Annotated in this window: 54 protein-coding genes, 1 tRNA gene, 1 other RNA gene and 1 pseudogene (2 of these 57 cut by a window edge); 34 read left to right on the top strand and 23 right to left on the bottom strand. The window is 57.7% G+C overall.

Annotation, left to right across the window (positions count from 1 at the left end; translation table 11 throughout):
* Nucleotides 1-643: the 5' portion of a thiamine phosphate synthase gene (locus ACVW0B_RS00270; RefSeq protein ID WP_414350712.1), read on the bottom strand. The gene continues 404 nt to the left of window position 1, outside the view; 643 of the gene's 1,047 nt are visible here — the first part of the coding sequence; it begins with the start codon at nt 641-643; its stop codon lies off the left edge, out of view.
* Between the two features lie 119 nt (nt 644-762).
* Entirely contained in the window at nt 763-1,098 is a 336-nt protein-coding gene (locus ACVW0B_RS00275; RefSeq protein ID WP_457490670.1) for a hypothetical protein, read from the bottom strand.
* A gap of 101 nt (nt 1,099-1,199) precedes the next feature.
* Between ACVW0B_RS00275 and ACVW0B_RS00280 the strand changes: the two genes are divergently transcribed.
* From ACVW0B_RS00280 to ACVW0B_RS00310, 7 genes are all read left to right on the top strand, one after another.
* On the top strand, nt 1,200-2,417 hold the full coding sequence (locus tag ACVW0B_RS00280; RefSeq protein ID WP_457490738.1) for a lipid-A-disaccharide synthase-related protein: 1,218 nt from the start codon (nt 1,200-1,202) through the stop codon (nt 2,415-2,417).
* A gap of 75 nt (nt 2,418-2,492) precedes the next feature.
* Complete coding sequence (locus tag ACVW0B_RS00285) at nt 2,493-4,340, top strand: NAD(P)H-quinone oxidoreductase subunit F (RefSeq protein WP_457490739.1); 1,848 nt, start codon at nt 2,493-2,495, stop codon at nt 4,338-4,340.
* A 12-nt stretch (nt 4,341-4,352) separates the two neighbouring features.
* A complete protein-coding gene (locus ACVW0B_RS00290) occupies nt 4,353-5,861 on the top strand; it encodes an NADH-quinone oxidoreductase subunit M (protein ID WP_457490671.1) in 1,509 nt (502 codons plus the stop codon).
* A 36-nt stretch (nt 5,862-5,897) separates the two neighbouring features.
* The gene (locus tag ACVW0B_RS00295) at nt 5,898-7,079 is read left to right on the top strand and encodes a CO2 hydration protein (protein WP_457490672.1); all 1,182 of its coding nucleotides are present in this window, start codon (nt 5,898-5,900) and stop codon (nt 7,077-7,079) included.
* A gap of 82 nt (nt 7,080-7,161) precedes the next feature.
* Nucleotides 7,162-7,233 (top strand) — tRNA-Cys (locus tag ACVW0B_RS00300).
* Between the two features lie 34 nt (nt 7,234-7,267).
* A complete protein-coding gene (locus tag ACVW0B_RS00305; RefSeq protein WP_457490673.1) occupies nt 7,268-8,431 on the top strand; it encodes a pyridoxal-phosphate-dependent aminotransferase family protein in 1,164 nt (387 codons plus the stop codon).
* A gap of 98 nt (nt 8,432-8,529) precedes the next feature.
* Complete coding sequence (locus ACVW0B_RS00310; RefSeq protein ID WP_414522131.1) at nt 8,530-9,198, top strand: PHP domain-containing protein; 669 nt, start codon at nt 8,530-8,532, stop codon at nt 9,196-9,198.
* Nucleotides 9,199-9,227: 29 nt separating this feature from the next.
* Here the strand turns inward: ACVW0B_RS00310 and ACVW0B_RS00315 are convergent, their stop codons facing one another.
* Entirely contained in the window at nt 9,228-10,277 is a 1,050-nt protein-coding gene (locus tag ACVW0B_RS00315) for a potassium channel family protein (protein ID WP_414522132.1), read from the bottom strand.
* A gap of 88 nt (nt 10,278-10,365) precedes the next feature.
* Between ACVW0B_RS00315 and ACVW0B_RS00320 the strand changes: the two genes are divergently transcribed.
* Nucleotides 10,366-10,578 (top strand): DUF2997 domain-containing protein, encoded by a 213-nt coding sequence (locus ACVW0B_RS00320; protein ID WP_414352013.1) that lies wholly within the window; start codon nt 10,366-10,368, stop codon nt 10,576-10,578.
* A 36-nt stretch (nt 10,579-10,614) separates the two neighbouring features.
* On the opposite strand, the gene ACVW0B_RS00325 is transcribed toward ACVW0B_RS00320, so the two are convergent.
* Together ACVW0B_RS00325 and petE are read right to left on the bottom strand one after the other, a co-directional pair.
* Complete coding sequence (locus ACVW0B_RS00325) at nt 10,615-10,845, bottom strand: hypothetical protein (RefSeq protein ID WP_011433402.1); 231 nt, start codon at nt 10,843-10,845, stop codon at nt 10,615-10,617.
* A 183-nt stretch (nt 10,846-11,028) separates the two neighbouring features.
* On the bottom strand, nt 11,029-11,439 hold the full coding sequence (petE, locus tag ACVW0B_RS00330; protein WP_011433401.1) for a plastocyanin: 411 nt from the start codon (nt 11,437-11,439) through the stop codon (nt 11,029-11,031).
* Nucleotides 11,440-12,716: 1,277 nt separating this feature from the next.
* Between petE and ACVW0B_RS00335 the strand changes: the two genes are divergently transcribed.
* From ACVW0B_RS00335 to ACVW0B_RS00390, 12 genes are all read left to right on the top strand, one after another.
* Entirely contained in the window at nt 12,717-13,121 is a 405-nt protein-coding gene (locus ACVW0B_RS00335) for a hypothetical protein (protein ID WP_011433399.1), read from the top strand.
* A gap of 129 nt (nt 13,122-13,250) precedes the next feature.
* On the top strand, nt 13,251-13,469 hold the full coding sequence (gene ndhO / locus ACVW0B_RS00340) for an NAD(P)H-quinone oxidoreductase subunit O (protein ID WP_011433398.1): 219 nt from the start codon (nt 13,251-13,253) through the stop codon (nt 13,467-13,469).
* Nucleotides 13,470-13,526: 57 nt separating this feature from the next.
* Complete coding sequence (locus tag ACVW0B_RS00345; RefSeq protein WP_457490674.1) at nt 13,527-14,354, top strand: cell division protein FtsQ/DivIB; 828 nt, start codon at nt 13,527-13,529, stop codon at nt 14,352-14,354.
* A gap of 7 nt (nt 14,355-14,361) precedes the next feature.
* Nucleotides 14,362-15,087, top strand: a complete 726-nt coding sequence (locus ACVW0B_RS00350) for an energy-coupling factor ABC transporter ATP-binding protein (protein ID WP_457490675.1) — start codon at nt 14,362-14,364, stop codon at nt 15,085-15,087.
* Between the two features lie 526 nt (nt 15,088-15,613).
* On the top strand, nt 15,614-15,922 hold the full coding sequence (locus ACVW0B_RS00355; protein WP_011430450.1) for a carbon dioxide-concentrating mechanism protein CcmK: 309 nt from the start codon (nt 15,614-15,616) through the stop codon (nt 15,920-15,922).
* A gap of 71 nt (nt 15,923-15,993) precedes the next feature.
* Nucleotides 15,994-16,335 (top strand): carbon dioxide-concentrating mechanism protein CcmK, encoded by a 342-nt coding sequence (locus ACVW0B_RS00360; RefSeq protein WP_011433395.1) that lies wholly within the window; start codon nt 15,994-15,996, stop codon nt 16,333-16,335.
* On the top strand, nt 16,335-16,634 hold the full coding sequence (locus ACVW0B_RS00365) for a EutN/CcmL family microcompartment protein (protein WP_011433394.1): 300 nt from the start codon (nt 16,335-16,337) through the stop codon (nt 16,632-16,634). Before ACVW0B_RS00360 ends, ACVW0B_RS00365 begins: the two co-directional genes overlap by 1 nt.
* A gap of 71 nt (nt 16,635-16,705) precedes the next feature.
* Nucleotides 16,706-18,667: a ribulose bisphosphate carboxylase small subunit gene (locus tag ACVW0B_RS00370; protein WP_457490676.1), complete on the top strand. Its 1,962-nt coding sequence runs from the start codon at nt 16,706-16,708 to the stop codon at nt 18,665-18,667.
* Nucleotides 18,668-18,733: 66 nt separating this feature from the next.
* Entirely contained in the window at nt 18,734-19,417 is a 684-nt protein-coding gene (locus ACVW0B_RS00375; protein WP_457490677.1) for a hypothetical protein, read from the top strand.
* 32 nt (nt 19,418-19,449) lie between these two features.
* Nucleotides 19,450-20,166, top strand: coding sequence for a carbon dioxide-concentrating mechanism protein CcmK (locus ACVW0B_RS00380; RefSeq protein ID WP_457406633.1), 717 nt, complete (start codon nt 19,450-19,452; stop codon nt 20,164-20,166).
* A gap of 72 nt (nt 20,167-20,238) precedes the next feature.
* An RNA gene (ffs, locus tag ACVW0B_RS00385) (signal recognition particle sRNA small type) lies at nt 20,239-20,336 on the top strand.
* Between the two features lie 62 nt (nt 20,337-20,398).
* Complete coding sequence (locus tag ACVW0B_RS00390) at nt 20,399-20,803, top strand: hypothetical protein (RefSeq protein ID WP_457490678.1); 405 nt, start codon at nt 20,399-20,401, stop codon at nt 20,801-20,803.
* 302 nt (nt 20,804-21,105) lie between these two features.
* Here ACVW0B_RS00390 and serS read toward each other — a convergent pair whose 3' ends face one another.
* From serS to ACVW0B_RS00410, 4 genes are all read right to left on the bottom strand, one after another.
* On the bottom strand, nt 21,106-22,413 hold the full coding sequence (serS, locus tag ACVW0B_RS00395; protein WP_414413348.1) for a serine--tRNA ligase: 1,308 nt from the start codon (nt 22,411-22,413) through the stop codon (nt 21,106-21,108).
* 34 nt (nt 22,414-22,447) lie between these two features.
* Nucleotides 22,448-23,440 (bottom strand): ketol-acid reductoisomerase, encoded by a 993-nt coding sequence (ilvC, locus tag ACVW0B_RS00400; RefSeq protein WP_414329205.1) that lies wholly within the window; start codon nt 23,438-23,440, stop codon nt 22,448-22,450.
* 63 nt (nt 23,441-23,503) lie between these two features.
* Entirely contained in the window at nt 23,504-24,985 is a 1,482-nt protein-coding gene (locus ACVW0B_RS00405; RefSeq protein ID WP_457490679.1) for a glycosyltransferase, read from the bottom strand.
* A gap of 187 nt (nt 24,986-25,172) precedes the next feature.
* Complete coding sequence (locus ACVW0B_RS00410) at nt 25,173-25,634, bottom strand: YlqD family protein (RefSeq protein ID WP_011433386.1); 462 nt, start codon at nt 25,632-25,634, stop codon at nt 25,173-25,175.
* A 278-nt stretch (nt 25,635-25,912) separates the two neighbouring features.
* Between ACVW0B_RS00410 and hemC the strand changes: the two genes are divergently transcribed.
* On the top strand, nt 25,913-26,899 hold the full coding sequence (gene hemC, locus ACVW0B_RS00415; protein WP_457490680.1) for a hydroxymethylbilane synthase: 987 nt from the start codon (nt 25,913-25,915) through the stop codon (nt 26,897-26,899).
* A 1,068-nt stretch (nt 26,900-27,967) separates the two neighbouring features.
* Here hemC and ACVW0B_RS00420 read toward each other — a convergent pair.
* From ACVW0B_RS00420 to ACVW0B_RS00460, 9 genes are all read right to left on the bottom strand, one after another.
* Nucleotides 27,968-28,831: a hypothetical protein gene (locus ACVW0B_RS00420; protein ID WP_457385239.1), complete on the bottom strand. Its 864-nt coding sequence runs from the start codon at nt 28,829-28,831 to the stop codon at nt 27,968-27,970.
* Nucleotides 28,832-29,077: 246 nt separating this feature from the next.
* On the bottom strand, nt 29,078-29,737 hold the full coding sequence (locus tag ACVW0B_RS00425; RefSeq protein ID WP_457490681.1) for a DUF2157 domain-containing protein: 660 nt from the start codon (nt 29,735-29,737) through the stop codon (nt 29,078-29,080).
* A gap of 17 nt (nt 29,738-29,754) precedes the next feature.
* Nucleotides 29,755-30,501 carry a phosphoribosylaminoimidazolesuccinocarboxamide synthase gene (purC, locus tag ACVW0B_RS00430; RefSeq protein ID WP_414344193.1) on the bottom strand — a complete coding sequence of 249 codons (747 nt, stop codon included), beginning with the start codon at nt 30,499-30,501 and terminating at the stop codon, nt 29,755-29,757.
* Nucleotides 30,502-30,511: 10 nt separating this feature from the next.
* Nucleotides 30,512-32,071, bottom strand: a complete 1,560-nt coding sequence (locus ACVW0B_RS00435; RefSeq protein WP_457490682.1) for a sugar transferase — start codon at nt 32,069-32,071, stop codon at nt 30,512-30,514.
* Between the two features lie 210 nt (nt 32,072-32,281).
* On the bottom strand, nt 32,282-33,019 hold the full coding sequence (locus tag ACVW0B_RS00440; protein WP_457490683.1) for a class I SAM-dependent methyltransferase: 738 nt from the start codon (nt 33,017-33,019) through the stop codon (nt 32,282-32,284).
* A gap of 77 nt (nt 33,020-33,096) precedes the next feature.
* A complete protein-coding gene (locus tag ACVW0B_RS00445; protein ID WP_457490684.1) occupies nt 33,097-33,987 on the bottom strand; it encodes an FAD-dependent thymidylate synthase in 891 nt (296 codons plus the stop codon).
* Nucleotides 33,988-34,057: 70 nt separating this feature from the next.
* Complete coding sequence (locus tag ACVW0B_RS00450) at nt 34,058-34,828, bottom strand: DUF4397 domain-containing protein (protein ID WP_457490685.1); 771 nt, start codon at nt 34,826-34,828, stop codon at nt 34,058-34,060.
* Between the two features lie 183 nt (nt 34,829-35,011).
* On the bottom strand, nt 35,012-36,307 hold the full coding sequence (locus ACVW0B_RS00455; protein ID WP_457490740.1) for a bifunctional sterol desaturase/short chain dehydrogenase: 1,296 nt from the start codon (nt 36,305-36,307) through the stop codon (nt 35,012-35,014).
* Nucleotides 36,308-36,473: 166 nt separating this feature from the next.
* Nucleotides 36,474-36,998: a DUF192 domain-containing protein gene (locus ACVW0B_RS00460; RefSeq protein ID WP_414344197.1), complete on the bottom strand. Its 525-nt coding sequence runs from the start codon at nt 36,996-36,998 to the stop codon at nt 36,474-36,476.
* 270 nt (nt 36,999-37,268) lie between these two features.
* On the opposite strand from ACVW0B_RS00460, the gene ACVW0B_RS00465 reads away from it, so the two are divergent.
* The 4 genes from ACVW0B_RS00465 to ACVW0B_RS00480 all read left to right on the top strand — a co-directional run bounded on the left by ACVW0B_RS00465 (nt 37,269) and on the right by ACVW0B_RS00480 (nt 43,923).
* On the top strand, nt 37,269-38,579 hold the full coding sequence (locus ACVW0B_RS00465) for a serpin family protein (RefSeq protein ID WP_457490686.1): 1,311 nt from the start codon (nt 37,269-37,271) through the stop codon (nt 38,577-38,579).
* A gap of 111 nt (nt 38,580-38,690) precedes the next feature.
* A complete protein-coding gene (locus ACVW0B_RS00470; protein WP_414330774.1) occupies nt 38,691-39,305 on the top strand; it encodes a Uma2 family endonuclease in 615 nt (204 codons plus the stop codon).
* Nucleotides 39,306-39,398: 93 nt separating this feature from the next.
* Nucleotides 39,399-39,986 (top strand): hypothetical protein, encoded by a 588-nt coding sequence (locus ACVW0B_RS00475; RefSeq protein WP_457490687.1) that lies wholly within the window; start codon nt 39,399-39,401, stop codon nt 39,984-39,986.
* A gap of 211 nt (nt 39,987-40,197) precedes the next feature.
* Nucleotides 40,198-43,923, top strand: a complete 3,726-nt coding sequence (locus tag ACVW0B_RS00480; protein WP_457490688.1) for a PAS domain S-box protein — start codon at nt 40,198-40,200, stop codon at nt 43,921-43,923.
* On the opposite strand, the pseudogene rpsU reads toward ACVW0B_RS00480, so the two are convergent.
* Nucleotides 43,920-44,063, bottom strand: a pseudogene (gene rpsU / locus ACVW0B_RS00485) (30S ribosomal protein S21). The gene ACVW0B_RS00480 and the pseudogene rpsU sit on opposite strands and share 4 nt — an antisense overlap.
* A gap of 331 nt (nt 44,064-44,394) precedes the next feature.
* Between rpsU and apcD the strand changes: the two are divergent.
* The 4 genes from apcD (at nt 44,395) to ACVW0B_RS00505 (ending at nt 47,941) form a co-directional block, all read left to right on the top strand.
* Nucleotides 44,395-44,868: an allophycocyanin subunit alpha-B gene (gene apcD / locus ACVW0B_RS00490; RefSeq protein WP_099812040.1), complete on the top strand. Its 474-nt coding sequence runs from the start codon at nt 44,395-44,397 to the stop codon at nt 44,866-44,868.
* Nucleotides 44,869-45,135: 267 nt separating this feature from the next.
* The gene (locus tag ACVW0B_RS00495; protein ID WP_099812041.1) at nt 45,136-45,621 is read left to right on the top strand and encodes an allophycocyanin subunit beta; all 486 of its coding nucleotides are present in this window, start codon (nt 45,136-45,138) and stop codon (nt 45,619-45,621) included.
* Between the two features lie 39 nt (nt 45,622-45,660).
* Nucleotides 45,661-47,061 (top strand): chlorophyll a/b binding light-harvesting protein, encoded by a 1,401-nt coding sequence (locus tag ACVW0B_RS00500; protein ID WP_457387765.1) that lies wholly within the window; start codon nt 45,661-45,663, stop codon nt 47,059-47,061.
* Between the two features lie 307 nt (nt 47,062-47,368).
* A complete protein-coding gene (locus ACVW0B_RS00505; protein WP_414423720.1) occupies nt 47,369-47,941 on the top strand; it encodes a Uma2 family endonuclease in 573 nt (190 codons plus the stop codon).
* Here the strand turns inward: ACVW0B_RS00505 and ACVW0B_RS00510 are convergent.
* A complete protein-coding gene (locus ACVW0B_RS00510) occupies nt 47,919-49,697 on the bottom strand; it encodes a flavin reductase (protein WP_457444146.1) in 1,779 nt (592 codons plus the stop codon). The genes ACVW0B_RS00505 and ACVW0B_RS00510 overlap by 23 nt on opposite strands.
* Nucleotides 49,698-49,934: 237 nt before the next feature.
* Between ACVW0B_RS00510 and ACVW0B_RS00515 the strand changes: the two genes are divergently transcribed.
* Nucleotides 49,935-50,165: a DUF2555 domain-containing protein gene (locus ACVW0B_RS00515; RefSeq protein ID WP_414522248.1), complete on the top strand. Its 231-nt coding sequence runs from the start codon at nt 49,935-49,937 to the stop codon at nt 50,163-50,165.
* A gap of 35 nt (nt 50,166-50,200) precedes the next feature.
* On the opposite strand, the gene ACVW0B_RS00520 is transcribed toward ACVW0B_RS00515, so the two are convergent.
* From ACVW0B_RS00520 to pdxA, 3 genes are all read right to left on the bottom strand, one after another.
* A complete protein-coding gene (locus ACVW0B_RS00520; RefSeq protein WP_414388627.1) occupies nt 50,201-50,632 on the bottom strand; it encodes a hypothetical protein in 432 nt (143 codons plus the stop codon).
* Nucleotides 50,633-50,719: 87 nt separating this feature from the next.
* A complete protein-coding gene (locus ACVW0B_RS00525; protein ID WP_457490741.1) occupies nt 50,720-51,835 on the bottom strand; it encodes an aldo/keto reductase in 1,116 nt (371 codons plus the stop codon).
* A 29-nt stretch (nt 51,836-51,864) separates the two neighbouring features.
* The gene (pdxA, locus tag ACVW0B_RS00530; RefSeq protein ID WP_457490689.1) at nt 51,865-52,953 is read right to left on the bottom strand and encodes a 4-hydroxythreonine-4-phosphate dehydrogenase PdxA; all 1,089 of its coding nucleotides are present in this window, start codon (nt 52,951-52,953) and stop codon (nt 51,865-51,867) included.
* Nucleotides 52,954-53,136: 183 nt separating this feature from the next.
* On the opposite strand from pdxA, the gene ACVW0B_RS00535 reads away from it, so the two are divergent.
* The 4 genes from ACVW0B_RS00535 to ACVW0B_RS00550 form a co-directional block, all read left to right on the top strand.
* On the top strand, nt 53,137-54,117 hold the full coding sequence (locus ACVW0B_RS00535) for an alpha-ketoacid dehydrogenase subunit beta (RefSeq protein ID WP_414331610.1): 981 nt from the start codon (nt 53,137-53,139) through the stop codon (nt 54,115-54,117).
* 105 nt (nt 54,118-54,222) lie between these two features.
* Nucleotides 54,223-55,602: a DUF3084 domain-containing protein gene (locus ACVW0B_RS00540; protein WP_457403818.1), complete on the top strand. Its 1,380-nt coding sequence runs from the start codon at nt 54,223-54,225 to the stop codon at nt 55,600-55,602.
* Nucleotides 55,599-56,063 (top strand): Holliday junction resolvase RuvX, encoded by a 465-nt coding sequence (gene ruvX / locus ACVW0B_RS00545; RefSeq protein WP_457407488.1) that lies wholly within the window; start codon nt 55,599-55,601, stop codon nt 56,061-56,063. The genes ACVW0B_RS00540 and ruvX overlap by 4 nt, the downstream gene beginning before the upstream one ends.
* On the top strand, nt 56,035-56,845 hold the 5' portion of the coding sequence (locus ACVW0B_RS00550) for an extracellular solute-binding protein (protein WP_457490690.1). It continues 341 nt past the right edge of the window; only the first 811 of its 1,152 coding nucleotides appear in the window; its start codon is at nt 56,035-56,037; its stop codon lies beyond the right edge, outside the window. Before ruvX ends, ACVW0B_RS00550 begins: the two co-directional genes overlap by 29 nt.

Genomic DNA, 56,845 nt, shown 5'->3' on the forward strand with positions numbered 1-56,845 from the left:
TGACCAGAGCCAAGTCCACCCGGTCGTTGACGATCATCAGCGCCTGGTAGCGGTCGCACAGCTGCCGCAGCTGTTTGAGATCCCGCAGCATCTCGCCGTCGGGGAGGTTTTTGCGGCGATATTGCACCAGGGTCACCCCGCCCCGCAGGGATTTTTCCACCACCTCTAGCCAGTGGGGCACAGGGCTGGTCACCAAATAAAGATGGGCTGCCAGGAGACGCTGCCGCAGGGATCCGCCCAGCAGTTCACTTTCCAAGACGTAGAGCCGATAGCGCATGTCTTTGGCCAGCTTGGCCAGGCCAGGGGCCACCCAGTGGTGGGATTCGGCCAACTTGCCGTATTCTTCTAACACCCGCAGGGCTTCTTGCACACGGCTGCAATTGGCTTGCAAGAGATGGCGGAGATCCCGCCGTTGCTCCTCTTGGGGGTGGGAGATCTGGGTGCCTGGATCGGCGGGGGTATCGCGGGCCAAACGCAGGGGATCGCTGTGCCAGCGGGCTAGGGCTTGGCGCATGGCCTTGCATTCGGCAGAGAGCTCTCCCTCTTCCAGGCCGAAACGAAACCATTCTTCCAATACCCGTAGTCCTTCACGAGCTCGATCGAGGTTGGCATCCAGAATACGGGCGACGGCCTGGGGTTTCATGTTCCCTATACGTGGGAAGAGAGTTGCTTAATTTTTACCAAAAAAATGCGCCTAAAGCCCCGTCCTACCCTTAGCCGGAAGCAAGTCAGTAGGGTGGAGAGTAGTCAATTCACTGTAAATCACTGTAAATCGGAATGGTTTCCCTGAGGCTGTCCTTGGCCCTGAGGAGAAAGAGGGTGATGCCATAAGGCGTTAAGAAAGGCTTGCTGCGGCGTGTGTCCCCAGGCAAAAGCCCGTGGGCCAGCCCCTTCCGGAAGGTAGGCCCAAGCATAGCGCTCGCAGGCGGGAAAGTAGCGGATCTCCCACCAAGTTCCCCCTACAGGCACATCTTTCACTGCCCGCAAGAAAGGGCCGCGATGGCGGGCGAGGCGCTCTTCCACAAAATAGGGGCCTTCCAGCTGAAGGGCTTCTACCGCTGCAATCAGTTCGGCTCGTTGTCGCTCATTTCGGATCATCTCCCGGGTTCCCCTCTTGGATTGGCTCTATTCTATGAGGAGATTTCTGGTGAGCTGGGGGATCCCTCTTGATTCAGCCCAGATTGCGCCTACGGCAAGCTGTGGAAACCCAATGGAATCCAACGAATCCACCGCAGGTGCTGTGTCTGAGCAATGGACACGGGGAAGATGAGGTGGGCAGTCGCCTTGCTGTTGCCCTAGTCCAACTGGGGATCCCGGTGCAAGCCTTGCCGATTGTGGGAGAAGGGACAGCCTACCAACGCCAAGGGATCCCCCTGCTGCCCATTGCCCAGGTGATGCCGTCGGGGGGGTTTATTTATCAGGATTGGCGGCAGTTGTGGCGGGATTTGCGGGCCGGTTTGCTGGGGCTGACGGGGCGGCAATTGGCGTTGGTTCGGCGGGCAGCAGCCCAGAGGAACCTGGTGCTGGCCGTGGGGGATATTGTGCCCTTGCTGATGGCATGGTGGAGTGGGATCCCCTACGTCTTTGTGGGCACGGCCAAGTCGGACTATTACTGGCGAGATGAACGGGGGCCCTACCGACGCCCCTGGATCCCTTTTGGGCAGCCGATTTCCGATTACCTGCCCTGGGAGCGCTGGCTGATGGCCCACCGACGCTGCCTGGGTTCTTTTTTGCGGGATGAGCTGACGACTACAGCTTTGCAAAAACGGGGCCTGAGGGCCTTCTACCTGGGCAACCCGATGATGGATGGCCTAGAGCCACGCGGGACATTGCCTTTGGATCCCCACCGACCGGCCTTGCTGCTCTTGCCCGGATCCCGTCCGCCGGAAGCCTATCGCAACTGGGCTCTGATGATGCAGGTGGTGGAGCGGCTCCCAAAGGAGCTGCAAGTCTATGCTGCCCTCAGCCCCAACCTGGAGCGAGACCCGCTTCAGGCTCGGATCCCATCTCAGCGCAGCGATGTACTTCTGGTTTGGGGGGACTTCGGGGCCTGTGCCCAACGAGCAACAGTGGTGCTGGCCATGGCGGGAACGGCTACCGAGCAATGTGTGGGCTTGGGAAAACCGGTGGTGACCCTGCCGGGAGAGGGACCGCAGTTTACCCCGCGCTTTGCCGAAGCACAGACTCGTCTTTTGGGATCCGCCGTCCACCTGACCTCAGTGGAGCAGGCTCCCGCCGTGGTTGGCCGGATTCTGGAACGCCTGGCCGCCGATCCCAACTACGCGGCTGAGTTGCGGGCCCATGGACGCCGCCGCATGGGATCCCCAGGGGCCGCCCGGCGCATTGCCGCTCAACTTCGAGATTGGCTCAAGCCAGCCGGCCCGGTTTTGGAACCGTTCGAGCCAGGTATATCGTGAAATAGAGAACGAGCGATTCAAAAGCCTGACTGATTTCCGTTGGATCCAGTTTTCCGTTTTATTTAGCATTTAATGATGTCAAACCTTTTGGGGTTGGAGAGCAGTTGGTGGATCCCTTGCTATGGGTGGGCGGGAACAGCTTTGGCCATTCCCTGGGCAACGGGGTGGGTCAAGGGCAGTGGCCCGCGCCCGGCAGCTTACCTCAACATCCTTCTGACTTTTGCCGCCTTTGCCCATGGCCTTTGGCTGTTGCGGCAGGTTTGGGGTCGGGATCCCCAGATCCTGAACTACCCCTGGTTTCGGGTGGCCGATTTGGATTTGACTCTGTCTTTGGAGATCTCGCCTCTGACAATGGGGGCCGTCGTCTGGATCAGCGGTTTGAGCCTGCTGGCCCAGATCTATGCGCTGGGGTATTTGGATAGGGACTGGGGCCTGGGTCGCTTTGCCGCTCTAATGGGCTTTTTCGAGGGGGGAATGACAGGGATCGCCCTCAGCGACTCGCTGTTTTTCAGCTATGCCCTGCTGGAGATGCTCACCCTTTCCACCTATTTGCTGGTGGGCTTTTGGTACGCCCAGCCTCTGGTGGTGACAGCGGCGCGGGATGCGTTTTTAACCAAGCGGGTAGGGGATCTGTTGCTGCTGATGGGGGTGGTGGCAATTTCCAACTTTTCTGGGGCCTTGACCTTTTCCGGCCTGCGGGACTGGGCGGCTACGACTAGCTTGGATCCGGCTTGGGCGGCTTTGATGGGGTTGGCTTTGATTGCAGGGCCTTTGGGGAAATGCGCCCAGTTTCCGCTGCACCTGTGGCTGGATGAGGCGATGGAAGCGCCCAACCCGGCCTCGATCCTGCGCAATTCGGCAGTGGTGGCCTGCGGGGCTTTTGTGCTGATTAAGCTGCAGCCGCTCTTGGCCCTGTCGCCAGTTACAGATGGGGTCTTGGTGGTCATCGGCACGATCACAGCCCTGGGCGGATCCCTGGTGGCCTTGGCGCAAATTGACCTCAAGCGCACCTTTTCCTATTCCACCAGCGCCTACTTGGGGTTGGTGTTTATGGCAGTGGGGATGCAGCAGCCGGATTTGGCCCTGGAGCTGCTGCTCATGCACGGCTTGGCTAAGGCGCTGCTGTTTATGGGGGTGGGATCCCTCATCTACACCACCTCTACCCAAGATTTGACAGAGCTGGGGGGCCTGCGCAGCCGCATGCCGGCCACGGTGGCCGCTTTTGCGGTGGGATCCCTGGGGATGGTGGCTCTGCTGCCCCTAGGGTGCTTTTGGACGCTGACCCGCCTGGCGCTGGTCTACAGCGGGGTGCAGCCGGCCCTGGTGGGGGTGCTGCTGCTGGTGAATGGGCTGACGGCTCTCAACCTGGCGCGGGTGTTTGGCCTGGTCTTTTTGGGATCCCCTCAACCCAAAACCCGCCGGGCCCCTGAGGTGGGCTGGCTGATGGCTCTGCCCATGGGCATCCTGACGGTGCAAACCTTGCTCATGCCCTGGCTGTTGGGGCGCTGGGGGCTCTATCCCGACTGGAACCCGCAGCTGAGGTGGATGGCGGCTCTGCTGACGGCTGCTGGGCTGGTGGGGGCAGCCATTGGCGGCTGGCTGTACTGGGGGGACCAACGGAGGGTATATCTGCCCTGGCCGGAGTTGCAGGATCTGCTGGCCCACGACTTTTACACGGGGCACCTCTACCAAGCCCTGGTGGTGCAACCGGTCAGCGCCCTCTCCCGCGGATTGGAGTGGCTGGATCGCAACGGAGTGGACGGCTTGGTGAACGGGGTGAGCCTGGCCTTTTTCTTCAGCGGCGAAGCCCTCAAGTACACCCTGTCGGGGCGGATGCAACTCTATGTGCTGGTGATTGTCATCGGGATGGTGTTGGTTACAGCTTGGCTACTGCGTTCGCCCCATTTGGGGTTGGCCTATTGATGGGAGAGAGCCATGTTGAGCCTTTTGATTGGGATCCCGTTGTTGGGGAGCATCTTGATTGGGTTGATTCCCGAGCAGGCGGGGAAGGGCTTGCACCGGGCTTTGGCCTTGGGGTTTGGGTGGGTTTTGTTTGGCCTGAGCGCGGGGCTGTTGCTGATCTTTGACCCCCACCTTGGATCCCTGCAATTGGCGGAAAGGATGGCCTGGATCCCCCAGTTGGGCTTGGTTTATGAGGTGGGAGTGGATGGGATCTCTCTGCCTTTGGTGGTGATGACCGGGCTACTGGTGTTGATGGCTATTTGGGCCAGCGGCCAGGTGGAGCGGCCCCGCCTCTACTACAGCTTGGTGCTTATGCTGGCGGCAGCGGTGGCCGGAGCTTTTTTGGCTCAGAATTTGCTGCTGTTTTTCCTGTTCTATGAAGTGGAGCTGATCCCCCTGTATTTGCTCATCGCCATCTGGGGAGGGCCGCGCCGCACCTATGCCGCCACCAAGTTTTTGGTTTACACCGCTCTGTCGGGGATCCTCCTCTTGATTGGCTTTTTCGGCCTCAGTTGGCTGAGCGATGCCCACAGCTTTACCTACACCGTCCTGCAGGCCCACCCTTTACCTCGGCTGTCGCAGATCCTTTTGCTCATTCCCATTCTGCTGGGCCTGGCCATCAAGATCCCCTTGGTGCCCTTCCACACCTGGTTGCCGGATGCCCATGTGGAGGCTTCCACCCCCATTTCCGTGTTGCTGGCGGGTTTGCTTTTGAAGTTGGGCACCTACGGCCTGGTGCGCTTTGGCCTGCAGCTCTTGCCGGATGCCTGGGATCAAGCCGGGCCTTGGCTGGCCGGTTGGGCGGTGGTTAACGTGCTCTATGGATCCCTGAACGCCTTGGTGCAGCAGGATATGAAAAAGCTGGTGGCCTACAGCTCCATTGCCCACATGGGCTACATCCTCTTGGCTGTAGCAGCAGCCACTCCCCTCTCCCTGGTGGGATCCATCTTTCAGATGGTCAGCCACGGCCTGATCTCGGCGCTACTGTTTCTACTGGTGGGAGCCGTCTATGCCAACACCGGCACACGGGATCTGAGGTTGTTGCAAGGGTTGCTCAACCCAGAGCGGGGCTTGCCGTTGATTGGCAGCTTGATGGTGCTAGGGGTGATGGCCAGTGGCGGCACACCGGGCATGGTGGGCTTTATAGCTGAGTTCACCCTCTTTCGGGGCAGCTTTGCCGTCTTTCCCCTGCAAACGCTCCTGTGCATGGTGGGGACGGGATTGACGGCGGCCTATTTTCTGCTGATGGTGAACCGTGTCTTTTTTGGGCGCCTCTCGCAAGTGGCCATAGCCATGCAACGCCACGCCACTGAAGAGCGCCTGCCTGCTGTTGTTTTGGCAACGCTGGTGGTGTTACTGGGCCTGCAGCCTAGCTGGGCAACCCGCTGGGTGGAGTCCACCACCTTGGCCTTGGCCAAGGCTAACCTAGCTGGTGTTGCAGGACTGGTCACTGCCTTTCAGTTTGGGTTGTCTTCCTTTTGATGATTTGATGAGATCGACGGAGTTTCTTTTGCTCCCATGACTGCCACTCTTGCTCCTGCTCCTTCCTGCTTCTTTCTGGCCGGCTTATCTCCTCTGGAGCAACTGCAACTGGCTCCTATTGTCCAGCGCCTAGAGGCAGGGGGAGCCCTTGTGCCGGATGCCCCTGCCAATCGCCTAGAGGTCATTGGCATCCTGCATAGCTACGGCGAGGTGCTGGATGCCTATTCGCGCAATTTGATCTTTATTGCCGACCACCAATTTTTGGAGCTTTTTCCGGCGTTTAAGTATTTCAACGGCGAGATTACCCTGGGCAAATGGCTGCGCTACCTGTGGCATGACCGCATCAACTACGAGTTTGCCGAATACTGCATGAAGGCTATGCTCTGGCATGGGGGAGGGGGGCTAGACCGCTACCTGGATACCCCTGAATTTGTCGAGCGGGCCAAGAGAGCCATCCGGGCCAAAATCCGCTTCAATCCCTTCTTGCAGGGCTTGGGGATCCTGTTTCCCGACTTTGCTCTAGAACAGGTGCGCATGCTGGCTATGTACAGCGGCTTGGGCCAGTTTTGGCGGGTGATGAGCGATATTTTCCTGGCGCTGGCCAAGCGCTCTGAGACAGAACCCCACCTCACCATTCCCGACGTGGTGGCTCACATCCAGCAGGGGTTGGTGGCAGCTGCCGACAAGCCTATCACCTACGCTCCCTGCATCTGGGGCCGCCGCTACGAGATCATCCCTCTCTCGGCGGGTCTGACTTTCCTATCAGATACGGCTATCCCCTATGTGGAAGCGGTGTTTTTCCGCTCCTTTCCCTTTATGGGCACGGTTTCCTACAACGCCCAGGCCCACCAGATCCCGGCTGAGCAGGCTGACTTTGCCTACGGCGCCCTCTACGCCGATCCGCTGCCGGTAGGCAGCGCTGGGATCCCGCCTACCCTGTTGATGCAGGACATGATGCGCCACCTGCCCCCTCGCTTGCGAGAGCACTACCGCCGCCAGCCTCGCGGGGATGATGACCTGCGGGTGAAAATCTGCCTTAGCTTCCAAAAGGCCATGTTCTGTGTTACCACTGCCGCCCTGCGGGCTCTTGCCCCCTTCCCTCTGGAAACTCAGGATCCCCAGCAGCAGTTGGCCAACCGCAAGTTTCTGGCTCCTTGGCTGCAGCGCCTGCTGGGATCCCGTCTGTTAAAGGTGCAGGAAGAAAGGGTTGAGGCCTAGCTGAGCTGGGAACTGCTACTTTTGGTTACTGGAAGGGGGATCCCCTTTTCGGATACAATATCTGCGCCCAGTTGAGCAATGGGGTGGCGTAGCCAAGTGGTAAGGCAGAGGTCTGCAAAACCTCTATGCGCCAGTTCGAATCTGGCCGCCACCTTTTAAACCTTACTTGCATCCCAAGCAGGGCAAGCATGAAAGACAAGCTGATATTGATGATCCCCGGCCCCACTCCCGTTCCCGAGAGTGCGCTGCTGGCGATGGCACGGGGGCCCATCGAGCACCGCAGCAAAGAGTTCACCGCCACTTTGGAAGAGGTCACCGATGGGTTGCGCTGGCTGCACCAAACCACCTCCGATGTGTTTGTCTTTTCCGCCAGTGGCACCGGCGCTATGGAAGCCGGGATCCTCAACACCCTCAGCCCTGGGGATCGGGTTTTGGTGGGGGTGAACGGCAAGTTTGGGGAGCGCTGGGCGGAAATGTCCGAGCAGTTTGGCCTTCAGTGTGAGCGGGTGGAAACCCCCTGGGGGATCCCTTACCCCGTCGAGATCTTCCAAGAAAAGCTGGCTGCCGACCGGGAAAAAACCATCAAAGCCGTCATCCTCACCCACTCGGAGACTTCCAGCGGCGTAGCCAACGATGTCCAAGCCATTGCTGCTGCTGCCCGCGAGCACGGGGAAGCCCTCGTCCTGGTGGATGGGGTCACCAGCGTGGGGGCAATGCCGGTGTTAATGGACGAATGGGGCTTGGATGTGGTGGCCTCGGGATCCCAGAAGGGCTATATGATCCCACCAGGGCTGGGATTTGTGGCCGTCAGCCCGCGGGCCATGGCCGCTACGGAGCGCTCTAGGTTTCCCAAGTACTACTGGAGCTTTAAGCTGGCGCAAAAGGCCCTGCGCCAAGGCACCACTCCCTTTACACCGGCGGTGAACCTGTTTTACGCCCTGCAGGTTACCCTGCGCATGATGCGCGCAGAAGGGTTGGAAGCCATCTACCGGCGTCATGCCAAGCTGGCCCAGGCCACCCGTGCTGGCGTCAAGGCTCTGGGGCTAAAGCTCTTGGTTGATCCAGAGTCAGCGGCCAGTCCTTCGGTAACAGCTGTACTCGCTCCCGAAGGGATCAACGCTGACACCATCCGCAGCACCTTGAAGAAACACTTCGACATCGCCCTTGCCGCTGGACAAGACCACCTCAAGGGCAAAATCTTCCGCATTGGCCATTTGGGCTTTGTGAGTGACCGCGATGTGCTGATGACCTTGGCTGCTCTGGAGTCAGCTTTACACACCGTGGGCTACAGCGACTTCACCCCAGGGGCGGGAACTCGCGCCGCCGAGGAAGTATTGGCCCACGGCTTCTGAGCCCCCAGCTCAGTAGTCTTTGACCCATAGCACTGACCCTTGCCCCTGGCTACAATGGGGGGACATGCTTAATAAAACTTCAGAACCCAAGGGTGGCTATGGTTGTCAGCTTGGAACGGGATCCCTGCGTGGTGCCTTCTGCTGGGGAGTTGCGGCAGGTGCTACAGGGGGTTGGCCCTCGTTCTTGTCCCTTGCAGTACAACTTTCACCTACACACTCGTTGTTCGGATGGGCAGATGGATCCCGTGGATCTGGCGGAGCAGGCGCGCCGGCACGGCCTCAAGGGCCTAGCCATCACCGATCACCACACCCTGAAGGGCTACGAGCGAGCCCGCGCCCACCTGGATCGTCCCGACGACCCCATCCTGTGGCCGGGGATCGAGATCACCGCAAACCTGTTGGGCTGTGAAGTGCATATTCTCGGCTACGGCTTCGATCCCACCGATGGTGTCCTGGATCCCTTTACCCAAGGGGAGCAGGTTCCCGGCTTGCCCGCCGCCGACGCGATCCAGGCCATTCAAGCGGCAGGAGGCTTGGCGGTGTTGGCCCATCCCTTTCGCTATTGCCTGCCTGCAGAGGAAATCGTCCCAGCAGCAGCGGAGTTGGGAATAGATGGCCTTGAGGTCTACTACGCCTACAAAAACCCGGAGATTTGGATCCCTAGCCCAGAAGTGACGGAGAAAGCGGAAGAGTTGGCCGAGGCCTACGGACTTTTGAAAACCTGCGGCACCGACTCTCACGGCCCCAGTATCCTGAGGCGGATTTGAGCCAGGCTACCCAGGTGGAGAACGGGCTGCTACGGGCGTGGATAGAGCAACTGTCCAAGCCGACGCAACTGCTCTGCAGTGCCCATGCACAACAGCAGATCCCCCGGCTGCAACAGGGTTTCTCCGCTGGGGCCACCAATCAACTGGCCATCCGCCCGTCGAATCGCCACCACTAAAGCTCCGGATCGGTTGCGCAAATCGGCTTTCCGTAGGGTTTGCCCGACATAAGGACATTCTTGGGCTGCCAGCTCGTACTCCTCTAGGTAAAAAGTGCGATCCCGACCGACAAGGATGCCATCCACAAAGTCCACAACCCGGGGGCGTAAGGCAGCCGCCGCCATGCGTTTTCCGCCCGTGATGTAGGGAGAAATGGCATGGGCAACGCCCGCCCGCTGCAGTTTTTGCAAAGCCTCCTCCGTATTGGCGCGGGCAATGGTGCGAATGCGGGGGTTCAGGGTGCGGGCCGACAAGACCACGTACAGGTTCTCGGCATCGGAAGATAGGGCGGCAATCAGTCCCTCCGCCTGTTGCACCCGCGCTTCCAGCAAAGTGGCATCCAGAGTACTATCCCCCTGGAGAGCCACATATCCCAGCTCTTGAGCCACCTGAATCGCCTCAGCAGACTGATCGATCACCAAAAATGGCACCCCTTCTGCTCGAAACTCTTGGGCCACCTGCCGGCCAATGCGCCCGAAACCGCAAATGATGTAGTGGTTGTTCAGCGCTTCCATCTGTTTCTTCCATTTCCGTTGCCGGATCCCTTCCTGAAAATGTCCCTGGATGAGGGCCTCTGTAAAGCGATTCACCATGAACCCAATGCTCAAGACCCCCATCAGGATCAAGGCCACCGTAAATAAACGCCCCCGCTCCCCCAGCGGCCCCACCTCCATGAAGCCCACGGTGGTTAGGGTGATAACGGTCATGTAAAAAGCTTCCACCCAAGGCCACTGCTCCACCCCGTGGTACCAGAGGGTGCCGATCAGCACCACACACACCAATGCCCCCACACCCAAGCCGAGGTCTCGCCGGATCCCGGGATCCCTTTTGGCAGCCTGGAAGAGGGGACGAGCAGAAGCCATAGAGCCCAGCCAGATCTAGCCCAGGAAAAGGAAGCAAGAACTAGAATGGGGAAGAACCTGTTGTTGATCGGTAACCAGTGGAGTGCGGATGCCTGAGTACATCAAGGTGGAATATCGGATCGGCAAAGATGGACGGGTCGCCGAGACCGTACTGAATGGTTCTGGCTCCAGTTGTACCCTAGCTACCGCCGGCTTGGAATCAGCTCTTGGAACTGTGCAGAACCGGGAGCTCTTGCCGGAGTTTCACCAACTGACTGAAATTGAGAGGGAGTCTGAGGTCTCCTTGAAGCAAACCTGCTGACCCCATATCCATTTGCTCAGGGTTCTCACCGTCTCCTCATTTTTTCTTTTTGCTTCCCTTCCCGGCCGTATTGCCGGCCCGTGCCGCTCCAACCGCAGCCTGAAACAGCCAAACAGCCAATGGAGCAGCGACAACCAAGATGATGCTGGTGGGGCCGACGCCAAAATCCGGCTCGCCAGAAGCCAACTCGAAAATTGAGCCAACAGCAGCAATGGCGCTGAGGCAGGAAACGGCCAAGAGCAGGTAACCTTTAACGCTGGTGGTCATAGAGAACCCGTTTGAGAACTACACTTGCGCAGTACAGGGCAAGCCGGTCGAATGCGTATTCATTCGCTAAAAAGCCCTCCCACTCCTGAGAGGGCTAACTTTTATGCTAAAGGCAGGGATCCCTGTCCAGCAAGGCAAAACCAAAAGTGGGATCCCTAGAAGTTCAGCACTTGGGGTGTGGATTTAGCCGTTCACGATGATCTTGCCGACCATTCCGGCCCCACGGTGGGGCGTGCAGTAGTAGGTGTACTCACCTGGAGGAACATCAACAAAAGCCGACTCCACCACCTGCTTAGGAGCAGTGAGCAGTGCCTTGTGGGAGAGCTTGGCGGCCAGAGCCGCATCTCCACCGGGCACCTTGTCGAAGACAACATTGTGGGGGTAGACCTTGTTGTTCACCCACTGAACGGTATCCCCTTGGTTGATGGTGAGAGAAGGCGGATCGTAGACCAACTGGGCCTTGTCAGATCCCATTTTGACAATGTAGGTCTCGGCAGCAGCAGGGTTGGACAAGAACGCCACAGCCAACCCCCCAACCACAAGGCTGAGCAGGATGAGCTGCAAACGCTTCACCAGGTTAAAAACTAGAGACATGGATTCCTCTCAAAACGCAACAGCAGTTATCCCAGACTTTGCGGCTCCGTTGTTCCCTTCCAGGTAGTGAAGAGAACCCAGCCAGGCGGATGGGCAGCAGGGACAGTTGAATTCCCAATGCTCATTATAAGAGGGCTCATCCCAGAATAGAGCAATGCCCAACTGCGGGGCGGCAACATCCATCCTTTACAGGGAGCCGCGGCAGACCGAACCCGCCAAACAGCACAGCTCTTCCAGAAACCTACGGCAACCCTGTTGCCAGGCAACCCGATGCGGCTGGATCCCCAACCACTTGGGGTAGAGCATCTTGGCAGTTGGCGAGCGTGCGCAGGGAACCGAGAGCCAGTTTTCCGGGTCGTCCTCATCTCTACCCAAAAGTGCTTCGCAAAGTTTCGCAAAGTAGAGATTCTTTTTCCGTGGGATCCCTTAAAGTCCAAGAGTGTCTTGCCTAACAAATCCGTAGGGTTGTCGATGCACAAGAAGGGCAAATCATCCTAATCTCAAAGAGCAGGTTCTTGGATGCTGCTGGTCGGTATTCCTTTGAGATTCCTCAATAACATCACCTGAAAGTCAGTTGGTTGTTCAGCCCTCACCAAAATAGGGAGTCTGTTAAGATGAGCGTACAGCGTTCACCCGTAGTTGGTCCAAGCAAGAGTCGGCTTGCAACAAGTTTAGAATCGACGGATCAGCGGCTTAACATTCAAATCTTGGCCCGGTGTATTGGCACTGCCTTGAACCTGGGCGCTCCTCTCAGGGTTGAAGTACACTACACCTCAAAAGTGCAGCAGTAAGGTTTTCTTACCAGGCCGATCTGGAGGCACAGCTTCATACTGCAGTTTTTACTTATCTGAGCCTGGAGTGAGTTTTTGGACTTCTTACTTCACTGTATAGCCATATAGCCACTGCTAGCTAAGACAACGCATCTAGCGTATGAGGAAACTCCTCTGGCTCTCTAGAAGAGAGGAGCGAGCGTAAGCCAATTTCTCGGCCAGAAGGTTGTATGGCAGTCGGCTACAGGGATCCCTGAACTTCCTGATCCTGAGATGCTTTGGGGATGAGTTACATTGCCATCGGCCAAACCCTTTGCCAGAGGTTGAAACTCTCTCCCTCTGAGGTGCGGGATCCAGAAACCCTTCTGCCCCGGAGGGCAGGGTGCTCTAAGTTGGCTTAACATTATTTCATGACCGGGCCTGGCCCTCACCTTGCCAAGGGCGGGTGGCCAATATCAGTGCCTAGGGATCCGGCTCAACTTCCTTCCCATTGCAGGCAAAACGACCATGGTAGGCATCTTCAAGCGCTTGTTCGGCTCGCGCGGCAAAGCTGCGGCCACGTCCTCACCGGAAACTGTTGCTAAGCCAACCCCAAAGAAAGCGAAAAACGACAATACTTTTTTTCTCGACCCAGATGAAGCCAAAACCCTTGGCAACATCGAGTATATGCGCACCCCCAGGATCGTGAAGCACACCTTCCAGGATTTCGGCAGCAAGGAGAAGGTGGAGGTGGTGGAGCAGGTCTCTTCCCTCAGCAAAGTTAAGTTGTCCACAGAGCAAGCCAAAACTCCTGAAACTGCTGCTGAGCAGGGATCCTCCGCTTCAAGCAGCAGCGGAGCAAGCCCACGCCGTCAGGGGGGATCGGACATGGATACCTTCCGCAATATGGCCCGCAGCCTGAGACGCAAATAGGCCAAATTCAGGTTGATCCCTGTCAGAGCCAACCAGAGGCTGGATCCCAGCTTTCCTCTTCGCAGCAGCGACAGGCGTGATACAACTGCTATCGAACCGGCTAATCTGCGACTGAACTGAGGAGGAGCAATGGCAATCAAGCGAGGCACCTTGGTGCGGGCTATCCGCGAGAAACTGGAGGGTAGCTTAGAAGCGCAGGCAAGCGATCCTTTTATTCCCAACTACGTTTTCGAGACCCCCGGAGAAGTCGTGGATATCAAAGGTGACTACCTGCAGATTAAGTTTGGGGCTGTTCCCACCCCTACGGTTTGGCTGCGGGCGGATCAGGTTCAGGAGATGGCGGGTTGAGTAGAAGCACGGAATGTTCCCCATCTGCATACCCCGTGATGGGGTGAAGGGGGATCCATGGCACTCCTGGCTGCTCCCAACCGTGAACAAATCCTGCAGCGTAGGCAGCTTTTGCGTCGGCAACGGCGCAGCCGATTCTGGCAGGGATCCTGGCGCCTGACCGGTTCGATGGCCCTCTTGGCGCTGCTGGTGCTGGGCCTACGGCAGCCCCACTGGCAAATTCGTCAGCCAGAACAGATTCAGGTAAAGGGTGCCCACTGGGTCGATCCCGCCTGGATACGGGCACAATTGCCCCTGCAGTATCCCCTCAACATTTGGCAGGTGCAACCGGCTGTTTTGGAAAGGGCTTTGCTGGGATCCCCGACCCGCCCCTCTCCCATCGAAAGCGTCCAGGTGCAGCGGCGGCTGCTGCCGGTGGGTGTCATCGTCCAGGTGCGGGAACGGCAACCTGTGGCGCGCGCGCGATGGGGCAACCAACTGGGCTGGGTGGATGTCCAGGGCAACTGGCTGTCTCCGGATCCCTACCGTTCCCCCGCGTCTTGGCCTGAGCTGGAGCTGCTGGGCTGGGAGAACCACACCCCAGACCAATGGGCGCTGTTGCTCAAGGCTTTGCAGCAATCCGAAATCCAGATTAGGGCAGTGGATTGGCAATCTGGAGCGGGGATCACTCTGCATACTGAGCTGGGCAACGTCTACCTGGGGCCAATTTCCGACCGCTTGCCCTTGCAAATTCAGACCCTCAACCAAATGCGGGATCTGCGCCGCTACTGCGAGTGTACGCCCGACGACATCGTCCACATTGACCTGACCAGCCCCAGTGTGCCCACCTTGCAACTTACCCCCACGGCCACCCAGGAGCGCTGGAAAGACCTGCGAATGCCCTAGCTTTGCTATGAACCCGGTGCCGGCGGTGGAGGTGAACCAATTGTGGACAGCTTATCCCGGTCATCCGCCGGTGCTGCAAGGGCTGGATCTACGGGTCGAGGTTGGGCAACATCTGGGGGTGATCGGCCCCAATGGCGCGGGTAAAACTACCCTGTTCCTCACCCTCTGCGGCCTGTTGCCCCCCTGCTCTGGCCAGGTGAGTTTGTTTGGCCAGCCGCTGCGGCCCGGCCAGTTTCGCCCTGAGGTGGGGTTGGTGTTTCAGGATCCCAACGACCAACTGTTTGCCCCATCGGTGGCCGAAGATGTGGCCTTCGGACTGCGCAATTTGGCCCGTCCTGAGGCGGAGATTGCGGCTGCCGTTCAGGCCGCCCTGCAGATGACCGGCACCCTCCATTTGGCCGATCGTCCCCCCCATCACCTCTCTGGTGGGGAAAAGCGCATGGTCGCCATTGCCGGGATCCTGGCGATGAAACCCCAGTTGGTGCTCTACGATGAGCCGACGGCCAACCTCGATTTGCGAGCCCGGCGCCGGTTGATAGTTTTTTTGCAACAGGCCACCCACACTTTTCTGCTGGCTTCCCACGATCTGGAGCTGATCCTGGAGGTGTGCGATCAGGTCATCCTGTTGGATCAAGGTCGGATCTGGGCCCAGGGATCCCCAGCCCACCTGATGGGCCGAGCCGACCTCATGGAAGCCCACGGCCTGGAAGTGCCCCCCTCACTGCGCCGATGATCCAGGAGTCGATGAGCGGTGAAAGTTGAAAAGATGTCAAGAATTATTTTTGAATTGATAACAATTTTGCCTCTCTTAATAAAAAGCTATCGTGCTAATTAAAAATATTGATTTTCGTCCAGGATTAAATAGGGATATCATTTTGTTAAGTCGGGGATCCCTTCTCTGAGTCGTCCTAATCGATTTTGTATGATCGATTGTGTACAAGAAAGATGTGGACTTAGCTCAGAGTTGGCAGCTTTGCCCGCCTGAGTGACAGTTGCGGTTAACCCTGATGGCTCCTACAACCTGTTCTGACTTCAGTCGGAGGTCTGTGGCTCAGAGCCTTCTCCCCTCAGAGGGGGGTCTCTGGTGGCTGGGGTAGGTGTCGCCGGGAAAAGCTGTCAATCGAGATTTGGGCAGAGGATCTCTCTGATGAAATCGAAAGGAGATTGCATGAGCGAACCCAATAAGCGAGATCAATTTGCCTTGTTGCTGGGTTCGACAGCGTTCAGGAACTGAGTGTGTTCAAAAGTGGAGAGTTGATATGCCTATTGCAGTTGGAATGATCGAGACCCGCGGGTTCCCGGCAGTGGTAGAAGCTGCCGACGCCATGGTCAAGGCAGCCCGCGTTACCCTGGTGGGTTACGAGAAAATCGGCAGCGGTCGGGTCACCGTGATCGTGCGGGGGGATGTCTCGGAGGTGCAAGCCTCGGTGGCTGCCGGTTTGGAGTCTGCCAAGCGGGTGAGCGGGGGTGAGATTCTCTCCCACCACATCATTGCCCGTCCCCACGAGAACCTGGAGTTTGTGTTGCCCATCCGCTATACCGAGGCGGTAGAGCAGTTCCGCACCTAGTCCCCACTTCAGTAAAGTTCGCACCCCAGAAAGTTCGCACCCCACTTTCACTTTCAGCGTAAGGAGTACCTATGGCTATTGCAGTTGGAATGATCGAAACCCTGGGCTTCCCGGCAGTGGTAGAAGCTGCCGACGCCATGGTCAAGGCAGCCCGCGTTACCCTGGTGGGTTACGAGAAAATCAGCAGCGGTCGGGTCACCGTGATCGTGCGGGGGGATGTCTCGGAGGTGCAAGCCTCGGTGGCTGCCGGCATTGACTCGGTGAAGCGGGTGAACGGCGGCCAGTTGTTGTCTTGGCACATTATCGCCCGTCCCCACGAGAACCTGGAGTACGTGTTGCCCATTCGCTACACCGAGGATGTGGCTCAGTTCCGCGAAGGGGTCAATGCCATCCGTCCCTTCACCCGTCCCTGATGCGTATTGCCATTGTGCGGGGCACCGTCACCAGCACTCAAAAGGATCCCAGCTTGACGGGCGTGAAGTTTTTGTTGGTGCAGTACGTCGATCTCGAGGGCCAGCCGCAACCCGATTACGCTGTGGCTGCCGATCCGGTGGGGGCCGGCATTGACGAGTGGGTGCTGGTTAGCCAAGGCAGTGCCGCTCGCCAGCCGCAAGGAAACCAGACTCGCCCGCTGGATGCGGTGGTGATGGCGATTATCGATACGGTCAGCGTTGGCGGTCGCTCTCTCTACAACAAGCGCGATCAACGCTAGCTGGGATCCCTTCCCTTCTCATCTCTCTTGCTGCCCTTGTCCGCCCTACTGCGTTCTAGAGGCTCACGGTTATGCCTGCTCACACCTATGCTGCACCGCCAACGCCCTGGTCTCGCCGACTGGCGGAGCCCAAGATCGATCCCACAGCCTACGTGCATTCTTTCTCCAACCTCATTGGGGATGTGCGGGTGGAAGCGGAGGTGCTGATCGCCCCGGGAACTTCCATTCGCGCTGACGAGGGATCCCCCTTCCACATTGGCGCCAGATCCAACATTCAGGATGGGGTGGTCATCCACGGCCTGGAACAGGGGCGGGTGATAGGAGAAGACGGCCAACCCTACTCCGTTTGGATTGGCAGAAACACTTCCATTGCCCACATGGCTCTGATCCACGGGCCGGCCTACGTGGGCAACGACTGCTTTATTGGCTTCCGCTCGACGGTGTTCAACGCTCGGGTTGGGGATGGCTGCATCATCATGTTGCATTGCCTGATCCAGGATGTGGAGATCCCCCCAGGCAAGTACGTGCCTTCTGGATCCATCATCACCACCCAGGCCGAGGCCGACCGGCTGCCCGACGTCCAGGATAGCGATGCCAAGTTTGCCCAACACGTGATCGGCATCAACCAAGCCCTGCGAGAGGGCTACCAGTGCAGCGAAAACCTCGTCTGTATCGCTCCCATCCGCAACGAACTGCAGCGCACCTCTAACTCAACGGCTACGGAGACGGCACCCATGACTCATTCTTCCCATCGCGGCAATGGCCGGAACGGCGGCGGATCCCCTCTCAAGCCGGAGGTGGTGGAGCAAATTCGCGCCCTGCTGGCCCAAGGCTATCGCGTGGGGCTGGAATATGCCGATGCTCGCCGCTTCAAAACCTCTTCCTGGCAAAGCGAAAGCCCAATCACCAGCACCCACGAGGCGGAGGTGGTGCAGTCATTGGGGGCCATCCTGGCAGAACACCAAGGGGAATATGTGCGCCTGCTGGGGATCGATCCCAAGGCCAAACGGCGGGTGCTGGAGCAGATCATCCAAACCCCCGATGGGCCGGCGCTGGTCTCTGGGATGCCCAGCCGCGTCTCGGCAGCCACTGCCCCGAGTTCTGGCACATCCGGCCCTCAGTCTGGCTCAGGGCTAGAGGAAGAAATCCGAACGCTGTTGGCGCAGGGGTATCGCATTGGCCTGGAGGTGGCCGATGCCCGCCGCTACCGCACCTCTTCTTGGCAGACCTTGGGTAATTTGAGCGGTCAGCCGCAGGAGATCCTGGCCGCTGTTCAGGCTGCCCTGGCGGAGCACCGAGGGGAATATGTGCGCCTGCTGGGGATCGATCCCAAAGGCAAACGGCGGGTGCTGGAGAAGGTCATTCAAACCCCGCAAGGCCAGGTGAGCAGCAGTCCTGCAGGAACCGGCGTGGTGGCAGATACGGCTCCTGCGGCAGGGGGCAGTGCCGGCCTGGATCTGGAGGTGCAGGAGGAGGTGCATCGGCTGCTGGCTCAGGGCTATCGCATCGGCTACGAATATGCCGACGAGCGCCGCTTCAAAACCTCTTCCTGGCAGAGTGGGCCGGCCATTCGCGCCACCCGCGGGCCAGAGGTGTTGGCCAAGCTGACGGCTGCCCTGGCGGAGCACCAGGGAGAATATGTGCGCCTGCTGGGGATCGATCCCAAAGGCAAACGGCGGGTCTATGAGCGCATCATCCAAACCCCTAGCGGAAAATCTGCTGCTGCTGCCGCGGCTCCTGCTTCTGCCCCCAAGGGATCCCCTTCTGGCACCCGCCTCAATGCCGAGGTGGTGGCTCAGGTGCAGCAGTTGCTCAGCCAAGGCTACCGCATCGGCACCGAACATGCGGACAAGCGCCGTTTTCGCACGTCTTCCTGGCAAAGCTGTAGCCCCATCGAGGCCACCCAAGTGCCCCAAGTGGTGGCGGCTCTAGAAGCCTGCCTGGCGGAACACCAGGGAGAATACGTTCGCCTGCTGGGGATCGATCCCAAGGCCAAACGGCGAGTGCTGGAGCAGATCATCCAAACCCCTTGAGGGATCCCAGCTTTTTTTGACCTCTGTTGGTTCAAGCCCAACCCCCCAGCGATGAGGAGCACTTTGTTGGCCTATACTTTGCCCAACTCCATGACGCTCCGCGCCTTGCCTGGCCAGAACGACGAAACTCGCTATTTTGTCAGTGGTGAGGTACAGGTGGAAGCCGGGGTGGGGATTGGGGCAGGGGTGCTGCTGCGGGCCAACCCCGGCTGTCGAATTCACATCGGGCGCGGCGCGTGTATCGGCATGGGATCCGTCCTGCACGCCTGTGGGGGATCCCTCATCGTGGAGGCGGGAGCAACCTTGGGAATGGGGGTGCTGGTGATCGGGCAGGGCACCATCGGCAAAAACGCCTGCATCGGCTCAGAAACCACAGTGCTGAATTGTTCGGTGCTCAGCCAAGCAGTCATTCCCCCCGGCTCGCTGCTCGGGGATCCCACCTATGGTTTCGATCTCCAGGAGGCGGGCGGCAGCAAGCCCATCCCGGCAGAGCCCTCGCCGGCGGCAGTGGAAATGGCTCCAGAGATGTCGCCTGAGCCGTCTCCCCCACCCAGTTCTCCGGTGGCCAATGTTGAAAAGCAAACCCGCCGCTGGCAGGAAGCTGCCGAGCAAACCCAAGAAAAGTCCGGTTCCCCAAGGACCAAAACGCGCAACCTCAACGGGATCCCTGGCCATTCGGAATTGGATCGCCTCTTGGGCAAGATTTATCCCTATCGACAGGTGCTCTCCTCTGGGGATGGCCGGCTCTGATGGCTAAACTGGCGTGAGTAGTTAGGATGCCGATGTCAACCTCCCTGGGCCTGATTCAGACGCGCAGCTTTCCGGTCATCGTGCGCATTGCCGACGCTATGACCAAGTCGGCAGGCGTGACGCTGATCGGCTTTGAGAAAACCTCGGGGGGCTATTGCACAGCCATTGTGCGGGGGGGAATTGCCGATGTGCGCATTGCCATTGAGGAGGGAATTGAGCTGGCCCGCCAGTTCGAGCAAGAGGAGATCTCCAGTTTGGTGATCCCGCGCCCCCTGCCCAACTTGGAAGTGGTGCTGCCGATCAGCAGCAAGCTGTCTCAACTGGCACAAAACCGCGGCTACAGCCGCCTCAGTAACTTGGCCGTGGGCCTGCTGGAAACTCGCGGCTTCCCGGCAATGGTGGGAGCTGCCGATGTCATGCTCAAAACCGCGGATGTCCAACTGGCGGCCTACGAGACCATTGGGGATGGCCTATGTACGGCCATTATCCGCGGTACAGTGGCCAACGTGGCCATTGCCATCGATGCCGGCATGTACGAAGCAGAGCGCATTGGGGAATTGCACGCGGTGGCAGTGATCCCCCGCCCTCTGGACGAACTGGAGCAAGCGCTGCCCGTGGCCAGTTGTTTTGTTGCTCAACCGGTTACCCTGCCGGTAACCCTTCCTCAAGTTCAGGAACAGGAGGTGCAACGCAGCGATACAGCCGTAGAGCGGATCCCTGTTTATCTGGAGCCGCCTGAAACTCCCTAGCCCCCTGAGAAACCCATCTGTTGCCCAAGAAAGCCGAGCAGGGCAGAGGGGAAAAATGCTAGGCTACTGGAAGACCTGGGTCCGTGCAGCTCCGACGCCCAAACCGTGTCAGGATCGGAAGATAGCAGCACCACGGGATGCTCTGAGCAGGCGCGTCAACCCGGGTCGCCCTTTGCAGCCCTACTTCTCTCTGCTGGGTTCTCTCCTCCTTGCCCTAGCAGCGCATTACACTATGTCCGAAACAGACAATCCCCTCGCCAACTGGGCTCAAAAAGCCTTTTACTTCGGCATGGGTTTGGCGGCTGTGGCGGCGGATAATGCTGCCAAGGTGGCCAGCAAAGCGGGTATCCGTCTGATGGAGTTGCGCAAGCAGGCGCAAGCTTTGGTGGACGAGCTGGTGGAGCGGGGGGCGATGACCGCTGAAGAGGCGCGGGCTTACATGGATGCCATCGCCGCCAACGCCAACCGCAAGGGAGAAGACAGACAAACTGCCGGTCCCCGCAAGATCACCATTGATGACATTAGCGATACCGAGGGCGAGGCAGGCACGGCCATCGAACTTTCGGAAGCGGCCCGTCTGCGCCAGAAGATCGCCGAATTGCAAGCTGAGTTGGATCGCATCAAGGGCAAATCTTGAGCGGAAGGACAGCCCGGCAGGAAGGTAGGAATGCATTGCTTCCTAGCTCCTCTCCCCTTTTGCATAGCGGAAGCGGTACCGCAGAGCACTTGGGAAGTGTCTCAACCTAACTTGAAATGACCCTAAAGATTGAGGCTACCGTCAGGTGGATCGTCTCTGTGAAGTGTTAGGGATCCTCATCCTTGTAGAGCGAGGAGCAGGTCAAGCTGATTCATTTCCAAACTGCAGAAAAGATAAGGGCGTCTGCCAGGTGGGCAGGAGCGTCTCAATCGAGTCTCAATCAAACTGGGTTGAGTTTGAGCTCAGGCAGCAGGAATGAGGATCCCGTCTTCCGAGAGAAAGCGGGAGCTGAGAAAGGGACGCAGCGCCTTGGGAATGCGAATCGAGCCATCCGGCTGTTGGTGATTTTCCAGCAGGGCAGCCAGAGAGCGCCCCACCGCCAAGCCAGAGCCGTTCAGGGTGTGAACTAACTGGGTGCCTTTCTGGCCGGTCTCTTTGTAGCGCAGGTTAGCACGGCGGGCCTGAAAGTCCCAGCAGTTGGAGCAACTGGAGATCTCGCGGTATTGATTTTGGGAGGGGAACCACACCTCCAAGTCAAAGCAGCGGGCTGCCGCAAAGCCCAAATCGCCGCTACACAGCTCCACCACCCGGTAGGGCAGCTCCAGCATCTGTAAGATGGCCTCGGCATCCTGCACCAGCTTCTCGTGTTCAGCTTCCGATTGATCTGGGCGAGTGACCTTGACCAGCTCCACTTTTTGAAACTGGTGCAACCGGATCAGCCCCTTGGTGTCGCGGCCATAGCTGCCCGCCTCACGGCGAAAACAAGGGGTGTAAGCACAGAAGTAAAGAGGGAGGGACTCCGCAGGGATTACCTCATCCCGGTACAGGTTGGTGAGGGGAACTTCCGCCGTCGGGATCAGCCACAGGTCGTCATCAGCACAGCGAAAACTATCTTCGGCGAACTTGGGCAATTGCCCCGTCCCCTGTAAAGCAGCGCTGTTGACCAAAAAGGGCGGGATCACCTCGGTGTAGCCGGCTGCAACGTGGCGCTCCAGCATCATGGCAATCAAAGCCCGTTCCAGGGCCGCGCCTGCCCCCACCATAGCCACAAAGCGGCTTTGGGCCACTTTGACCGCACGGCCAATCTCCAGCAACCCCAGTTTTTCGGCAATCTCGTCATGGGGAAGGACAGGATGGGCCGGCTTTAGCTCCTCACCCCAGCGGCGCACCTCTACATTGTCGGCCTCATCTCGGCCAACCGGCACGCTGGGCAGGGGCAAATTGGGCAGGGTAAGCAGCCGAGCACGAATCTCCTCTTCCAGCTCCCGTTCCTGCTGCTCCAGTTGGGCAATCTCGGCCTTGAGATCCACCCCCCGCTGCCGCAGGGCCGCCACCTCGGGGCCTTGGGGATCCGCCCCCTGGCGGAGGATCTCGCCGACTTTTTTGCCGAGGCTGTTGCTTTCGGCCTGCAGGGATCCCTTGCGGGCCTCCAACTGCCGCCGCTCCCGATCCAACTGCAGGATCCCATCCAGATCGACTGTGGCCCGGCGGTTTTGCAGGGCTTGGCGTACCTGTTCAGGGCGATCCCGCAGCAGCTTCAGATCCAGCACAGAGATGGTCTACCCTCAGCTCCAGATATCCGACCTATTTCTTTAGCCAGCTAAACATGGCCCGCAGCTCCCTGCCCACCTGTTCAATGGGGTGTTCGGCCTCGCGGCGCCGCATCGCAGTAAGCCCTGGCTTGCCGGCCTGATTTTCCAAGACAAATTCACGGGCAAATTGGCCGCTTTGAATCTCGGCGAGGATGCGTTTCATCTCGGCGCGGGTTTGCTCCGTGATGATGCGGGGGCCACGGGTGTAGTCGCCGTATTCTGCCGTGTTGGAGATGCTGTGGCGCATTTTCTCCAAGCCCCCCTCGACAATGAGATCCACGATCAGCTTCACCTCGTGCAGGCACTCGAAGTAGGCCAGTTCCGGCTGGTAGCCCGCTTCCACCAAGGTTTCAAACCCCGCTTTGATCAGAGCCGTCAGCCCACCGCAGAGCACCACCTGCTCGCCAAAGAGGTCGGTTTCGGTCTCTTCCCGGAAGGTGGTTTCCAAAATGCCGGCCCGCGTGCCACCGATGGCTTTGGCATAGGCCATGGCCCGCTCCCGTGCCATTCCCGAGGCATCTTGATAGACGGCAAACAGGCAGGGCACCCCTTCCCCCGCTTGGTAGGTGCGCCGCACCAAGTGCCCAGGGCCTTTGGGGGCAACCATGATGACATCCACGTCTGCCGGCGGCTGGATCTGCCCGAAGTGAATGTTGAAGCCGTGGGCAAAGAGGAGCACGTTCCCCGGCTGCAGGTGGGGACGGATTTCGCCCTGGAAAACGGCCTTTTGCACTTCATCGGGCAGCAAAACCATTACCCAATCGGCGGCAGCGGCAGCATCCGCCACCGTTTTGACCATTAAGCCGTCTTGCTCGGCTTTGGGCCAGGAAGGGCTGCCAGGGTAAAGGCCAACGATGACCTGGACACCGCTATCGCGCAAATTGAGGGCGTGGGCGTGGCCTTGGCTGCCATAGCCGATGATGGCAACGGTTTTATCGGCCAAAGGCTCCAGGTTGGCGTCGGTGTCGTAGTAGAGGCGGGCCATGGTCGAGCAGGGCGTGAGCAGGTGCTTGACTAGGATAGCAGGATTGGATCCAACTTGCTGACCTCAAGCGCCGTGATGAACAGTTTTCACCCACCTTAGGCGCTTGGGCTGTACACACATGCGAGCGGTTGTGGCGATCATAACCGGCAGCCAGTGGAGCATGTAGACCAAGCCCAGGGCGGTGTGCCACCAAAGTCGCCGTCCGCGCAAGCCCTCCACCTGGCGTAGCCCCCGGTAAAAAGCCACCGTCAGGCAGCCCATCACCAGAGCGTTCAAGGGGAGCAGCACCGAGGAGTGGCCCGCCAACAGCACCCAGAGGGTGTCGGGAACCAAGGCCATCGGCAGCAAGTACTGAGAAATAAAGAAGGCCCAGAGATCTACTGTTTTGGCCATCCCCATCCGGCGACCGAGGATCCCTGGCCAGTAGTCGAGATAGCGCTGGTAGCCCCCTTCCGCCCAGCGGCAGCGCTGGTGCCAGAGACTTTTCCAAGAGGTGACCCCTTCTTCGACGATGGCCGGCTCCGTCAGAAAGGCGATATCTACGCCCGCCAGGTGCAGCTTGAAGGTGAGATCCAGGTCGTCAGTGAGGGTGCTCTCATTCCAGCCGCCGCACTTTTCCAAGACATCTCGCCGCACCAGTTGGCCATTGCCGCGTAGCTCGCCAATGCCCCTCACGGCCACGCGCTGCTGCTGAAAATAAGCGTCGGAGGCCATTTCCGCCACCTGCCCCAGAGTCCAGAAGTTGACGTTGGGGTTGCTCAGGGCCTTGCGCACCTGGACAGCGCCTACCGTCCGTCTGCTGAAACGGCTGCGCAGGCTTCCCACTTGAACAAACAAGGGCAGAGTGCGGGCAAGAAAATCCGAAGGCACCACAGCATCGGCATCGCAGACCAGGATGATCTCCCCTTGGGTGAGGGGCAGTACCTCGTTGAGGGCACCGGACTTGCCCCCCCCTCGTCCTGGCTGCCGCCGGTAAACCCGCAGATGCGGGATCCGCTTTTGGGCTTCCCGCAGAACTTCAGGGGTGGCATCGCTGCTGTTGTCGTCGATGGCCCACAGCTCCAGATGGCTGGTGGGGTAACGGAGCTGGGTCAAGCTGTGCAACAGCCGTGGGAGCACTGCGCTCTCATTCTTGGCTGGGATCAACACAGCCACACGGGGCAAGGCCAGCCCGCCCAACTCAGAAAGCCCGCTCTGCCCATCCCGTTGCATTGGCAGGACAGAGTCATTGTTGTTAGGGTCATCGCTGTTATCTGTTGACCTGGGATCCCGGCGGGTCGTGTCGGCAGAAGGAAGTCTCAGAGGGGGTAGGGAGGTCGCCGGTTGCAGGCGAAATAAGCGGCTAATGTGGATCACCATGAACGTGGCCAAACCAACGGTGATCCAACGGGCCGTCGGCACCACATGCATCAGGCTGACCAACCCCCACACCATGGCCAGAACCAGCAGAGCCTTGAGACGGCGGCGCTGGGCCGAGGTGAGCAACCAATCGGGAAGATGAAGATCCTCGAGAGGCTCTGGCTCTGACCAGACGAACTCAGACATGGGAATCCTCCCCCGGGCGGCAATGTTACCCAACCTCGCCAGCCTGTGCGAGCGTTAACCCAAAGGCTGTTAAGAGGTTGTTACCTATTGTCACCCATTGTGTTGGCGAAACGGAGTTCTCGAGAACCTACAGGCGAGAAAAATTGGGGATCCCGACTGCCGCTTCTCCGGCAAGGGGGTGAGTAGCCTATGGGTTACCGCGAATCTCTTTGATCACCCCATCTTCCAGAAGGATCTCGACCTGCATTTTCTGGATCAGGTTGTCTCCTTTTTGGACTCGGAAGAAGCTCTCCACATTGCCCTGCAGCACTTCTTGGTTAAGCTCCAGGGTGCTCAGTTGGTTGATCTGCTGCAACAATTGGTTTTTCTGATCCAAGAGGCGGATTTTCTGCTCGTTCACGCGGCTTTTCACCGCTTCCACCTGTTGGAGCACTTGGGGGCTGTTGGGGTTGGGGCTCTGTTTCTCCAGTTCGGCAATAGCCCGCTTGCCCTGAAACTCCAGCTGTTGCATCTGAGCATCGGTGGCTTCGATCTGCCGCTCTAATTGCTCCTGCATTTCCTTTTTCCAAAGGGGTGTGACCACCACCTTAACGGGAATGTTGCGTTTGAGCAGTAATTGAGTGCCGTTGCTGACGTTGTTTTCTTCCATAAGACTCATCCAGGCAGACGACCAACCAAACCAGGGGCTTGTGCCCATTGTAGAAAGCTCCCCTCAAAAGCTCTGGGGTTGGGGAAGAGGAGCTTGACAGACCGGATCCTCCCCCGCCGAGCCGGAGAATCCATCTACTTATCCTACCGGCTGGGATCCCTGCGGTAAAGTCTTGATTTCGGGAAACTGCAATTTTGGTTAAGGATCTTAAAGGCCGCCGCCTTGCCCTGGCACAGATTCGGCTAGCGTGAGAGACAGTGTTCTTTTTTGCGGCAGCCATGAGTGAACTGGCTTCGACCCCCTCCAAACTCTCTGCTGGGATCACCAAGCCGGTGCGGATCGCCTCTCGAAAAAGCGAGTTGGCTTTGGTGCAGACCCAGTGGGTGATGGGTCAGTTGCAAGAACACCATCCGGGATTACCTCTGGAGCTCAACACCCTCTCCACCCAGGGAGACATCATCCTGGATGTAGCCCTGGCCAAAATTGGGGACAAAGGTCTTTTTACCAAGGAATTGGAAGTTAGCCTGCTCAACGGCAGCAGCGACTTGGCGGTACACAGCCTTAAAGACTTACCCACCCGCCTGCCGGAGGGCTTGGTGTTGGGGGCGATCACGCGGCGGGAGGATCCCCTGGATGCTTTGGTGGTGGGGGAAAAGTTCCGGGATTACCGACTGGCCACCCTGCCAGAGGGGACGGTGATCGGCACTTCATCGCTGCGGCGGCTGGCCCAACTGCGCCATGCCTTTCCCCACTTGCGCTTTAAGGACGTGCGGGGCAACCTCAACACCCGCTTGGCCAAGCTGGAGAGGGGAGAGTACGACGGCCTGATTTTGGCAGTGGCCGGGTTGAAGCGCCTGGGCAAAGCCGACCGGATCCACGAGGTGCTGGATCCCAGCGTGTCTCTGTACGCGGTTGGGCAGGGATCCCTGGGAATCGAGTGCCGGCAGGGAGATGAGCGGATTCTGGAGCTTATCCGACCCTTGGCCGATGCGGAGGCCACAGCCCGCTGCTTGGCAGAGCGAGCTTTCCTGCGGGCTTTGGAAGGAGGGTGTCAAGTGCCCATTGGCGTTCACAGCCAAGTCCAAGGGGAGGCGCTGCACCTAACCGGTATGGTGGCCGACCTGGATGGCCGGCGGCTCATCCGCGATACTCAGACGGGATCCACCGCCGATCCCGAGGCAGTGGGGATGGCTCTTGCAGAAAAGCTAAAACAGCAGGGGGCCGACGAGATTTTGCAAGCCATTTTTGCCCAGGCCCGCCGTTAGGCTTTTCCACCCTTTCTGAGTAAGCCTTGAGGTCTGCAGCCAGGGGGAGTTGAAGAAAAGGGGGGCACGGAAGTCCCCCCTAAGGCAAATTTCACTCAACTTCAAATGGGAAATTCGCATTCGCAGCAGCAGTATCTAAGCTCTAGCTTAGCTTCCAAAACCGCCGTATCATCTTGAACTACTAAGGTCACTCGGTTGTTGGCAATCTCTGCCGGCGAGAGGGTTAGAGTTTTGGTGAAGGTTTGGCCAGGCGGACTTGGGGAAGTATACAAAAACCCCGCTTGAGTTGAAGTCCCGCCGTTGAATAGGTAGTACCTGTCGTTCCCGGCATTAGGAGCTGTGTTACTTGTTGCCCGCAAGTTATTGCGATAGGTAAACGTAAGGGTGCCTCCCATCCGGCAGCCCGTTTTACAAGGGGGGCTCCACTGGAAGGTATGAGCAAAGAGTTTATCGGCTTGGGGCTCTCCCCAGTTGACTGTCCCGAAAGGGCCCTGGAGAGTTGTCCAAATTTGGGTTGGAACCTCCGATTGCAGGGGGGAAGCAGGGTTTGGCGGAGGAGCGCTGAGGGTTACTGAGCGCAACACCATGGGTCTCGATCACCGAAGGCCAGGCAGAGGTCTTAGCGAAGGGGGGAAAGGAACCTGGCGGAATAGCTCATCTACAGTTTCTGAGGATTCTGCCGGAGCTATGGGATCTATGGGAACTAGGGAGGGTATCGATCTAGGCACAGAAGGCATAGGCTGCCTAGCTGGCTCCGGGGCCTGAGCCACTAAAAGATGATCTTCAGCCAAGGCAACACCCGAAAGAAAACCACTCTCCCAAAGGGGCGTAAGTAGCAAGGCTAAAATGCCCAAACGCAGTCCTACTTTCATTTGTATTCTCCAAATCTTGATAGAGATGCCCACTTCCTTCTCAGCTCAAGCCAAAGCTGAGAATTTACTAGCAAAGACATTGGGGAATACAAGCAGGTTCCTTAAACTTTGTAAATTCTTGTGAATTCCAGCTCAATTCCAGCTTTTTCCTTTGCTTGATCATGTAGCGGGGCTTGGCTTCCTAGAAGGGCAAGAATTAGAGACGGGAGAAAATCCGCCGCTCAAATTTCAGCCCCAGCCAGATTACCCCGATCCCACAGGCCACCAACACCGCCGACTTGGCCAACAGGCCGGTTGGGTACTCGAAAAAGCGGGTCAGCACCACCAGGGTTAGCCCCAACAGTCCCTGCCAGAAGCGCCCCCGCCGCCCTTGCTGTAGCCCTTCCCAGCAGAGCACTGCTGACAGCCCCAGCAACAGCAAGGTCACTATCCAGGGGGCAAAGAGGACCAAGGCTGCTCCTGCCGTCACGTTCAAAGGCACAGCGCTGCCGATCCCCAGCAAAAGCGCCAAGGCAACCAGAGAAATCAGAACAGCAGCATCCTTCAGCCAAGACGAAACGGGCTGGGATCCCTTCTCCTGCCAACCCTGCCACCAGCCCCAGCCCGCCAGCAGCAGCAACCCCACTGCCGACAAGCTCGCCCAGGGATCCCCAACGTTCCAGAGGGGATCCTCGGAAAGATCGACCCACGTCCCGACAAAGCTCCAGACATAGAGCAGGACACCCAGCCCCAGCAGAGCCAAGTTCTGGGCTGTCGGGGCCAAATCCAAGCCTTGCTCCAGCTCGCCGGGAAGCTCTGGATCCCTTCCTTCAGTTAAAACCCGGCTTAGCCAAGGCTTATGGCGTTGGTGCCACAGACCCAACCCCCACACAACTGCAACACCAAGCAGATGCAAAAGGGTTAAACCTTGGAAAGAGCTGCCCAAACGCTCGGCTAACCCTTGCAACGCCAGGCCAAAGTTCACCACGGCCAGGGCAAAAACCCAGCGAGAGCAACACCAATAGGCCAGAGGAACCAGCAGGCCCAGGGTCAACCAAGGATAGAGGATGACTCTAGTCAATAATAAGCTCAACTATACTGAAAATAATGTATAATATGCTCAGTACGGATTACTACCAGTTGATCTTTCTGTTTACTTTCGAGTCTGCCAACATGGTAGCCAAAGCAAAGCAGAAAATTGGTAGTAAGACGACACGGAAACTGCGCTTTGGGTATTCTACTCAAAGCTTTGCGGGATACCGCCATTCTGGTTGGAAACAAACAGAATGCTATCGCTGCATAGTTGAACAGTGATGTTCAGCAGTGTTCAGCGTAAATGTATCAGGAAGTTGACAGTCCCCCAATCCACGAAGTCGGCTACCATCCCCGAGCCCAGCAGAAGGCAGGCCAGTACACCGCTGGGGCTGTGACGCAAGCCGTAGGCCATGGCCAAACTGCCCATCCCCCAGGCCCAAAACAAGCCTGCCGCAGATCCCCCAAGCTGAACCCACTGGGCCATCAGGCCAATACAGGCTCCCAGGGTCAGTTCACCGGCTATCAGCAGGGCGCTGCCCAGCCGTCGGGATCCCTGCTGCCAAACCTGGAAGCCAGCCACCTGCAGCCCTACCATGAGGGCCAAGCACCCCCAGGCTCTTGCCCAGCGGGGAATGGCAGCCCAGTTGGCCGCCACAAAGGAGATCACCCCTAGGCCCACCAGAACTGCGCCAAACAGCAGCAGCACCAGGGCAAATCGCCCGCCGGCTGAGCGTTGCAAACTCTCCAGTTGGTAATACTCCCGCAGGCGATCCCGTTGGGCAGGTTCGATCAACCCCTGCTCCACCCAGGTGTTCAGCAGGTCGGCCAGTTGGCGGCGGAAACGCTCGCCGGGGTAGGGGGGGCGGGGAGAGGTCATGGCGGGATCCCGACAAGCGAAAGGAGGCTCGGGCGTTAAAGGAGTGGGATCGCTGAGGCGATTATAGTCCCTCACCCCTGGCTCCTCTCCCTCTAGGAGAGAAGGAATTGGGATCCCACTGCCTGGAGCACCCGCTGCAGCACCTCCTGGTAGCCAGCCACCGGATCCCCCAGATCAAAGCGAAAGAGATCCTTGTCCAGCACTCGCGGCTCGGATCCCCCCCGATCCCAAAGACGGCAGGTATCGGGGCTAATCTCGTCGGCTAGCAGGATCTCTCCCTTCTCGTCCAGGCCAAACTCCAGCTTAAAGTCCACCAACTCTAGGCGGCAGCTTCGCCAGAAAGCCTGCAGATGGTTGTTGATGGCCAAAGCCAGGGATCCCAAGCGCTCCACCTGCTCCGGCGTGGCCAACTGCAATAGGCGGATGTGATCTGGGGTCACCAAGGGATCCCCCAAGGCATCGTTTTTGTAATAGAACTCCACCAGCGGCGGCTCGATGGGAAGGCCCTGCTCCAGGCCCAGCCGTCGGCAGAGGCTACCCGCTGTGCGGTTGCGCACCACCACTTCCAAAGGCAAGATGTGCAAGGCTCGCACCTGCATCTCGGTGGGGCCGGTTTGGGCCAAGAAATGGTTGGGGATCCCTTGCTGCGCCAGGTAGGCAAACACATGGCTGGAGACGGTGCAATTCACCTCTCCCTTGCCGGCGATGGATCCCCGCTTTTGGGCGTTGAAGGCCGTGGCGTCGTCTTTGTATTGGCAAAGATAAACCCTGGGATCGGCAGTGCGGTAGATGCGCTTGGCCTTGCCCTCGTAGAGCAGCTCTTGGGGGGAGAATGGCATACGCTAACCCCTAGTATCCGGCCAGCCGTCCGCGGATCCCTTGCCAGAAGGTGATGGCCAAGATGCGCAGATCCAGCCACAGCGACCAGTTTTGCACATAGTAGAGATCATACTGGGTGCGGCGGGCAATGCTGGTATCCCCCCGTAGGCCGTGGATCTGGGCCCAGCCGGTGAGGCCACTTTTTACCAAATGCCGATCCGGATACTTGGGGATCTCCTGGCTAAACTGCTCGACAAAGTAGGGCCGCTCTGGGCGGGGGCCCACTAGGCTCATTTCCCCTTTCAGGACGTTCCACAGTTGGGGCAGCTCGTCCAGGTTGGTGCGGCGCAAAAAGGCTCCTATCTTGGTTCGGCGCGGATCCCCGGGGCGCGTCCAGCCCGGCTGGCCGGCTGCCTCAGCATCCACTCGCATGGTGCGGAACTTGGCAATCCAAAAGCGACGCCCGTCCAAGCTCACCCGCTCTTGCCAATACAGAATGGGGCCAGGACTGCTGCAGGCTACCAGCAGGGCAATAATCAAAAACAGAGGGCTAAGCAAGATCAGGCCCAGGGAAGCTCCTAGGATGTCTACAGCTCGCTTGAGGAACCGGTTGTGGGCGTAGCGCAAAGGGGGCTGACGCAGAGTTAGCAGCGGGATCCCGTCGAGAGACTGTAGGCTGAAGTTCACCGTTAAAAAACTCAAGATATCCGGCACCAAGCGCACCTGCACCGACAATGTTTGCAAACTGAGCAACAGAGGAGCAGTTGCCAGCTCCGGTTGCCCAAACCACACCTCCTGCACTTCTGGGTGGGCTTGCAGATAGGCGATCAAATGGACCAGATCCAGACGCTCAAGAGCCGACCAGGAAGGCTCAAGCTGACTGCACAAGCAGGAGAGGGTTCCTCGGGATGAGCCGGACAGAGTCCTGTCGGCAGACTCAACCCCGCCAGAGGTAGGGCGGGCGGTGTTTAGTACTGGATATGAATCTTGACAGGGATCCCCATTTTGAGATGGGGGATCTTCCTCAAAAGAGCCTTGCTCTACGCCTGCCCAGGCGACTACCTGGAAGCCCAACTGCGGGGATCGCTGCAATCGCTCCAACACTTCCGCCAACACCGACCAGGATCCCACCCAGATGACCTGCCGCCGACCGTAGCCCCTAGAGCACAACCAGCCCATGCCCAGCCGCAACCCCACCCGTACCAAAGTCAAACTCAGCAGAGCCAACAAGCCGGCGTAGCCCACCACCAGCCGCGACAAAGAGACCGAGCGAACGAAAAAGGCCCCTGCCAGCACCAAACCAAACGTCAATCCCAACCCCACCAGCAAACTGGCCCATTCTTCAAAGCGAGACAAGCGCTTCGACTCACCGTATCCGCCTAAGCCCGCCTGAATGCCCCAATAACTGAGGGCGGTCAACAATCCCAAGGCCGCGTAGACATCCCAAGGCAAGAGCTGATGAAGACGCAAGCTGCGCAGCCAGTAGCCCGCCCCAAAGGCCAACCAAATACAAAGGCCATCGCCAAAACAGGCCAAGGGCACCCACAAACGATGCAGATCCAGACGAGTTTTATAGCCGCGTTCGGCCAAGGGTTATCTCCTTCGGCATCAAGACTGTTGACAATCTTACAGAAAAGATTGTGCATCTGAGGCTATTGGACAAGATCAGTGTTGACCAAAACTTGAATAATGCTGTAGCAGGAATCACCCGAGTTGCAGGCATTGGATGTCGGAATATGAGAGATTAAGCCATGATCAAAGATCAAAGTGCAGCCTGAGCACGGCAATGATAACAGAATACTACGATTTCTTTGCCGGGCTGGCCACTGCCAGCAGAGACAAGCCAAAGGGCAGGGAAAACTTAGGTATCAGATAGGCTTCTGCAGCAAAAATACCCGTCAGCAGTCGATTGAGCCAAAGCGGCGGCATTTTCAAATCTTGGCTTTCCCTCAGGCGAAGCACTTTCTGCATTAGGCGGATCCCTGCAATCAGTGGGAAAAGAAAACTGTTGAAAAAAATAAGGATACGAACTTCTAAACCTGAGCTTTTAAGCAGTGACAAAAGTTGCCCACGGGTATAGCGTCTCTTGTGATGATTCAGCTCATCATGCAAACTCCACAGCCACGGATAGGCTGGAACGGTTATAACCAGGTAGCCAGATAGGGTTAACCTTTGACCGAGGGCTAGGAGAGCTTCTTTGTCGTTCTCCAGATGTTCCAGTACATCCAGCAAAGCAATCAAATCAAATGGCTGAGAGCCAAAAGGGATCCGATGCGGCAACTCACCCTCGGCAACGATGCCAATACCGCGAGCTTGGGCCAGCGGCAGCGCAATCTCACTCTTTTCCATAGCCCAAACTTCGCCAAATCTGGATAACATCTCCAGGTTGCCGCCACTACCACAGCCAGCTTCCAAAATACGAGCAGAGGGTGGAAGTGATAGGGATCCAATAACCCGACTCAAAATGTGACGGCGACCCAGAAACCACCAATGCTGGTCTTCCAAGTCTGCCATTTGTTGGTAAGCCTTGGGATCCATACCCGTAACCCAACAAAAGATCAAAAACAGGATTAGCCGCAGAAGGGGTTAGCAGAGCATATCTATCTAAACTAAGTTTAGGGGGATAATCGAGCCTTTCCCCAGCGATGCTTACGATACCAGGCCGCCACGTGGGGACACCACGCTTCAAAGTGGGGCCAAATCAGTTCACACAGATGTTGAATTTCTCGTTGAGCATCTTCTTTGGCTCGTAAATCCAAAAAATGCATTAGACTACGGCAATTGAAAGAGACCACGAAGTGTTGTCGGATCCCGTAGCCAATGATGTTGCGAGCATCTTCATAGGGCAATCCGCACTCTTCTACCAGGCGATAATAAGCGATGGCCTGGCTGCGATATTGCGCAAGAATGATATCCAAAGCTTCGGGGGAGATGGGCCTAAAGCCTTGGCGGGTTTTGGCTTTGCCCTCCTTGACGCTGGCAGGAACGTAAAACAAAGTTTCCAGCTCTTGCAAAGACAAGGAGGACTCCGTCCCGCCACTGTGCTCCGCAATGTGCTCCGCACCGCTGTCGCGATAGGCCTCCGGCCCGCTGACGCGATCGCTGACGCAACCGCAGCCGGTCTCGCCAACAGGAGCAGCAGTCTCGGTTGTGCTCCGCACCGCTGACGCGAACAAGAGCTTTTTGCCCAAATCGGCAATTTGCTGGCCTGTATATCGGAAGGATTGAACATCAAAAGAAATTCCCACCCGATGAGTACGGGCCTGTTGCATGACGGCGTGGGGAAAATAGCCCACCCCAAACGTGATCTGAGGATGCTCTAGAGGCCCATAGTGGCCACGGTTGCCCTCCAGCAAATGCCGCACCACGGCCTCTCCATACTTTTCCGGGATCCGGCTTTCTGAGGTGACAAAATCAGGGCTGTAATCCTGGTGCATTGCCTGGTAGATGACCCGTTCTGGATCTGGGGTTTGATTCAGCACCACAACTTGAAACAAAGCATCCACAGGCTATACCCCCTGTGAGCAAAAGGGATCCCAGAACAGTATAGGGAGGATAGAACCACAAGCAGCCTTGCTATAGGAGCCTACGAGCTCGAGTTTCCTCTGCCAGCACCAGGCTTAGGGCCGGATTGCTGCGCAACAATCCCGCTACATAGAGGGTATAGACCTTCCCCGCCTCCAGCTGCAGGTCAAACCGTTGCAAGGGAATGCTCCGGCTGGGAGCCGACTGCACACCTGGCCCAGGGGCTGAAGGGGCTATGGCCACTTGAATTTGGGTAAAGCCGGGGCGCATAGCTTGAAAGGTGGATACTTGTCCAAACGCCAACTGGGGGATCAGCACACGCCCTTGCTCTCCTTGCCATTGCAGGGCCGGTGCATCGGGAGCAGCGTGGACAAACCGCACCAGGGCCTGATCAAACGGCGGATGGATGTTGTCCTCTAAGACCAGGGCTGTCATGCGATTCGGCTCATTGGCGGCCACCACCGAGAACACTCCCCCGCCCCTGAGATTGGCTACGGTTCTGGCCGCAACCGCAGAACTCGCAGGCTGGCCAGGGTTCTCAGGCGTTGAAAACAAAACAATGTCGTACTCGCCCGCCGGTATGCGCACGTACTCGCTCACCGAGCCATAGGCTATGCCCCGAGCAGCTCTCACCCCTCCCACTTCCAAGTCGATCCGAGGGGCATTGGGGGCCACATGCACCAAGCGCACTTGGACTTCAGAAACTCCTGCAGATGCCGAAGGCATCGGGATGGCACAGCCGGACAAAAGCCCCGACATCAACGATCCACCCACCATGCAGAGTACTGCGCTCACCCACTGTCGCACCATGTTCACGCTCACTCCTACTCCTCACACCCAACGCTCATCAGGGATCGAACTGCTGTATTTCTGCAAACCCAAGGAGGGCACTCTCGCTCCCCAAAAGTTCCCATTGGCACGCCAAGGAACCTGCTCTTGTCTTACTCCACTTTTGCGCCCAATGCCATAGAGCTATGGAACGGGTTGGGATCTAGTTCCTTTTAACTAAACCAAAGGCAAATCACCGGACTCGGCCCCACCTGCAGCATCTGGGTTGGGGGCAGGGATCCCTGGCTGGGGAGACCGACGGCTAAACAAGCGGAAATAAGTGCTCACAGCCAGCTCTTTGAGCGGGAAAAGCAAGTAGGTGAGGGGGTTGATGGTGACGATGATGTTGCGGCAGTCTCGTTTGGCCTGGGCCAAGATCTGAGCGGCCACCCAATCTCCCGACATAACCCCAATGGGATTGAGCTGGCTCTTGAAGGGGCCGAGGATGAGCTTGCGCACTGTGCAGGGAGCATCGAGGCGGCGCAGAGTAACCAGATCGCCTAGGGCCCGCTTGGAGAGCTCGTAGAGGGGACTGAAAGCAGGGCTAGCCTCAGCCTCTGAGGTGTTCACCCACACCTCTTTGGTGGCCATCTCAGGGTTGCCGCGCACCGTCTGGAAGAACAGCTCCATTAGGCGCCAACTGGAGAAGGTATTGACGGCGTAAGACTGGCGAATGGCCTCGGGATCCCGATCCCCATGAACATTGAAGCCGTGGTTGAGCACCAAGATATCCACCCGCTCCAGCAGCTCTGCCAGGGATCCCTCTTGCCCCACCTGCCAGCGAACGGTCTCCACCGGCTGGATCTGGCCGTCCACTTCGATGTGAACCGAATCCGAATGGGAGCTGAGGGCGATGACTTTGGCCCCCTGCTGGTGAAAATGCTTGAGCAAGGCCCGGCCCAGGGTGCCGGAGGCGCCGGTGACGGCTACTCGCTTGCCTTTCAAGGAGAGACTGGTGCCCATGAGCCGATCTACGAGAGTCAGGGTGCCGCAAAAATAGGCGTTGGTATCGTCGAAGTGGTGCCGCCAGTGGTAGGCGCGGTTGACATGCCATTGGCTGGGAGGAACGGGGAAAGGCCCCGGCTGGTGGGTGATATCCGTCTGCAGGGCCAGCCCCCAACCCCGCAGCATACCAGCCACCCAGAAACTGGCCGAGTAGAGAATGCCCACCGTTGCCGCCAGGCCGTACAGCCAGGATCCCCAGCCCAATACCACCACCCAAGGGATCCCGGCCAGGATCATCGTCGCCGCTTCGGGAACGTCGTGGTGCCACTGGGATTCTCGGTACAGCTGTGCATCCACCACGCTAAGGTCGGGGCGGAACAGGCGGTGGTGCAGGATGTGTTTGGGCATCAGCCAGGGCCACCGGTGGGCCAGCCAATGGCGCACATCCCGCACGATCTCAGCCCAAAGGATGGAGGCTAGGGCGACAGCCCCCACCCCTATCCAATGACTTACGCTGCTGACATCCATAGACTCGCTTGCGGTGGCCAAACTGCTCTTGGGCTTGTCGTCGCCTCTTCTGTAGGCTTAGTTAGCAACCCTCAAAAATCATCGCAAAGATTCTTCAAAAGATCATCTGCGAGCCTGTCTTCCCTCACCCCCGGCCCCTCTCCCTCAGGGAGAGGGGAGGTAGAAATCAAGGGGCTACGGGCTGAAGCTCTCGGATCTCGACCGGATCTCCAACGGCCAAACCCAAAGCAGCAGCCGTCCCGCCGCGGAACTCCAGCACACCGTCCACCAACTGGGAAGGAGGCGGCCCATAGGTGGGGCAGGGTTGGGCGGGGCAGCCGGGCACATCGGCGGCAATGTACACCACCTTGCCTTGGTGAAGGAAAATGATGTCCAGGTTGATCAGGGTGTTGAACATCCAAAAAGAAGCTGGCTGGGGCGGATCAAAGGGAAACCACATGCCCCGATCCGGCGGCAAATCGGTGCGAAACATCAGGCCCAAGCGCTGTTGCTCAGGGGTGCGGGCCACCTCTAGCTCAAAGCGTTGGCCGGCAAGGGTGACTTCGGCTTCAACCGGCAGTTGCTGGGGCTGCCCTATGGCTGGGGGGGATGGAGAGATGGCTTCGGTTACCTGAGTTTGTGAGGCGGGAGATCTCTCCGTGGCAGCAGTACATCCCAAGCCGGATCCCAGGAGCAGTAGAGCCAGGCCCAAGGCGACTCTGCACCCTTTTGGAACGTGTATCGTGAACAGAACCATGTGGCACTCTCCTGTGCAGGCTTCATCCTATCGCGCCGGACGCTGCTGCCGCGACTTGGCCAACCGGATGCAGAAAGTTCCCCTCTGGGAGGGCCTTGCCAATTCTTGCTTGCCGGAAGCTGCCTGCGTCTTTCCACCTTGAGCGCAGCCGGAATGGCGGCCCTGGGCAAGGGAAGTCCACAACCGACCCGATAGCATAGCCATAGACTCTGCCAGGAGAGCCCTATGAAAGACCTGTTTAATCGATCCTTGGTGAGCCGGATCCCTCTTCTGGCTCTGCTGGGTTTACTGAGCCTGGGCCTCTGGCCCACTCACGGGATGGGATCCCGTTCACAGGAAACCCCGGTGCGGATTCCCTTTGAGCCAACGGTGACCTATGGGGAAGGGTATGGGGAAAAGACCGTGGCCCAACAAGCCCAAAGCCGCTTTGCGCTGAAACTGTTTGATCACCTGCTCCGTCAGCAGCCCCAAGAGAACCTCTTTTTCTCCCCCTTGAGCATCCGCCTGGCCCTGAGCATGCTCTACAACGGCGCCTCTGGGGAGACTCAAACGGCAATGGCCGAGGTGCTGGAGGCACAGGACCTTTCCCTCAATGAGTTGAACTGGAGCAATGCCCAAATGGTGGGCTGGCTGGCGGAGGGATCCCCGGCAGGAGGGCCAGTCCAGGTGCAAATGGCCAACGGCCTCTGGGTGGATCAAACCCTCACCTTACAGCCCCAGTTTTTGCAGGCTTTGGCCACCTACTACCAAGCGGTGGTGAATCGGGTGAATTTGGGATCCCGGCAAACGGTGAACCAGATCAACGGCTGGGTGGCCGAGCGCACCCAGGGCAAGATCAACCGCATTGTGGATCGCCTCAGCCGCGAGGATTTGATGGTTTTGCTCAATGCCATCTACTTCAAAGGCGAGTGGACTCAGCCCTTCGATCCGGAGCGCACCCAAACTCAGCCCTTTACTCGGTTGGATGGCCGCCGCGTCCGAGTACCCATGATGGTTCAATCAGGTCGTTACGACTACCTGGAAACCGAGCAGTTGCAGGTGGTGAGCCTGCCCTACGGGGAAGGAGAACTGGAAATGCTGATCCTGCTGCCCAAGAAGGGAGTGAAGCTGGAATCGCTGCGGGCAGAGCTGAGCCCGGAAACTTGGCAAGAATGGACGGGATCCCTGCGCCCCCGTGCCGGTTCGGTACGGATCCCGAGATTTGAACTGGCTTATGAAACGGATCTCACTTCAGTTCTACAACAGTTGGGCCTGGGGATTGCCTTTTCCAACCGAGCCGACTTCAGCCAGATGACCCCAGAGCCAGCGCGGATCAGCAGAGTCCTGCACAAAGCAGCAATTGAAGTGAACGAAGAGGGATCCGAGGCGGCAGCCGCTACTGGGGTGATCGTCTCCCGGACTGCTGTCGACCGGCAAGAGCCCTTTCAATTTGTGGCAGATCGGCCCTTCTGGTTTGCCATTGTGGCCTCCAGATCCGGCGGCAACCCAGCGGCCCAAACCGTGTTGTTCATGGGATCCCTGGTGGATCCTAAATGAGGGGATCCCTCAGGGCAGCTTGCTGACTTCTTGCCGGGCCTGCAGATTGCTCTTCAGGATGTGTTGACTCCAGACTGGCTCCCTTAGCTGTTTTTCATTGCAGAGGTCGTGATGGTCGAGGTTTTGGAAAGAGAAAAATTGGCTGAGGCACCTGCTGATAGTTCTCCGGCAGCTTCTCGAAAAATTTGGACTGACGAAGAGTTTATGGCTTTACCGGAGGATGGCAATCGCTATGAGGTTGTGAACGGAGAACTGGTTACCGTGGGCTCGGCAGGCGCAAAGCATGGGTACTACGTAAGTTTGATTCATATCATTCTGGGCTCCTACGTTCGCAGTCAAAGGATTGGATTTACCTTCGATTCCGATACTTCCTTCAAAATGAAATCCGGTAATCGCCGCTCTCCGGATTGTTCTTTTTTTTCCAAAGAACGACTGCAATCTCTGGGCGGGATCCCAAGGGGTTATATTGAGGGATCCCCAGACTTGGCTGTAGAAGTTCTCTCCGATGCCAACACCGTTGGAGAGATCCACGACAAGGTTGTTGAGTATTTCGAGAATGGATCCCGGCTGGTCTGGATCATTCATCCTGAAGAGAAATACGTTTTGGTCTATCGCCGGCCTGAGCCTGAAGCATTGAAGAAACCCGGCGACATCCTGGAAGGTGGAGAGGTGATCCCTGGATTTGCACTGGATTTATCAGAGTTTTTTGCCGAGCCGGAGTTGTAGTTTTTCACCAACGCAATGCCCGGATAAGATGCCTTCAGCGCCTAGGGAAAAGCAACCCCTGTTAAGCTAGCCTAAGCAGTGGGATCCCATTTCATGGCACCGGTCTATCCGCAGGTTCTGGAGCGCAATCCCAAACGGCTGCGCATTGCCCTACAGCGGTTTACCTCTCAGCAACTGGCTTGGCGGGCGGCAGGGGGCTTGGTGCTGCTAATTTTGGGATCCCAACTGTGGGCCCGTTCGCCGCTGTGGGGGTTGGTGGCTGTGGGGATGGGCCTGTGGGCTGGGATCCCTTGGGGGTTGGGGCAGATCCTGAATCTAGATTGCCAAAGCCAACGGGTGACCTTGACCCGGCTGGGTGGCCCTTGGGGCTTTTGGCGGCAGCAGGTGTTTTCCTATCCCTTGGCTCAGTTGCAAGGAGTGCGGGTACATCGGGTAGGCCAGGAGGTTTTGGACAACCAAGCTCAAGAGAGTTTCCAGGTACAAAGTCAGGTGCGGTTGCAGTTTCGCGGAGATCCTTCTGAGCAGGAGCTGAAAGAGGAGATCATCGCTTGCTTCCATAGCCAAGTGAGCATCAAGGGGGATGATCCGGAGGCTTTCGTGCTCTCTCAGCGGCTGGTGCGCTGGATTGAGAACTATCTATCTGAACACTTAGGAAACCTAAGAAACAACTCTTCATCCTAAAAGCCCCTTTTCAGGGGATACTATTTCTTTTCAGGGGATACTATTTCACGTTGGCGGCAATCCGCCGGTTTACAGTGGATCCAGACTTCGCTTTCCTCTCCCAGGGGGATGGTGGAAATGTTGGCACAGTGCCTGAGTCTAAGTTAGAAATACTACCGAAAAGCAGTGTACTCCTCGACACTCTCTAAACTTAACTTAATCGACAACCTTCATGAGCGCCTCCTGGGATCTGGTCAACCTAAACACCTTACTCGACCGAAACACTCTGCCCGGATGGCTTTGGCTGCTCCTTTGGGGATCCTCACTGGCCGTGGTGATGTACTGGCAAAGGCGCTGGCTGCAGCGGGATCAGGTGGGTTTTCCCGATGTCATCATGCTGGCGCGTGCAGATACGACGGTGGTGGAATGTAACGAAGCTTGCCAGAAAATCTTGGGGGATTGGCGGGGCAGGCGCTGGATCGACGTGCTGCCGGCAGAAGAGCAAGAGCAGGCGCAGCAAAAGATAGCCCAGCTCACCCCTCAGCAGCCTACCTTCACCCGAGTTGGCAGGGTATCGGATGCAGCGGGGCAGGTGCGGTGGTTTGAGTGGATCAACCAAGGCATTTTTGACCGGCGGGGCCGCTTGCAGTTTATTCGCGGCGTGGGCCGAGACATTACCGAGAAGAAACAGTTGGAAGAAAACCTGCGGCTGCGGGAGGCCCAACTGCGCACCTTGTTGGATGCCCTGCCATTGGCGGTGTGGGCCAGGGATCCCCAGGGAGTGCTAATTTTGCAAAATGCCACTGACCGCGCCTGGTTTGGCGATCTGCTGGGTACTTCTCTGGAGGAGGTGGCTCGAGAATATCCCCACTGGCCGGAGTACACCTCTCAAGTTCTATCCGACGTAGAGCGGCAAGGGTTTTGCCAATTCGAAGGTAAGGAAATGATTCAAGGTCAGGAGCGCTATACTTATCGCCTGGCCGTAAAGCTTCAGGATCAGTCTAAAGGTTTGGGACTTCTCGGCATTGTCCTAGATATCACCGAACAAAAGCGCCTGCAACGAGAGCTAACAGATCAACAAGAACGCTTTCGCGCCTTCCTCAACAACAGCCACGACATTTTGTGTCGGATCGATGCCCAAGGTCTGCTGCGTGCCTTAAATCCTCCGGCTGCTGAGAAAATTTTGGGGCGTGCTCCCAATCAGGGAGAGGCCGTACCCTTGGATTGGGTTCACCCCGAGGATCGGCAGAACGTTGCTAATGCTCTTGAGCAACTCAAGGCTCGACCTGGCGAGACACTCAGCTTTATTTACCGGGCCCAACACGCCGACGGCCAGTGGGTGTGGCTGGAGAGCCTCTGCACCAATCTTTTGGAGGATCCCTCTGTGCAAGGGATCGTTTCCAGTACCCGCGATATCACCCAACAAAAGCAGGTGGAACTGGCTTTGCGAGAGAGCGAAGCCCGCTTCCGAGAAATTGCAGAGGCTGTACCGGTGGTTTTCTTTGTGTATTCTGCAGACTTGAGCCAGTCTCTCTACAAAAGCCCCCAAAGCGAGAAGATCTGGGGTTACACAGCAGAAGAGTTTCGCCGCAAGCCAGATCTCTGGAAAGACACGATCCATCCCGAAGATCTGCCAAGGGTACTGCAGGCGGCCGCCCGAGCCACTCAAGAAGCCCAGCAGATCACCTACCGCCTTTTCCATCGGGATGGCAGGCTGCGCTGGCTGCGTACTTCTTGCCGACCCATCTTGAACGAACAGCAAGAGGTTATCCGTATTGTTGGCATTACCGAAGATATTACGGAGCAGAAAGAAGCAGAGCTGGCTCTACAAGAAAGCGAAGCTCGGCTTAGGGCTATTCTGGACGGGATCCCTTTTTCTATCTTTCTCAAAGATCTGGAAGGGCGCTATCTTCATGTAAACAAGACTTATCTACAACAGAGAGGCTGCAAGGCAGAAGAGCTCTTTGGAAAGTTGGATAGTGAGCTGTTCGCATCAGAAGAGGCTCTAGAATTTCGAGATCAGGATCAAAAAGTCCTGCAATCTCCGCATCCTGTCAGCTACGAGCGAACCTTTTTCCGCGATGGCAAGAGATTGACCCAGTGGGTCACCAAGTTTGCCCTGCGGGATCAGCAGGGGTCTCCTTACGCCGTTTGCGGCATCGCTGTGGACATAACGCCCCTCAAACAAGCCCAAGATCTGTTGCTGAAAGAAGCAGAGCGGGAGCGGCTGCTTGGAGCTTTGCTGCGACGCATCCGTCAGGATTTGGATTTGCAATCTATCTTGCAAACCACTGTTGCAGAAGTGCGAGAGATTTTCCAGGTGGATCGGGTGATGATCTATCAGTTGCAGGAAGGTGTAGGGGGGTTTGTAGCTGCTGAGTCGGTGGCGGATCCCTGGCCCAGCCACTTGGGCCGCTACGTGTGGGATGAGTATTTCCAAAGGGATCCGTGCTATCGCAAGTACCAAGAGGGCTTTGTGCAAGCCATAGCCAACGTGGCGACGGCCAATTTGGATCCTTGCTATCGGGAGCTCTTGGAATCTTTCCAGGCCCAAGCCAACTTGGTGATCCCAATTCGGCGGGGAGAGGATCTCTGGGGCTTTCTGGTGGCACAGCACTGCCAATCCAGCCGCCCTTGGCAAGAGTGGGAAATCCGGCTTTTACAAGAGCTGAGCGATCAATTAGCCATCGCGTTGCAACAGGCCCAGTTATATGAACAACTGCAAGCCCTCAACCAAACCTTGGAAGAAAAGGTTCGGCAACGCACCTCTGAGTTGCAGCGATCCCTGCAATTTGAGGCCCTGCTGAAACGCATCACTGACCGGGTGCGCGACTCTCTGGATGAAGCTGAAATTCTCAACACCGCTCTGCGCGAGCTGGGAGAAAACCTAAATGCAGATGGCTGCTATATTGGCCTTTACAACGCCGATCTCACCCTTTCCGCCATCAGCTACGAGTATTGTCCTCGCTTGGGGTCGGCCTTGCATACTTGTATTCCCTTTGCCCAATATCCAGATCTCTACGCCCAGTTGTTGCGAGGAGAGCCCTGCATATTTTGTTTACTTCCTGACGCCCCCCGCCAAGGATCAGTCTTGGTCTGCCCTCTGCGGGATGGGGAGCAAGTCTTGGGGGATCTGTGGGTTTTTCGCAGCAGCGAGGAAAGTTTTGATGAGCAGGAAATGGATCTCGTAGCTCAAGTGGCCAATCAATGTGCTATCGGCCTAAGGCAGGCGCGCCTATTCCGAGCTGCCCAAGAGCAGGTGCAAGCCCTGGAGCGCCTCAACCGCTTGAAAGACGATTTCATCAGCACTGTCAGCCACGAGCTGCGCACTCCTCTAACCAGCATGAAAATGGCCCTGAAAATGTTGCAGATGGCTCCCACTGGGGAGAAACGAGCTCAATACTTAGCCATTGCAGAGCGAGAATGCCAGCGGGAAATCGAGCTCATCAACGACCTGTTGGATCTGCAGCGGTTGCAGTCCGGGACCTACGCTCTAAGTGTGCAAACCCTCACCTGGCGGGAGCTGCTAGGGGATCTGTTAGCCATTGCCGAAGAGCAGGCCCGCGCCAAAGGGCAAACCTTTCAAGCCAGTGTCCCTCTGGAGAGCACCCTCACGACGGATCCCTTGCTGTTGGGACGCATCCTGCGGGAGCTCCTGCACAACGCGGTGAAATACACCCCCGGCCAGGGATCCATCCGCCTAGAAGTCAGGGTTGAGGCCAACCGAACTCGCATCCAAGTCAGGAATAGCCAAGAGATCCCGGCTGAGGAACTCACCCGCATTTTCGAGCGCTTTTACCGGATCCCCAGCCATGATCCTTGGAAAGAAGGGGGCACCGGTCTGGGCTTGGCTTTGGTGAAACAAATGGTGGATCAACTGAGGGGATCCATCGAGGTCAGCAGCGCCGCCGGCTGGACAACTTTCACGCTCCACCTGCCCCCTCTGCCCCAGTTTTAAAGGTTGAGCGGATCCCTGGGGACTCCTGCTTTGCGCTTGCGCTTTTCCAGGTTGGTTTCAAAGTAGCGATGGTTACGCAGATCTGGCAAGATTCCTGCCTCAGAAACTTAGCCCTTAAAGCGGCGCAGCGCCGATTTGATCCCTACCTTAGGGGTTCTCTCCCCCGGTACCTCTGCACAGCCCGTCTTATTGTAAGTTCTGTAGCAACAGATACGGAAATAGTTCCCAACACAGATGCTCATCTCGGCCAGAAGAGATAGAGGCTGAGTATTCTGAGGGTTGCTGTCGTATCCGGGATCTGGATTGGCCGCCAACCCAACCTTCTCAATCTGGTCACGCTGCCGAAGACGCGAGGCAGAGAGGATTTGTTGCAAGTAAGTTTCAATTCACAACTTTTTCTTAATAAGTGATTTCGGTTCTTGAGGATCTGGCTTACTTTGTTACCTGTAGAGTGTTCCTTGCCAAAAACCTATGAGCATTGTTGCCCAAGTCATCGCGCAGTCGGACGCGGCTGATCGCTTCCTCAGCAGTGCCGAGATCGCCAAGCTAGAGGATTTCTTCAGCAAGGGTCAAGTTCGCATCCGAGCCGCCCAAAAGTTAGCAGAGAACGAGCAAAAAATTGTCCAGGAAGGCAGCAAACGGTTTTGGGCCAAATGCCCCAACACCCCCAGCAATAAGGGCAACCCTCAAAAAACTGCCCTCTGTCAACGAGATCAAGGCTGGTATATCCGCTTGGTTAGCTATTGCATCTTGGCAGGCAACGATAAGCCGCTGGAAGATATCGGCTTGAACGGCATGCGAGAAATGTACATCTCTTTGGGCGTGCCGCTACCCAACCTGCGGGTGGCGATGAGCTGCCTAAAAGAGGTAGCTGCCGGCATTCTTTCTTCAGAGGAGATGGCTCTAGCTGCCCCCTACTTTGATCGACTGATTCGCGCTTTTTGAATCGATGAATGGATAGACAAATCGCTGCCCTCTCGCTCAGTTTTAGAGTTGAGGCGCGCTACTCCTGCCTCTGTGAGCTTGAGGTTTCGGCTGGCTTTGCGAGCTTGACCTGCAAGCTGTGAAGTTGTCTTAAGTTGCAATCCATAAGAGTTCTCACAGGCAATGCCTGAGCAAGCGGTGCAAGGACTCCGTCCCGCTAACGCGAACAGCATTTGCCCAATTGCCTCAAGAAATCAGTCCCTACTAGTGCTTAGAGGAGAAAAATCCATGAAAGATACCATCACTTCCCTGATTAACCCCGCCGATGAGAAAGGCTCTTACTTAGATGCCGCAGCTCTGGAACAATTAAATCGCTATTTCCAGAGTGGCAACATGCGCGTCAAGGCGGCCAAAACCATCAGCTCCAGCGCCAGCAGCATTATCAGCAAAACGGTTGCCAAGAGCTTGCTCTACGGGGATATTACCCTACCGGGGGGCAATATGTACCCTACTCGGCGCTACGCGGCTTGCTTGCGGGACCTGACCTATTTTCTACGCTATGCCACCTACGCCATGTTGGCTGCCGATCCCTCAATTTTGGATGAGCGCGTGTTGCAGGGTTTAAAAGAAACTTACATCACCCTCGGCGTTCCCATCGATCGCGTCATTCAGGCCCTCAATGCCATGAAAGAGGTCCTGACCGAAAGTCTCGACACAGAGGCAAGTCAAGAAATGGCCGTTTATCTTGACCATATCATTGCCGGTCTGAGCTAAACGTGCCTGTATTTTTGAGGGCTCACTGAGGAGCTATCTATGAATGCCAAAAAGATGCACCCATCGGGCTACCCCTGGTGGTCAGGTAACGCTCGATTGATGAACCTCTCTAATACTTTTATCGTGGCGCATGTGGCCCATGCGGCCTTGATCATGGCTTGGGCGGGGGGCTTTACCTTGTTTGAGCTGGCCAAGTTCTCGCCAGAGCGGCCCATGTACGAGCAAGGGCTGATTTTGCTGCCCCACTTGGCCACATTGGGGTGGGGGGTTGGCCCCGGTGGCCAGATCGTCAATACCTTTCCCTATGTGGCCATTGCCTCAATTCACCTGGTGGCTGCCGGCGTGTTGGCTGGAGGAGCCTACTTCCACCAAACCCAACTTCCCCCCAGCTTAGATATGGAATTCGGCAGGGCTGCCAAGTTTCACTTCACTTGGGATGATGCCAAAACGTTGGGAGTGATTCTGGGGCACCACCTACTGATTTTGGGCCTGGGATCCCTATTGTTGGTGGCCAAGGCGATGGTGTTCGGGGGGCTGTATGACGCCAACACCGGTCAGGTACGCCTGGTTACGGCTCCAACTTTGGACTTTGCCACCCTTTGGAACTACCGCACCCACCTGTTTGATGTCAATAATTTGGAAGACTTGGTGGGGGGCCATATCTATGTGGGAGCTCTTCTCTTGTTGGGAGGGGTGTGGCATATCCTGGTTCCGCCGTTTGAGTGGGTTAAAGCTCGCTTTCTCTTCTCAGCAGATGGGATCCTCTCCTACTCTCTATTCGGCATCGCCCTAGCCGGTTTTGCGGCTTCTTACTACTGTGGGTTTAACTCGCTGGCCTACCCGGTGGAGTTTTACGGCCCCACCCTGGAGCTGAAATCCGCCTTTACTCCTTACTACTTCGATCCAAATCAAACGGGAGCGTGGAACTACTCCTCAAGGGTTTGGCTGGCGAATGCTCACTTCTACTTAGCCTTCTTTTTTCTACAAGGATCCCTGTGGCATTTTCAGCGAGCGATGGGATTTGATGTCGGCAAGATGCTGCAGCTTTGGCAGCAGAGTCGGCAGGAAATGACCTCTCAGTCGGTGTATCAGGTTCAATTTCAGTGCCGACCTCAGCCTGACTTTGCAACTTTTTACGAGCCGCCCTTTGCAGGTCCAGAGCCTCTATCTGTATCTCCCGAGGATATCTACTGGTATCAGCCGCCAAAGGCTCCCAGCTCCAGATCTCTATCGTTGATAAACGGCGTTCGGCAAACTCTCTATGAAGTGAACTACACCCTTAGGAGGTGGATCTTCTACGAGCCCGCAAGAGAGAAGATAGCTTTCAATCGTTCTGACTTAAAGGCAGATTATGGTTCGCGCAAGTCAAGGGCTGATTTCTCGAAGTTTGCTCGATCTCTGCCCAAAGTCTTCTACGAGCCGAGCAGAGTTCAGGCTTAACCTACCTGGGATTTGAGGGGGTTTGGCCCTCAGGAGAGGTGATTACCCTGCCTGGGGGCTTTTTGCTTTGCTAGGGCTCCGCAGTGTGGGCTAAGGAAGGGAGTACCGATCTAGACTTGGCCTTGGTGAAGCAAATGGTGGATCAACTGAGGGGATCCATCGAGGTCAGCAGCGCCGCCGGCTGGACAACTTTCACGCTACATCTACTCCAATTGCTGCAATTCTAACCCCTACTCCACCACTCGCCCTCGCTTGGGGATTTGGGATACAGTACTGGTAGGGATCCTGAGGAGCTTTGCCTAAACCTATGACAACTCGCCTGGCTCCGCCTCTTACCCTTGAAGACTTCCTCAAGTTGCCTTACATAGAAGATTCTCCGGCGTGGGAGTATGTGGATGGAGTTGCCATTCAAAAACCGATACCCAAAGCCCGCCACTCCATTTTGCAAAAACACCTTGTGGCCGAGGTTGATGGCAGCACCACCGACTATACTGCCCTACCCGAACTGCGTTGCACTTTTTCCGGTCGTTCCATTGTTCCCGATATTGCCGTAATTGCGTGGGATCGAACTCGCCTAAGTGAAACAGGCGAGCCAGAGGATGACTTCACCGCAGCACCCGACTGGATTATCGAAATTCTTTCGCCGGGTCAAAGGGTAAGCCGTGTAATCGATAATATCCTGCATTGTCTAAAGCACGGCAGCAAATTAGGGTGGATGGTGGATTTAGACGATTACTCTGTTTTGATATTTGCCCCTCAACAAGAGCCAGAAATTTGCCGAGCAGATCGTCAGCTCAAGGTGATCGATGGGATCCAGTTAGCATTGACTCCACAACAAATCTTTGTTCTCCAATACACTACCCCCGCCGCATGGCCGTAACCCCCGTGGGATCCAGCACCTTGCCCCGTTCCACCTCGGCATAGACCAGGTAGCGATCCCCGCAGTCCATCCAAGTTTTCACACGGCACTCCAGGTAAGCTAAGGCATCCAACAAAATGGGGCAGCCATTTTCGGCAGTGGCCGTGGCCAAGCCGGCAAACCGATCTTCTCCAGGGCGCTGGGGCCGCTGAAAGTGCCGCTGCAAGTTGCTGCCCTTGCCTTCCCGCAAGATGTTGAGCACAAAGGGTGCCTGGGGATAGGTCAGCAGTTCGGCTTCTTGGTCCTTGCTCACCGATAGAGTTAGCCCCGGCGGATTGAAGCTGGCCTGGGCCACCGACCAGGTGAGAAAGCCACGGCGGGTCTCTCCTTGCAGGGCGGTGACTACACACAGGGATCCCACCACCCGGCTCAGGGCTTGCCCAACCCGATCCGCCTGAGTTTCGCTGCTGGTTTGGCGAGGGGCGCGGGCTCGTTTGGCTTTGCGCAGGGCCTGAGCAAACTGGGATCCCGCCTCTTGACAGGCTTCCAGGATTTCAGGGGTGGGCTTAAACTTGGCGCGGATCGTCTCAAACCCCAAGGAAAAGCCGGCATTGAGCAACTTGTTCTCGATGAGATCCACCGCTTCTCCGCTCCAGCCGTAGGAGCCGAAAACCCCGGCCAATCGGGTGGTGGGAACTGAAGAAAGGATGATGCCAAGGGCGGTTTGGATCTGCACAGGAGGATGGCCGGCCAAGGTCGGGGATCCGATAACAAACCCTTGGCAGCGCTCCAGAGCCTGGGCGATCTCCTCCGGAGTGGCCCATTCGCAGTTGATCCGCTCCACCTTAACGCCGGCCCGCTCCAACCCTTGGGCTATGGCCATGGCCATCAAACCTGTATTTCCGTAAGCAGAAGTGTATAGGAGAGCTACCCGCTGCTCGCCGGGATCCTCTTCGCACCAAGTGTGGTAGTCCAGCCGCAAGCGCCGCAGGCTGTGGCGCACCAAGGGGCCGTGGGCAGGGGCATAGATTTGGGCGGGAAATTCTTCCAACTTGGCCAGGGCTGCCTTCACCTGGGACAATTGGTTGCGGTGCAAACAGTCGAAGTAGTAGCGGCGGTCTTCGCTGAGCTGCCGCCAATGTTCGTCAAACACTTGCTCATCGCACACGTGGGCGCCGAACAGCTTATCGGTGTAGAGGATCCCGGTAGCCGGATCGTAGGCACAGAGGGCATCGGGGTGGCGGGGTGTGGGCACGGTGCGAAAGTGCAACTCATGCCCTTCTCCCAAATCCAGGCGATCCCCATCTCGGATGACCCGCAAACGGAAGGACTGGTGGCCATTGTAGAAAATGCCCAGATCGGCGGCTTCTTCTTCGTCGCGACTGCGGGGCAAGGGATCCATCTCTTCAAAGGCGGCCCGTAGCGTAATGGATCCCGGTTTGGAGCAGAGCACCATCGCATAGGGAGCCAGAGGCAATAGGGCTTTGAGAGTGGCAATGCGGTTAAAGTTGACGTGGCTGAGCAAAATAAAGTCCAACCGCTGTAGGTACTGGTGTTGGGCCAGCTCTTCTAAAAAGATGCTGGTGAACGATTCCCCCGGAGGATCGATGAGAAGGGTTTGGCGGGCCTGGATGAGGTAGCTATTGGCAGTGGTGCCCCGTTGCCGAGCGTATTCCAGCTCAAACTTCAGGCGATCCCAGGTGCGGGAGCGGAGAACCAACGTGGACGGGCCGATAAGGGCAACTTGGACATCGCGGGCGGGGATCTTGCTCTCCATAGCAGCCTCCGATGCGGTATCTGTCCTCACCTTGCCACGAAACTGGGGGAATGGGGATCCCTTTTCAGAGTTTCGGGAGCCCACGGCCCGGCTTGCCCAAAAGTTAAGTCTGAGGCCCCGTCCTCACAACTGCGCAAGAAGCAAGCGATTGAGGTGGGGAGTGTGTCAAGTTTTTTCAAAGTCGGCCGGGCAAAAAGGAAGAGGCTAAGATCGGCTTGTAGCGTGTTCAGGCTGCCTATGTCTGCCCGATCCAAGTCCAAAGTGGAGGCCCCTACCAAGGGGATGGATCCCCGCCAGTTTACCGAAGCTGAGGTGGCGGCAATTGCAGAGCGGTTGGAGCGCAATGACTATCCGACCGTCTTTGGCTGCTTGGAAGACTGGCATGCCCTTCGAGCCGTTGCCTTTTATGCTCCCCACTTAGTGGCTCCCTATGCACATCTGTTGGAGTGGGAAGTGGATGAAGATTAGGGCTGTCCTTGCAGTTCTTAAAGGGATCCCAGTGCTCAGGGCAACGAGGGGGGAGGATTTCCGTCAGAGCCTTGCCGGCGAATCAGATAGCGCACTTCTTCAAGGAGAACGTTGAACCTCTGATCCGTTTCCGCCTGCCGTTGGTTGATGGCCTGAATGGCGCGTTCGTGCTCTCGTTGTAGGGCGGTGAGGGTAACCAGAGCTTGAGTCACTTCCTCTGCCCACTCGGCAAGGTGAGCTAAGTCAGAGCGGGTCTCGCTGACAACTTGCTGTAGCTCTCGCAGGCTTTGAGCTTGGGCAGCAGCTTGTTCGGCAAATTCGGCGCGGCTTTCTTGGATGGACTGGCGCAGCTCCTGGACCGATTGGCAGAGCTCCCGGATTTCTCGGCTGTTGGCAGCAGTCTGTTCAGCCGTCCAAGCCAGCAGTTGTTCCACCCGGTCTAAGCGGTCTTGGCTCTGACTATTCACTCCGATGCCTCGCCTTGTGAGTCTCTTGACAAACTGCAACCGATCATAAACGAAGTTGAGCTCTGCCAAACAGGATAGGGGGAATGGTCATTCCCAGAGCCGCCGGATTGGAGAGCGATGCAGCAACTGGTGGGCTTCGGCCAGCAACTCCGGGATAGGCAGATGTTCTGGGCAGCGGGGTAAGCAGTCACCGCATTCGGTACAGCGGTCGGCAAGTGACCCCGGAAACCAATGCCCAGCTTGGCCGAACATGTTGTAGCGGTACTGGGCAAACTCCGTCATCTCGTGGGCAATGGCCAAGTTGCGCAAACGCAGCACTTCGGGAATGTGGATCCCTTCTGGGCAGGGCAGGCAGGCGTAGCACTGGGTGCAGCGGCTGGATCCCAAGCGTTCCTGCTCGGCTTGGCGCAACCGCTCCTGAATCTGAGGGCCATCCACCCACCAACGGTCGGGATCCTGTAAAGCCGACAAGGCCACCTGTAGCTCCTCAGGATGAGTGATGCCCAGGCTGAGGGTGTGAACACGGGGATCCGCCAGCAAAAAACGATAGGCAAACTCCAAGGGGCTGAAAGGGGCACAGCACTCCTGCAGGTGTTGGGGCGGGCGATAGAGCATTCCCCCTTTATCGGCAGGAGAAATGATGAACACGCCCATATCTTGCTGGGCAGCCGCTTCTAGGGCCGGTGCATTGCGCTGTTGGAAAAAGTGATAGTGCAAATTAACAAAGTCAAAGCATCCTGTCTGGATGGCCTGCAAAATTAACTCCAGGGATCCATGGGTGGAAAACCCAATGTGGCGCACCCAGCCTTCTTGCTGCATCTGCTTGAGAATCGGCAACCCTTTCTGCAGCACCCACTCCAGATGTTCCGGCAGGTTGATGCCATGAAAGGCAAATTGATCCAAGTAATCCACCCGCAGACGGCGCAGGGATCCCTGAAGCCGCTCTCGCAACCCATCTGTGGGAGTGAGTTTGCTGGTCAGAATCAACTGATGGCGTGAAAAGGGCAGGGTTTGCAAAATCTCGCCCAAGAGCACCTCGGCATGGCCATAAGCCTGAGCCGTTTCGATGTGGTTGATCCCTGCGGCTAGGGCTGCCTCAACGGTTGCCTGAGCTTGATCCCTGGGCACATTGACCAAGCGCATGCTGCCCAGAGAAAAAACCGAGACCAGCTGTTGGGTGCGCCCAAAGCGACGGTAAAGCATTCTGGTTGAGGTAGCACCGGCAACTTCCATCAAGCCACCCCCTGGAAACGAGAAACGGCCTCAGATTGTCGGGTACAGACGGCATTTCCCTCAGGGGATTGGGGGTTTTTGCCCAGCAGTTCTGCCGCCAGCAGGATCGCCTGCTTAAGGCTCTCGCACCGGGCCACCCCTTGGCCGGCAATGTCGAAGGCGGTGCCATGATCGGGAGAGGTGCGAACAAAAGGCAACCCAATTGTCAGGTTGACTGCCCGGTCAAAAGCCAGCATCTTCACCGGGATCAAACCTTGATCATGATAGAGAGCCAAGTAGGCATCTGCCACGGCTGGAGATCCCTGGCCATGCCAGGCTTGCGCGGGAGCCAGCCACATGGTGTCGGGGGGAAGCGGCCCCCAAATTTGGGCGTGGGCATAGGTGCGCAGCAGCTCGGTCAGCCATTCTTTTTCCTCCGATCCCAGTTGCCCCTGTTCGCCGGCATGGGGATTCAGGCCGGCTACTGCAATCACAGGATCCCGGATCCCAAAGGTGTGGCGCAGGGATCCCACCAGCAAATCCAGCGCTGTCCGCACCCGCTCTGGGGTCAGCACGGTGGGCACCTGGCCGAGGGGAATATGGGTGGTGGCCAGCAAAACCCGCATCTGCCAACCGCTGTGGGGGGAACGGGCAACAAACATCATCCCGTAGTGCTCAGACCGACTCAGCTGGGCCAAAACTTCTGTTTGACCAGGGAACCGATGGCCGGCTCGATGCCAGAGATACTTGGCGATGGGCGCTGTCACGATCCCCTGAAACTCGCCCCGCAGCGTCTGTTCGACTGCCGTTTTCAGGTAAACAAAACTGACCCCACCACTGTCAGCATCCCCTTGACCAATACAGCCAGGCTGTAACCGAAAGCCTGTGTCGCATTCCAGCATCGGGATCCCTGCCGGATGGGCCAATGGAGCCGGCAACCGATCTCTCAGCAGGCGATAGGTGGCTTCTAGAACCTGCCGATCCCCTACAACCGTGATGTGGGCGCAAGACTGCACCTCAGGATCCGCCAGCGCCTTGAGCACAATTTCCGGCCCAATTCCCGCGGGATCCCCCAAGGTCAGCGCCAGTTTGGGCCGTGGAATGCTCATGGTGTCTTTTCTTGAGAAGACGGACGATCCCCATGTTCCAGGGGAAAGAGAGTGCTGAGGAAAGCTGTGGGGAAGGTCGCCATCCCTTTGAGCAAGAATTCTGAGCTCAGCCTATCAAGTCAGCTGCAAGGGGATCCATGCCGGCAAAATGGTTTAATGAGGGTTTAGCGATATTGAACCTCTATGGCCGAGACATTCCTTTACAACGCCTTGCGTGCTGCCCTCGACGAAGAAATGGCCCGGGATCCCAACGTATTTGTTTTGGGAGAAGATGTCGGCCATTACGGCGGCTCCTACAAAGTCACCAAAGACCTGTATCGCAAGTACGGGGAGATGCGCCTGCTGGATACCCCCATTTGCGAGAACAGCTTCACCGGCCTGGCCATCGGGGCAGCCATGACCGGCTTGCGCCCGGTGGTGGAAGGGATGAACATGGGCTTTCTGCTGCTGGCCTTCAACCAAATTGCCAACAATGCCGGTATGCTGCGCTACACTTCCGGGGGCAATTTCAAGATCCCGATGGTCATCCGCGGGCCGGGCGGGGTGGGTCGTCAGTTGGGAGCAGAACACTCGCAGCGGCTAGAGGCCTACTTCCAAGCGGTGCCCGGGCTTAAGATCGTGGCCTGTTCAACTCCCTATAATGCCAAGGGCTTGCTCAAGTCCGCCATCCGCGACGACAACCCAGTTCTCTTTTTCGAGCATGTCCTTTTGTACAACTTGAAAGAAGATCTGCCAGAAGAGGAATACCTTTTGCCTCTGGACAAAGCCGAAATCGTCCGATCCGGCTCCGATGTTACCCTGCTCACCTACTCCCGCATGCGCTACCACGTGCTCAAGGCCGTGGACACCTTGGTGCAGCAGGAGATCGACCCTGAGGTGATCGATTTAATCTCGCTGAAACCTTTAGATATGGGAACCATTGCCGCTTCGGTGCGCAAAACCCATCGGGTGATCATTGTTGAGGAAGACATGAAATCGGGTGGCATTGGGGCGGAACTGACAGCTCGCATCATGGAAGAACTGTTCGATGAGCTGGATGCGCCGGTGATGCGTTTGGCTTCGCAGGACATTCCCACCCCCTACAACGGCACGCTGGAGGCGGCCACCATCGTGCAACCTGCAGATATTGTGGCGGCGGTGGAGCGGCTCCTCTACGCGGATTAGAACCCCCAAAAATCCCTACAAAACAGCGCCGAAATCCATCTCCCAGCAACTTGCAAAATCCTCAGGGCAACCTTGCTAAGATTTCCATGGCAGGGATCCGCGAATATGCAAGGCGTACTGCTGATCCTCTACATGTTGGTTGTCAGTGGCCTGATTGCCGTTGTTGGGGATCGGGTGGGCTATCGCATTGGCAAAAAACGCCTCACCTGGTTTAACCTGCGCCCCCGCCATACCGCCATTCTGGTGGCCGTGGTGACCGGCGTGAGCATCTCCGCCCTGACTTTGGGCACACTGCTGCTCCTCAACCGCTCTCTGTCGGAGGCCCTGTTCAGCTACACCAACCAAATTGCCCAGGCGGAGCAAGAGCTGCGGGCCCTCAACCGCCAAAAAGCCCTCTTGGAAGCGGAAAATGCCGCTCTCAGGGTTGAGCGGGATCACCTCAAGATGGATCTCGACCAATTTCGCAGCCAGCAGTCGGCAGCCCAAACCCGCCTGAGCGAAGTGCGCGATCAGCTGGCAGTGGCGCTGCAGGAGCGGCAGGAGGCGGAGGCCAAGCTGGCGGCAGCCAACGAGCAACTGGCCAAGGTGCAGCCCAGTTTGGATCGAGCCCATGCCGAGTTGGAGGCAGTGAAGGCAGAGGTGGAGTCGGCCCGCCAGGTGATCGCCACCCTGGAGTCGCAAAAACAAGCCCTGCAACTGGATCGGGATCAGCTGGAGCGCTCCCTGGATGTGGTGCAGGCGGCCTTAACCCAACTGGAGAACCAGAAAAACCAGCTTGAGCAGGAGATCGAGCAGCTCAACCAATTGGCGGTGCGGCTGCGGCGGGGGGAACTGGCCATCTTGGCGGGGGAAGTTTTGGCAACAGGAGTTGTGGAGGCTCCAAGAGGGGCAAAACCAGAGGCGATCCGGCGGCAGTTTGAGCACCTTTTGGCCCAGGCGGAACAGCGGGCCCTTGCCCTTGGATCCCAGCCCATGCCCCCTCTGGAAAACGCGATCTTGATCCGCCGCGAGGATGCCGACCAAGCCCTGGAGAAGTTGCGAGAACCCGGTAGCTGGGCGGTGCGCATTCTCTCTGTTACCAACCGGCTCAAGGGGGAGCCTGTGCCTGTGCTCGTGCAGATTTACCCCAACCAGCGGATTTTCGCCAAGGGATCCGTGCTGGCCCACGGGGTGATTCAACCGGGTTTGAGCGAAAATCAGATCCAACAGCAACTGCTGGGGCTGCTGAACCAGGCCAATCAGCGCTCGCAAGAGGAGGGGCTTCTCTCGGATCCCATCACCGGCACTGTGGGGGAGTTCTCCCAGGTCAAGTTTCTGGAGGTTGTGCAGCATCTCCGCCAGAGCACCACCCCTCTGGATGTGAAGCTGGTTGCCGACACCGACATCTACACAGCGGGGCCATTGCGGGTGAGTTTTCTGATGGCAGAAGCTTCCGGTCAACCCGGCTCTTCTGGGGCTCAGCAGGCGGGGCGTCCCGAGGGATGACGGATCCACTCCACCCGGCAAGACTGAAGGGCCAACGAGTGCTGATCGGTTTCGACCCAGGGCGCGACAAATGCGGCATTGCTGTGGTGCAGGTGTTTACGCAAACGGAGCTGAAGGTTTTACACCGGGAGGTGGTCCCTTCCGCGGCAGCGCTGTCTAGACTACAAACGCTCCGGCAACAGTTTCAGGCGGAGCAAGTGATCCTGGGCAATCAGACGACGGCCCAAGCCTGGAAGTCTCAACTGGAATCGATCCTCCCCCCGCAGCAGATTGTCCTGGTGGATGAGCGGCACAGCTCCCAAGAGGCCCGTCAGCGCTACTGGGATTTTTACCCACCGCAGGGATGGCAGCGGCTGTTGCCCAAGGGGATGCGGGTGCCGGCCAAGGCTTACGATGATCTGGTGGCTCTCATTCTGGTGGAGCGGTACTGTCGTGGGCGAGATACGGCTGAGCCGACGTGAGCTTCTACAGGGGATCCTGCTGGGGCTAATGGCGGCAGGATGTGGGGGGCCGGATGCACACCTGCCTCTTGTCGTGGCGCTCAAGCAAGGGATCCCCGCCAGTTTGCTCAACGAGTTTCGCCGCAGGACTCAGGCCCGCTTTCGGTTGCAACTGTTGGATAGTCGGGATCAGTTGTTGGCCTATCTCCGGCAAAGCGTCCAGCCGGCTGATCCGGCCTGGTGGGATCCAGGGGGATGGTTCCGGCGGCGGCTGCCGGTGGCGGCTTTGAGTTTGTTGGGGGCCGACGCTTTGGATCGGGCCATAGCTGCCGGTTGGCTGGCTCCTCTGCCGGCAAGCCTGTTGGGAGAACGATGGCAGAATCTGGATCCCCGTTGGCAAGCTGCGGCACTCCGGGACGGGCAGATTTGGGGTGTGCCCTGGCGCTGGGGGGTAACGGCCATTGCCTACCGCCGGGATCGGGTGAGGGAGCCCATTCGGGACTGGGCGGATCTGTGGCGGCCTGAGCTGGCCGGCAAACTGACTCTGCCGGATCATCCGCGGGAGGTGATTGGGCTAACCCTGAAGAAAATGGGCCGCTCCTACAACGATCCCCTCAACCCTGAGGATGTGGAATTACGGCAAGAGCTGGGATCCCTGCACCGTCAGGTTTTAACTTACACCTCTTCCGACTACCTGCCCATCTTGCGCTTGGCCGATAGCTGGGTGGCCGTGGGCTGGTCGCAGGATCTCTACGCCACCCAAGCCAACTACCCTGAGCTGGCAGTGGTGATCCCGGCCTCCG

The sequence above is a fragment of the Thermostichus sp. MS-CIW-23 genome (assembly GCF_054059455.1).

Coding starts and splice junctions, on each gene's coding strand:
- ACVW0B_RS00275 (WP_457490670.1), bottom strand. CDS start 1,098: ATGATCCGAAATGAGCGACAACGAGCCGAACTGATTGCAGCGGTAGAA.
- ACVW0B_RS00285 (WP_457490739.1), top strand. CDS start 2,493: ATGTCAAACCTTTTGGGGTTGGAGAGCAGTTGGTGGATCCCTTGCTAT.
- ACVW0B_RS00290 (WP_457490671.1), top strand. CDS start 4,353: ATGTTGAGCCTTTTGATTGGGATCCCGTTGTTGGGGAGCATCTTGATT.
- ACVW0B_RS00295 (WP_457490672.1), top strand. CDS start 5,898: ATGACTGCCACTCTTGCTCCTGCTCCTTCCTGCTTCTTTCTGGCCGGC.
- ACVW0B_RS00305 (WP_457490673.1), top strand. CDS start 7,268: ATGAAAGACAAGCTGATATTGATGATCCCCGGCCCCACTCCCGTTCCC.
- ACVW0B_RS00310 (WP_414522131.1), top strand. CDS start 8,530: ATGGTTGTCAGCTTGGAACGGGATCCCTGCGTGGTGCCTTCTGCTGGG.
- ACVW0B_RS00315 (WP_414522132.1), bottom strand. CDS start 10,277: ATGGCTTCTGCTCGTCCCCTCTTCCAGGCTGCCAAAAGGGATCCCGGG.
- ACVW0B_RS00320 (WP_414352013.1), top strand. CDS start 10,366: ATGCCTGAGTACATCAAGGTGGAATATCGGATCGGCAAAGATGGACGG.
- ACVW0B_RS00325 (WP_011433402.1), bottom strand. CDS start 10,845: ATGACCACCAGCGTTAAAGGTTACCTGCTCTTGGCCGTTTCCTGCCTC.
- petE (WP_011433401.1), bottom strand. CDS start 11,439: ATGTCTCTAGTTTTTAACCTGGTGAAGCGTTTGCAGCTCATCCTGCTC.
- ACVW0B_RS00335 (WP_011433399.1), top strand. CDS start 12,717: ATGGTAGGCATCTTCAAGCGCTTGTTCGGCTCGCGCGGCAAAGCTGCG.
- ndhO (WP_011433398.1), top strand. CDS start 13,251: ATGGCAATCAAGCGAGGCACCTTGGTGCGGGCTATCCGCGAGAAACTG.
- ACVW0B_RS00345 (WP_457490674.1), top strand. CDS start 13,527: ATGGCACTCCTGGCTGCTCCCAACCGTGAACAAATCCTGCAGCGTAGG.
- ACVW0B_RS00350 (WP_457490675.1), top strand. CDS start 14,362: ATGAACCCGGTGCCGGCGGTGGAGGTGAACCAATTGTGGACAGCTTAT.
- ACVW0B_RS00355 (WP_011430450.1), top strand. CDS start 15,614: ATGCCTATTGCAGTTGGAATGATCGAGACCCGCGGGTTCCCGGCAGTG.
- ACVW0B_RS00360 (WP_011433395.1), top strand. CDS start 15,994: ATGGCTATTGCAGTTGGAATGATCGAAACCCTGGGCTTCCCGGCAGTG.
- ACVW0B_RS00365 (WP_011433394.1), top strand. CDS start 16,335: ATGCGTATTGCCATTGTGCGGGGCACCGTCACCAGCACTCAAAAGGAT.
- ACVW0B_RS00370 (WP_457490676.1), top strand. CDS start 16,706: ATGCCTGCTCACACCTATGCTGCACCGCCAACGCCCTGGTCTCGCCGA.
- ACVW0B_RS00380 (WP_457406633.1), top strand. CDS start 19,450: ATGTCAACCTCCCTGGGCCTGATTCAGACGCGCAGCTTTCCGGTCATC.
- ACVW0B_RS00390 (WP_457490678.1), top strand. CDS start 20,399: ATGTCCGAAACAGACAATCCCCTCGCCAACTGGGCTCAAAAAGCCTTT.
- ilvC (WP_414329205.1), bottom strand. CDS start 23,440: ATGGCCCGCCTCTACTACGACACCGACGCCAACCTGGAGCCTTTGGCC.
- ACVW0B_RS00405 (WP_457490679.1), bottom strand. CDS start 24,985: ATGTCTGAGTTCGTCTGGTCAGAGCCAGAGCCTCTCGAGGATCTTCAT.
- ACVW0B_RS00410 (WP_011433386.1), bottom strand. CDS start 25,634: ATGGAAGAAAACAACGTCAGCAACGGCACTCAATTACTGCTCAAACGC.
- hemC (WP_457490680.1), top strand. CDS start 25,913: ATGAGTGAACTGGCTTCGACCCCCTCCAAACTCTCTGCTGGGATCACC.
- purC (WP_414344193.1), bottom strand. CDS start 30,501: ATGCCATTCTCCCCCCAAGAGCTGCTCTACGAGGGCAAGGCCAAGCGC.
- ACVW0B_RS00440 (WP_457490683.1), bottom strand. CDS start 33,019: ATGGATCCCAAGGCTTACCAACAAATGGCAGACTTGGAAGACCAGCAT.
- ACVW0B_RS00455 (WP_457490740.1), bottom strand. CDS start 36,307: ATGGATGTCAGCAGCGTAAGTCATTGGATAGGGGTGGGGGCTGTCGCC.
- ACVW0B_RS00465 (WP_457490686.1), top strand. CDS start 37,269: ATGAAAGACCTGTTTAATCGATCCTTGGTGAGCCGGATCCCTCTTCTG.
- ACVW0B_RS00470 (WP_414330774.1), top strand. CDS start 38,691: ATGGTCGAGGTTTTGGAAAGAGAAAAATTGGCTGAGGCACCTGCTGAT.
- ACVW0B_RS00475 (WP_457490687.1), top strand. CDS start 39,399: ATGGCACCGGTCTATCCGCAGGTTCTGGAGCGCAATCCCAAACGGCTG.
- ACVW0B_RS00480 (WP_457490688.1), top strand. CDS start 40,198: ATGAGCGCCTCCTGGGATCTGGTCAACCTAAACACCTTACTCGACCGA.
- apcD (WP_099812040.1), top strand. CDS start 44,395: ATGAGCATTGTTGCCCAAGTCATCGCGCAGTCGGACGCGGCTGATCGC.
- ACVW0B_RS00495 (WP_099812041.1), top strand. CDS start 45,136: ATGAAAGATACCATCACTTCCCTGATTAACCCCGCCGATGAGAAAGGC.
- ACVW0B_RS00500 (WP_457387765.1), top strand. CDS start 45,661: ATGAATGCCAAAAAGATGCACCCATCGGGCTACCCCTGGTGGTCAGGT.
- ACVW0B_RS00505 (WP_414423720.1), top strand. CDS start 47,369: ATGACAACTCGCCTGGCTCCGCCTCTTACCCTTGAAGACTTCCTCAAG.
- ACVW0B_RS00510 (WP_457444146.1), bottom strand. CDS start 49,697: ATGGAGAGCAAGATCCCCGCCCGCGATGTCCAAGTTGCCCTTATCGGC.
- ACVW0B_RS00515 (WP_414522248.1), top strand. CDS start 49,935: ATGTCTGCCCGATCCAAGTCCAAAGTGGAGGCCCCTACCAAGGGGATG.
- ACVW0B_RS00525 (WP_457490741.1), bottom strand. CDS start 51,835: ATGCTTTACCGTCGCTTTGGGCGCACCCAACAGCTGGTCTCGGTTTTT.
- pdxA (WP_457490689.1), bottom strand. CDS start 52,953: ATGAGCATTCCACGGCCCAAACTGGCGCTGACCTTGGGGGATCCCGCG.
- ACVW0B_RS00535 (WP_414331610.1), top strand. CDS start 53,137: ATGGCCGAGACATTCCTTTACAACGCCTTGCGTGCTGCCCTCGACGAA.
- ACVW0B_RS00540 (WP_457403818.1), top strand. CDS start 54,223: ATGCAAGGCGTACTGCTGATCCTCTACATGTTGGTTGTCAGTGGCCTG.
- ruvX (WP_457407488.1), top strand. CDS start 55,599: ATGACGGATCCACTCCACCCGGCAAGACTGAAGGGCCAACGAGTGCTG.